Here is a 57466-nt window from a genome sequence, read left to right as displayed (position 1 = left end):
ACCGCGCGACCGCTCGTCGACGCCGCCCACTCGCGAGCCGAGCCCGCGGCATCCTCGAGATCGCGGTGCACGGTGACGGAGAGCCCGCGCCGCTCGGCGGCATCCGCGACGACGTCTTCATCGGAGGCCCGTTCGGAGGAGGGCGCGGTCGCGAAGACGTGCGCGGCGACGGGAGCGAGGGCCTCGACGATCCCCTCGACGTCCTTGTCCTCCAGGACCCCCAGCACGACGCCCCATTCCCTGAAGTCGAAGGACTGCCGGAGGGCGGCGGCGAGCGCTATCGCTCCGTGCGGGTTGTGCGCGGCATCCACGAGGACGGTCGGCTCGATCCCCGCGAGATGGAGCCGACCCGGTGAGGACACCTCCGCCCACGCCTCGAGGATCGCCTCCGAGGACAGCTCGCGCGTCCCGGCGCCGACGAGAGCCTCCACGGCCGCGACGGCGAGCGCCGCGTTCTGTCCTTGGTGGGCCCCGTGCAGGGGCAGGTAGAGCTCGCTGTACTCACCGGCCAGGCCCCGCACCGTCAGGAGCTGGCCGCCGACGGCGAGCCTCTGCTCGGCGAGACCGAAGTCGCTGCCCTCGAAAGCGATGCGCGCGGGCGCCGCCGCCGCGGCGTCGCGGAGGACGTCCGCGACCGCATCGTCTTGACGCGCCGAGACCACGACGGCGTCCGGCTTGATGATGCCGGACTTCACCGTGGCGATCTCGGCGAGGGTGTCGCCGAGTCGGTCCGTGTGATCCAGCCCCACCGGGGTGAAGACCGCCACGTCGCCGTCCGCGGTGTTCGTGGAGTCCCAGGCGCCGCCCATGCCGACCTCGACCACGGCGACGTCCACCGGGGCGTCGGAGAACGCCACGAAGGCGATCACCGTGAGCAGCTCGAAGAACGTCAGCGGCGCGTCGCCCGCCTCCGTCAGCTCGGCGTCGACGAGCGCGACGAAGGGCGCGACCTCGTCCCACGCCTGCACGACGGCCGCGTCGGCGATCGGCTCGCCGTCGACGACGATCCGCTCGGTGAACCGGATCAGATGCGGGCTGGTGAACAGGCCCGTCCTCAGCCCGAGGCTCCGCAGCAGACTCTCGATCAGCCGGGCCGTGGAGGTCTTGCCGTTGGTGCCGGTGATGTGGATGACACGGTACGTCCGCTGAGGGTCGTCGAGGTACTCCAGCAGGCGTCGGGTGCGTTCGATGCGCGGCTCGACCCACTGTTCGCCCTGGCGCGTCAGGAGCTCGGCGTAGACCTCGTCGGCACGCGTGCGGTCGCTCATCGGTCGGTCTCCAATCGAGTCACCGAGACGACGAAGTCGCCGCGGTTGGCGTAGGTGCCGGCCGGCACGTCGTTCGAGAACTCCGGCGCGGTTCCGAGGGAGTGCTCGTCCGCGGTCCCGGCCTGTCGGTCACGCCCCGCGACCGATACCGAATGCTCGACGGCGAGGGTCTCCCCCGCGATGTCGGCGATCTCGAAGGCCGTCTCCACGGCGGCGCCGTCTTCGGCGTCGCGGAAGACCAGGCCGAGGCGGATACGGTCGCTGACGTCGAAGCCGGCCGCTTTCCGGGTGTCCTGGACGGCGCGGATGACATCGCGCGCCAGTCCCTCCGCCTCCAGCTCCGGCGTCGTCGTGGTGTCCAGAAGCACGAACCCGCCGCCGGGGAGAAGGGCGAGTGCTTCACCCTCGGGTCGGCCGGCGGTCTCGAGCACGAGATCGTACTCCGCCGGCTCGAGCCCGATGCCGCCCGCCGTGACGACACCGTCGACCTCGGTCCACTCGCCCGCCTTCGCGGCCCGGATCACCTGCTGGACGTTCTTCCCCAGGCGGGGCCCCGCGGCGCGGGCGTTCACCGCGAGCCGGTGGGTGATGCCGTACTCCCCCGCGGTGTCCTCCGAGAGGTTCTCGAGCCCTACGGTCTTGACATTGAGCTCATCCCGGAGGATCGCCTCGAACTGCGCGAGGGCCGCGGCGTCGGGAAGCACGACGGTCAGACGCGACAGCGGCAGCCGGACGCGCTTGCCCTCCTTCTTGCGAAGGGCGTTGGCCACCCGTGACACCTCGCGGACGGCATCCATCGCCCGGCGGATGTCGGATGCCGACGCGAACGCGGTCGCGTCGGGCCACTCCTGCAGGTGCACGCTGCGTCCGCCCGTGAGGCCCTGCCAGATGCGCTCGGCCACGAGGGGGATGAGCGGCGCGGCGACGCGGGTGAGGGTCTCGAGGACGGTGTAGAGGGTGTCGAACGCCTCCCGACGGGACGGGTCCTCCGCCACGCCCTCCCAGAAGCGGTCGCGGGAGCGGCGGATGTACCAGTTCGTGAGGGCCTCGGTGAAGTCGCGGAGCTTCTCGGCCGCACTGGTGGAATCCAGGGCCTCGAGGTCTGCGGCGACCGCGGTGACGAGGTCGCCGGTCAGCGCGAGGATGTACCGGTCGAGCACATCGGTCGAGTCCGTCCGCCACCTCGCGTCGTAGCCCGCTCCGTCCGCGCCGGCCGCGTTGGCGTACGTGGCGAAGAAGTACCACGCGTTCCACAGAGGCAGGAGGAACTCGCGGACCCCGGCGCGGATTCCCTCCTCCGTCACGACGAGGTTGCCCCCGCGCAGGACCGAGCTCGACATCAGGAACCACCGCATGGCGTCCGAACCGTCGCGGTCGAACACCTCGGACACGTCGGGGTAGTTGCGCAGGGACTTGGACATCTTCTGCCCGTCGCTCCCGAGCACGATGCCGTGGCAGCTGACCCCCGTGAATGCCGGCCTGTCGAACAGCGCCACCGAGAGCACGTGCATGACGTAGAACCATCCGCGGGTCTGACCGATGTATTCGACGATGAAGTCCGCCGGCGAGTGCTCGTCGAACCAGTCCCGGTTCTCGAACGGGTAGTGGACCTGCGCGTAGGGCATCGATCCCGAGTCGAACCAGACGTCGAACACGTCCTCGATACGGCGCATCCGCGAGCGGCCCGTGGGATCGTCCGGGTTCGGCCGCGTCAAGGCATCGATGTAGGGCCGATGGAGATCGATCTCACCGGCGTCGTTCCGCGGGAGGTCGCCGAAGTCGCGTTCCAGTTCCGCCAGCGAACCGTACGCGTCCACACGCGGGTAGGTCGGATCGTCGCTCTTCCAGATCGGGATCGGGGAGCCCCAGTACCGGTTCCGGCTGATGGACCAGTCGCGTGCGCCCTCGAGCCACTTGCCGAACTGCCCGTGCTTTACGTTCTCGGGCGCCCACGTGATCTGGTCGTTGACCTCGAGCAGACGGTCCTTGATCTCGGTGACCCGGACGAACCAGCTCGATACCGCTTTGTAGATCAGGGGGTTCCGGCAGCGCCAGCAGTGCGGGTAGGAGTGCTCGTAGCTGGCCTCGCGGAGGAGGCGGCCGGCGTCCCGCAGAAGGCGGATGAGGGGACGGTTCGCGTCCATCCAGAGCTCCCCCGCCACATCCGTGACGGCGGGAAGGAAGCGACCGCCGTCGTCGAGCGACAGGATCGTCGGAATGCCGGCGGACTCCGCGACGCGCTGGTCGTCCTCGCCGTACGCGGGAGCCTGGTGGACGATGCCGGTGCCGTCGGTCGTGGTGACGTAGTCGTCAACGAGGATCTGCCAGGCCGATCCCGTGCCCCAGGTGTCGGCATCCGCGTAGTAGTCGAACAGTCGGTCGTAGGCCACGCCCGCGAGGTCGGCGCCGCGGACGGTTCGGCTCACCGCGGCCCGCGCATCCTCCGCGGTCTCGTAGCCCAGGTCCTTCGCGTACCCGGCGAGGAGATCCTCGGCGAGCAGATACTCGTGCGCGGTCGCCTCGATCGCCTCATCCGGTCGACCGGACGCGTCCCGGTGCACATCGGCCGCACCGAGCGGTCCTCCGGGCACCACCGCGTAGACGATGTCGGGACCGACCGCGAGGGCCAGGTTCGTCGGAAGCGTCCAGGGTGTCGTCGTCCACGCGAGAGCGCGCACCGCGGTGAGCCCGAGCGCTTCCGCCTTCGCGCCCACCAGGGGGAAGGTGACGGTCACCGACGGGTCTTGACGCATCTTGTAGACGTCGTCGTCCATGCGCAGCTCGTGGCTGGAGAGCGGGGTCTCGTCCCGCCAGCAGTAGGGCAGCACCCGGTAGCCCTCGTAGGCGAGCCCCTTGTCGTAGAGGCTCTTAAACGCCCAGAGGACGGACTCCATGTAGCCGGTGTCCAGCGTCTTGTAGCCGCGCTCGAAGTCGACCCAGCGCGCCTGTCGGGTGACGTAGTCCTCCCACTCGCGCGTGTAGGCGAGCACGGAGTCACGCGCCTTGGCATTGAAGGTCGCGATCCCCATCTGCTCGATCTCGCTCTTCTCGGTGATGCCCAGCTGCTTCATCGCCTCGAGCTCGGCCGGAAGGCCGTGGGTGTCCCATCCGAAGACACGGTCCACCCGCTTGCCGCGCATGGTCTGGAAGCGCGGGAAGAGGTCCTTGGCGTATCCGGTGAGGAGGTGACCGTAGTGCGGCAGTCCATTGGCGAATGGAGGCCCGTCGTAGAACACCCACTCGGGCGCCCCCTCGCGGGCGGCGATCGAGGCCCGGAAGGTGTCGTCGCTCTTCCAGAATGCGAGCGTGTCGGCCTCGATGTCGGGCAGGCGGGGACTGGGGACGACGGGTTCGTCGGAGTTCTGTGGGTAGGTCATCGCACTCTCGCAGCCGGACGGTCGGATCACGCCGGGACGACCCTTGCGAGCCGCGGTACCACCCTGCTTGGCGGGAACTCCCACCCACTCTTCCCACGGCTGTGACGGGCCTGCCCCGTTCGGTTCTACTGAGGGCTCGCGCCCCGTTCTTCCGACGACTCCCCGGTGATGGCCGGATCGATGTCTGTGCGGACGATTCTAGTGCGTGCGGGGCGACTGCCGCGCGGCCGACCATTCGGCACGGGTCACCGCGAAGTCCAGATGCGGCATGCGGATGCCGCGGTACTCGACCTCGAAACGCCGCCGCACCGTCATGCCGAGTCGGATGGCGACGTTCATCGAGCGCACGTTCGTGTCCCGCACCTTGGCATGGACGCTGTCGACTCCGTCCTGGTCGAACGCCCAGCCGACCGCGCGTGCCGCCGCTTCGAGAGCGAGACCTCTCCCCCATGCGCTCCGGACGAGGTGGTAGCCGACCTCCCACACTTCGTCCTCCTCGATACGCTGTCGGGTGATTCCCGTATCACCGAGGAGCTCGCCGGTCTCGCGGGAGACGAGCGCCCAGAGCCCCGTCCCGTCGCGGAGGTACCGATCGCGCTGTCGCCGGATCCATGCGAGGGTCTCCGCGCGGCTGAAGGCGCCCTCGTAGGCGGTCATCGCCTCGGCGTCGCCGAGGACCGCGTGCAGAGCGGCGGCATCGCCATCACGGAGAGGGCGCAGCTCGACCCGCTCCGTCTGCAGACGGAAGTCCGGTGGAGGAGGCGGGAACTGCGGCATCCCGTCCATTGTGCTCCCGTAGAATCGGGGCGACCCACACTCAGGCACGCTCACACAGTGCCGCACATATCGCTCGAGGAGCACCATGGCCGAAGCGCACATCCCCGACAAGCCCGCCCTGGAGGGCCTCGAGTCGAAATGGGACCGGACTTGGTCGGATGCCGGCACCTACCTCTTCGATCGGGGCGCGGCCGTCGCATCCGGCCGTCAGGGCGTCTACTCGATCGACACACCGCCGCCCACGGCGTCCGGCTCGCTGCACATCGGACACGTCTTCTCCTTCACGCACACGGACCTGAAGGCCCGTTTCGAGCGGATGCGCGGCAAGACGGTGTTCTACCCCATGGGCTGGGACGACAACGGTCTGCCCACCGAGCGTCGTGTGCAGAATTACTACGGTGTGCGCTGCGATCCCTCGCTCCCGTACACCCCCGACTTCACGCCGCCGTTCGAGGGCGGTGACAACAAGTCCAGCCGTGCCGCGGATCAGGTGCCCATCAGCCGCCGCAATTTCATCGAGCTGTGCGAACGGCTCACCGTCGAGGACGAGAAGACCTTCGAGGACCTCTTCCGTCAGCTGGGCCTCTCGGTCGACTGGACCCAGACCTACCGGACGATCTCCGACGACACCATCCGCACCAGCCAGCTCGCGTTCCTGCGCAACCTCGAGCGCGGCGAGGCCTACCAGGCTCTCGCACCGACGCTGTGGGACATCGACTTCCGTTCGGCGATCGCGCAGGCCGAGCTGGAGGACCGGGACCAGCAGGCCGCGTACCACCGGATCGCCTTCGCCAGGAGTGACGGCACCGGTGACATCGAGATCGAGACGACCCGCCCGGAGCTGCTCCCGGCGTGCGTCGCCCTCGTGGCCAACCCCGCGGACGACCGCTACGCCCCGTACTTCGGCACCACCGTGCGCACGCCCCTGTTCGACGTCGAGGTGCCGGTCCTCGCGCACCCGCTGGCGCAGATCGACAAGGGCTCGGGTATCGCCATGATCTGCACCTTCGGCGACGTGACAGACATCATCTGGTGGCGCGAGCTGGATCTGCCCAACCGGACGATCCTCGGCGCCGACGGACGCGTGATCGCCGACGCACCCGACGCGATCGTCTCCGAGACCGGGCGCGCCGCGTACGCCGAGCTCGCCGGGAAGACGGTCTTCAGCGCGAAGAAGCGGATCGTGGAGCTGCTGCAGGACAGTGGGGTGCTCCGCGCCGTCTCCGCCCCGTTCTCGCACCCCGTGAAGTTCTTCGAGAAGGGGGACCGCCCGCTCGAGATCGTCTCCACGCGCCAGTGGTATCTCCGCAACGGCGCCCGCGACGCCGAGCTGCGGGACAAGCTCATCTCCCTCGGCGCGGACATGTCGTGGCACCCGGACTTCATGCGGGTGCGGTACGAGAACTGGACCAACGGCCTCACCGGCGACTGGCTGGTGTCCCGCCAGCGGTTCTTCGGTGTTCCGATCCCGGTCTGGTACGCCCTCGATGAGGCCGGAGAGCGCGACTACGGGCGGGTGATCGTTCCGGACGCGGCGGATCTGCCGATCGATCCGACGATCGACGTCCCGCGCGGCTACTCGGAGGATCAGCGCGGCGTGCCCGGAGGCTTCGACGCGGAGCGCGACATCTTCGACACGTGGGCGACGTCCTCCCTCACTCCGCAGCTCGCCGGCGGGTGGGAGCGCGACCCCGAGCTCTGGGAGACCGTCGCCCCGTTCGACCTCCGCCCGCAGGGACAGGACATCATCCGGACCTGGCTGTTCTCCACGATGCTCCGCAGCGCGCTCGAGGATGATCGCGCGCCCTGGTCGGATGCGGCGATCTCGGGCTTCATCGTGGACCCCGACCGCAAGAAGATGTCGAAGTCGAAGGGCAACGTCGTCACCCCCGCCGACATCCTCGACCAGCACGGAACGGATGCCGTCCGCTACTGGGCCGCGTCCAGCCGGCTCGGTGCGGACGCCGCCTTCGACCCGCAGAACCCGACGCAGGTGAAGATCGGTCGTCGCCTCGCCATCAAGGTCCTCAACGCCGCGAAGTTCGTCCTGTCGTTCCCCTCGGACGACCTGGGCTCGGCGACCGAACCGATCGACGTCTCGATGCTGGCGACCCTGGACCGCGTGATCCGCGAGGCGACGCACGCGTTCGAGGCCTACGACCACGCGCGCGCCCTGGAGGTCACCGAAGCGTTCTTCTGGACCTTCTGCGACGACTACCTCGAGGTCGTGAAGGAGCGGGCCTACGACGCGGGCCACCCGGGCCAGGCGTCGGCGGTCACGGCGCTGCGCACGGCCCTGTCGACGCTTCTGCGGCTGTTCGCGCCGGTTCTCGCCTTCGCGGCGGAGGAGGCCTGGTCCTGGTTCAACGAGGGGTCCGTGCACCGCGCGTCCTGGCCCCAGGAGTCGGGCGCGCAGGGCGACCCCGCCGTGCTCTCCGCCGTCGGTGAGGCCCTCATCGGCATCCGCCGCGCCAAGACCGAGGCGAAGGCCTCGCAGAAGACCCCGGTTCGACGCGCGGTGATCGCCGGCAGGCCGGACGCCCTGCGTGCGCTCGCATCGGCTGAGGGCGACCTCAAGGCGGTCGGACGCATCGAGGAGATCGAGTTCATCGAGGGCGAGGCGACGGCGGTGGCCGGTATCGAGCTCGCTCAGACGGAGGTGTGAGATGCAGGTCGGTACTCGCTGGACTTCGGGAGACGAACCGCCCCAGGCGGTGCCCGCAACCCTGCGGGAGGGCATCCGAGGAGTCGATGCCCTTCTCCCCGTGGACGAGCTGGGTCAGCCCCGGCCCCGCTGGACCCTGACCTGGCTCGAAGCGCGACCGATCGCCGAGCTGGATACGGGCGTCATCGTCGAACTGGACGAAGACGGCCACGCGGTCGTGCGCCATGATGACGAGGACGATTTCGCCTGAGGGCCTGATCAGCGCGGCAGGATTCCGATCTGGCCGCACGCCCGGGCGCATGCCCGACGGTCGGCGTGGGTGATGTCGGCGGTGTCGCGGATGAACGAGCGTCCGGTGGTCCGCCGTGAGACATGGGACTCCAGCATCCGGGCCAGCGCGAGAAGCGTACGGTCCAGCCGGGAGTGCCGCGTGAGCCGATGGGGTGCGGTGAGCGTGGTCATGTGTCGCCTCCGAGTTCGGGGAGCGGGAAGATGTCCGCGCGGATCGTCACCGGTCGCACGTCCTCGCCCGTCTGATGGCGATACGTGTCCACAGCGTCGTCGATGAGGGCCATGATGCGTCCCCGGAGAAGCGCGGTCTGCGCCGGGGTCATGCGGGTCGTCGCGGTGGAGACGAGGGCTGCGTCCCGCCACGCCTCCTCCTCTTCGTGCAGACCGGTGTTCAGGAAGTCGGTGAGCTGCTGCGTGCGATTGCGCATGACCTCGTGTGTGACGAGTTGCGCAGCGGCGCGCCCCGCGGGTGTGCCGACGGCCTCGGCCGGTCCCAGGGTGATTCCCCCCGGCGGACGTTCCCACCAACGCTCGCGCACGGTGCCGCGTCCGGGAACCTCGCGGATGAGGTCGTGCTTCGCCAGGGCGCGCAAGTGGTAGCTCATCGATCCGCTCGACTCCCCCAGTCGCGCAGCGAGCGACGACGACGTCTGAGGACCGTACTGGCTGAGGATGTCGTACATCCGGACCCGCAGGGGGTGGGCGAGAGCGCGCAGTGCGCTCGTGTCCAGGACGCGATCCTGCTGGTGGCGAGCAGCGCTCCGTGCGACGTCGTCGTCGGGGCCGTCGTCCTCTGTGATGTCCATGAGCCGAGTGTACGGGTGCAAACATACCTTTGCAACTTTTTGTTTGCAAACTATCCTTGGTGATGGCCGGTCGAAGACCTAGTGTGGAGCACATGGTGTCGAACGAGAACCCCCTCCTCCAGCCCTCCCCTCACCCGTACGGGATGCCCGACTACCCGGCGATCGAGCCCCGTCACTATCTGCCGGCCTTCCGCGCCGCATTCGCGGAGCATCGCGCCGAGATCGACGCGATCACACGGGTACGGTCGATGCCGACCTTCGACAACACGATGGTGCCCCTCGAACGCAGCGGTCGACTCCTCGGCGACGTGGCGCGCGCTTTCTACACGGTCTCGTCGGCAGACGCGACCCCCGCGATCCAGCAGATCGAGGAGGAGCTCGCACCCCTGATGTCCGCCCACCAGGATGCGATCCGACTGGACGCCGACCTCTACTGGCGGGTCGCCACACTGCATGATGCCCTGGACGATCTGGGGCTCGCGCCGGAGCAGCGCTACCTCGTCGAGCGGCACCATCGCGAGATGACGCACGCGGGGGCGTCTCTGAACAGTGCCGAGAAGGCCGCGCTCATGGATCTGAACGCACGTCTTTCCACGCTGAGCAACACATTCGAGAAGAACCTGCTCGCGGACACCAACGACCTCGCCGTCGTCTTCGAGTCGGCGGAGCAGCTGGACGGCCTCACCGAGGGTGAGCTGTCCGCGGCGGCGCGAGCGGCGGCGGACCGAGGGCTCGAGGGCGCCTTCGTCGTCACGCTCACCCTCTTCACCGGGCATCCCTACCTGGCGTCGCTGACCGACCGGGAGAGCCGACGGCGGATCATGGAAGCGTCGCGCGCGCGGGGTCGTCGTGACAACGCGTGGGACAACCGGCCCGTGCTGCGCGAGATCGTGCGCCTGCGCGCCCGACGAGCCGAACTTCTGGGGTACGCATCCCACGCGGCGTACATCACGGCGGACCAGACCGCGGGGTCGCCGAGCGCCGTGCATGCCCGCTTGCGCGAGCTCGCCGGACCCGCCGCCCGGAATGCGCGCAAGGAGGCGCAGGCGCTCCAGGAACTCATCGATGCCGAGGGCACCCCGTTCCGTCTCGCCCCCCACGACTGGGCGTACTACGCCGAACGCGTCCGCTCGGCGACCTACGACCTCGACCGTGCGGCGCTGCTGCCGTGGTTCGAGGCGGAGCGCGTCCTCCGGGACGGGGTCTTCTTCGCCGCCACCGAGCTGTACGGGATCACCTTCGCCGAGCGCTCGGACATCCCCGGGTATCACCCGGACGTGCGCGTCTTCGAGGTGTCCGATGCCGACGGCTCGGCGCTCGGCCTGTTCGTGCTGGACCTCTACACGCGCGACACGAAACGCGGCGGCGCGTGGATGAACTCCATCGTCGAACAATCGCGGCTGCGTGCTACGGCGCCCGTCGTGGTGAACAACCTCAACGTGTCGCGGCCGGGCGACGGCCAGCCGACTCTCCTCAGCTTCGACGAGGTGACGACGCTCTTCCATGAGTTCGGGCATGCCCTCCACGGTCTCTTCGCGACCGTGACCTATCCGCATTTCGCGGGAACGAACGTGTTCCGTGATTTCGTCGAGTTCCCCAGCCAGGTGAACGAGATGTGGATCTCGTGGCCCGAGGTCCTCGCCTCCTACGCCGTGCATGTCGAGACGGGTGAGCCGCTCGCGTCCTCGGTCGTCGAACGTCTGGCCGCCAGCGAGCAGTTCAACCAGGGCTTCGCGACCAGCGAGTACCTCGCCGCGTCCTGGTTGGATCAGGCGTGGCACTCCCTGACCGCCGCGGAGGCGGAGGACATCGACGACGTCGAGGCGTTCGAGGCGGCGGCTCTGGCGGACATCGGTCTCGATGATCCCGCGGTCCCCACCCGCTACGCGTCCACGTACTTCGCCCACGTCTTCTCGGGTGGCTACAGCGCGGGCTATTACTCGTACATCTGGAGCGAGGTCCTCGACGCGGACACGGTGGAGTGGTTTCGTGAGAACGGCGGCCTGACGCGCGCGAACGGCGATCGGTTCCGGGACCGGGTGCTGGGTGTCGGCGGATCGATGGACCCGCTCGAGGCGTATCGGGACTTCCGGGGGCGGGATGCCGAGATCGCCCCGCTGCTCACCCGCCGCGGCTTGACGGGCTGACCGAGGCCTCAGGACGCCGGCGCGACGCGGTAGCGCACGCGCGCGAACGCCCCGACCGCGCGCGCCTCGACGAGTGTGAGGCGGTCGGGTCCGACGCGCCGGGGGAAGAGGGGCGCACCCGAGGAAAGAGCGGCGGGCGCGATCGACACCGCGATCTCATCCAGTGCGCCGACATCGTGGAACTGCCCCGCGAGGTCGCCGCCGCCGACGATCCAGATATCGCCGGCTTCCGCGGCCGCGCGAAGCGCGGGGAGCGCGTCCAAGACGGGACCGGAGACGAAGCGCACGTCCGCACCCTCCGGGCGTTGCAGCTCCCGGCTGGTGAAGACGAACACCGGTCGCGCACCGAAGTCCGCAAACCAGCGCTGCGGGTGACTGAGCGCGCACGTGTGGTCCAGGACCCACGAATACGTCGTGGAACCCATCACCACGACCGCGCCCTCGGGCATCAGATCCGCATCCGGCGCGTCACCGCCCGGAACGGAGAAGAGCCAGTCGAGGGAGTGCGACTCATCGGCGATGAAGCCCGTGAACGTGCTGGCGGTGTCGTAGCGGATGATGCCCATGTCGGAACCGTAGCGCCGACCTCGGACAGCGTCAGGCGCTCTTGCGCTTCTCGCGGAGGACGAGGGTCGGGGCGGCGCCCTCTTCGACGGAGGCGCGCGTGACGACGACCTTGTCGACGTCGTCGGTCGACGGGATCTCGAACATGATCGGTCCGAGGACGTCTTCCAGGATCGCTCGCAGGCCGCGCGCTCCGGTCTTCCGCGCGACGGCGAGTTCGGCGATCGCCTCGAGAGCGCCGATGTCGAACTCCAGAGCTACGTCATCGAGTTCGAACATCCGCTGATACTGCTTCACGAGCGCGTTCTTCGGCTCCGTGAGGATCTCCATGAGTGCCTCGCGGTCCAAGGGCGACACCGACGCGACGACGGGCAGGCGCCCGATGAACTCGGGGATCAGGCCGAACTTGTGAAGGTCCTCGGGCAGCACGTCACTGAACAGATCGAGGTCGTCGCCCTTGCTGTGCAACGGCGCACCGAAGCCCACCCCGTGCTTGCCGACCCGGGAGGAGATGATCTCCTCGAGCCCGGCGAAGGCCCCGGCCACGATGAAGAGCACGTTCGTCGTGTCGATCTGGATGAACTCCTGGTGCGGGTGCTTTCGGCCGCCTTGCGGCGGGACCGAGGCGACCGTGCCCTCGAGGATCTTCAGGAGGGCCTGCTGCACGCCCTCGCCCGAGACATCGCGTGTGATGGACGGGTTCTCCGCCTTGCGCGCGATCTTGTCGACCTCGTCGATGTAGATGATGCCCGTCTCGGCGCGCTTGGTGTCGAAGTCCGCCGCCTGCAGGAGCTTCAGCAGAATGTTCTCGACGTCCTCCCCGACATAGCCGGCCTCGGTGAGCGCGGTCGCATCCGCCACCGCGAACGGGACGTTCAGGCGCTTTGCGAGTGTCTGCGCCAGGTAGGTCTTGCCGCACCCGGTGGGACCGAGCAGCAGGATGTTGCTCTTGGCGATCTCGATCTCGTCGGCGCGCTGTTCAGCCGACTGGATGGTGCCGCGGGCCCGCACGCGCTTGTAGTGGTTGTACACGGCGACGGACAGAGCGCGCTTCGCATCGCGCTGACCGATGACGTACTCCTCCAGGAAGGAGAAGATCTCGCGCGGCTTCGGCAGATCGAAGTCGGCGACCTCCCCGTCGGAGGACTCCGCCATGCGCTCTTCGATGATCTCGTTGCACAGCTCGACGCACTCGTCGCAGATGTACACGCCGGGACCGGCGATCAGCTGCTGCACCTGCTTCTGGCTCTTGCCGCAGAAGGAGCATTTGAAGAGGTCGGCGCTCTCACCGATGCGTGCCATCAGGCTCCTCCAGTCGTATCCGGTCAGATCCGGGCGGTGCTCCGAGCCTAACCTGTGGCGGCGACGTGCGACGGGATTTGGGTCGCGCGGTGTCGCGGGGCCCAAGACGACGGCGGCCCGGTCCGAGGACCAGGCCGCCGTCGCGCACGATCAGGACGTCAGCGCGGGCGTCGTCCGCTTGCGCGTGGTCAGAACCTGATCGACGATGCCGTACTCCAGCGCCTCGTTCGCCGAGAGGATCTTGTCGCGATCGATGTCCTTGTTGATCTTCGCGACGTCGTTCCCGGTGTGCCGGGCCATCGTCTCTTCGAGCCAGGTGCGCATGCGGAGGATCTCCTGCGCCTGGATCTCGATGTCGGAGGCCTGGCCGTGACCCGCTTCGCCCATCGCGGGCTGGTGCATCAGGATGCGGGCGTTCGGGAGGGCGAGGCGCTTGCCCGGCGCACCTGCCGCGAGGAGCACGGAAGCGGCGGAGGCGGCCTGACCGAGGACGACGGTGGAGATCTGAGGAGAGACGTACTGCATCGTGTCGTAGATCGCCGTCATCGCGGTGAACGAGCCACCGGGCGAGTTGATGTACATGACGATGTCGCGTTCGGGGTCCTGGGACTCGAGGACGAGCAGCTGGGCCATCACGTCGTCCGCCGAGGCGTCGTCGACCTGGACGCCGAGGAAGATCACACGGTCCTCGAACAGCTTGTTGTACGGGTCCTGGCGCTTGTACCCGTAGGCGGTGCGCTCCTCGAACTGGGGAAGGATGTAGCGGCTGTGGGGCAGGGAAATGCCCTGCGGGATGCCGGCGGTGGGCGTGTTCATGTGCGTGTAGGTTCCTTTCGCCTTCGCATCCATCACTTGGCGTCGGTTCCGCCGCCGCCGGCGACGTCCGCCGCGTGCTCGCGGATGTGATCCACGAACCCGTACTCCAACGCCTCGGTCGCGGTGAACCAGCGGTCGCGGTCGCCGTCCTCGTTGATCTGCTCGACGCTCTTCCCGGTCTGCGCCGCCGTGATCTGGGCGAGGGTGTTCTTCATCGACACGATCAGCTGCGCCTGCGTCTGGATGTCGCTCGACGTGCCGCCGAACCCGCCGTGCGGCTGGTGGAGGAGCACGCGCGCATTCGGGGTGATGTAGCGCTTGCCCTTCGTGCCGCTGGTCAGCAGCAACTGCCCCATCGAGGCGGCCATGCCGATCCCGACGGTCACGATGTCGTTGGGGACGAACTGCATGGTGTCGTAGATGGCCATTCCCGCCGTGATGGACCCGCCGGGCGAATTGATGTAGAGGTAGATGTCCCGCTCGGGGTCCTCCGCGGCGAGCAGGAGGATCTTCGCGCAGATCTCATTCGCGTTCTCGTCGCGCACCTCCGAGCCGAGCCAGATGATGCGGTCCTTCAGCAGTCTGTCGAAGACGCTCGTTGCCATAAGGGGTTCGGGCATGTGTGCTCCTCTTCCGGTGATCTGCAACGAATCTACCGGCGCGCTCCGAGGCGGGATGCCGTGTTCGCCGCGGGCGGATCGGGCGTGTCCGTACCGCCTCGGACGTCGTGGATCCCCTCTGGAAACGACGAAGGGGCGGATGCCGCAGCACCCGCCCCTTCGGTCGTGATCACTCGCTCTCGGCGGCCTTCTTCTTCGCCGGCGCCTTCTTGGCCGCGGGCTTCTTCGCGGGGGCCTTCTTCGCGGGGGCCTCGTCGGCGGGCGCCTCCTCGGCGGCTGCTTCCTCGGCCTCGATGACGGCATCGGCGTCGGCCGCGGCATCCGCGATCTCCTCCGCCTCCGAGACCACGTCCTCTTCGGCCTGCTCGTCGTCCTCGACGGCGACGAAGCCGCTGAGGTCGACGCTCTTGCCGTTCGTGTCGACGACGGTCACCTTGCCGAGGGCGACGGCGAGGGCCTTGTTCCGGGCCACCTCACCGACCATGGCCGGCAGCTGGTTGCCCTGCTGGAGGGCGTTGACGAACTCCTGCGGAGCCATGCCGTACTGCGCAGCGGACTGCACGAGGTACTGCGTGAGCTCCTCCTGCGAGACCTGCACCTGGAAGGTCTCGGCGACCTTGTCCAGGAGCATCTGCGTCTTGAACTGCTTCTCGCTCGCTTCGGTCACCTCGGCGCGGTGCTCGTCGTCCTCCAGACGGTTCTCGCCTTCGAGGTGGTTGTGCACCTCGTCTTCGATGAGCTGCGGCGGCACGGGGATCTCGACGTTGGCGAGGAGGTGCTCGATGAGCTTGTCGCGCGCGGCGGAGCCCTGGGTGAAGACGGACTGCTGGCTCACGCGCTCGACCAGGCTCTCGCGCAGCTCCGCGATGGTGTCGAACTCGGAGGCGATCTGGGCGAAGTCGTCGTCCGCCTCGGGGAGCTCGCGCTCCTTGACGGCCTTGACCGATACGGAGACCTCGGCCTCTTCCCCGGCGTGGTCACCGCCCACCAGCTTTGAACGGAACGTGGTGTCCTCGCCCGCGGTCAGGGAGTCGATCGCCTCGTCGATGCCCTCGAGCAGCTCACCGGAGCCGAGCTCGTAGGAGACGCCGTCGGCCCGGTCGATCTCGTTGCCGTCGATCGTGGCGACGAGGTCGAGCTCGACGAAGTCGCCCTTCGCGGCGGGGCGGTCCACGGTCACCAGGGTGCCGAAGCGAGCGCGCAGGCGGTCCATCTCCTCGTCGACGGCGGCCTCGTCGACCTCGACGGCGTCGACCTCAAGGGTCGTGCCCTCGAGCGCCGGCAGCTCGAAGTCGGGGCGCACGTCGACCTCGACCTCGACGGTGAGGTCGCCGGAGAAGTCCTTGTCGCTCGGCCACTCGGTGACCTCGGCGCTGGGGCGACCCAGGACGCGCAGCTCGTTGGCGGTCACCGCCTCGCGGTAGAAGCCGTCGAGCCCTTCGCTGACGGCGTGCTCGAGGACGGCGGTGCGGCCGATGCGCTGGTCGATGATCGGCGCGGGCACCTTGCCCTTGCGGAAGCCGGGGATCTGCACGTCCTGCGCGATGTGCTCGTACGCGTGCGTGATGCTCGGACGAAGCTCGTCCGGGGTGACCGTGATGTGCAGCTTGACCCGGGTCGGGGTCAGCTTCTCGACGGTGCTGTTGACCATGCCTGTTCGTTCTCCTCGTATCGGACCGCGCGCGTGCGCGGCGTGGGAAGGTCTGTTCGCGGGATCTGCGGGGCCAGCAGGGGCGACAGGATCGAAGCCTGCGACCTCCCGCGTTCCGACCGCAGGTGCAGACGGATGCGGGGTCCTGGGCTCGCGCGGAACTCCATGCCGGAGCGAGGAGCGCGACGAGGGCCGTCGGAAAGTCTATCCGATACAGTCCAAACGGCCCGAGCCCACCTCGAGGACGGGCGCGGGGCAGGGCGCCGGGCGGTCGGATGGATCAGCGTCTGCTGGCCAGGACGCGCGCCGACTCGCGCACGGCGGAGTCGTTGCTGATTCCGGCCCGTGACCCCGCGAGCTTCGCGGTGATGTGCTCGCCGACCGTGATCGGCGTGTACAGATCAGGGTGCGCGTCGTCGATGCAGGACGGCAGTGTGCGGATCTCGGCGTCGACGTCGCCGTCGTGGAAGAACGCCGCGGACCGCCGGCGCTCGATCGTTCCCCCGACGATGGGCGGCTTCACGCGGTGGAGGGTCGACATCCACCGCTCGTTGGTCCAGCGCGCGGTCACGTCGCCCAGGTTCACCAGGAGCGCCCCCTCCGCGGGCTGGACGTCGTTCCAGGCGCCATCCGTTCCCAGCACCTGCAGGCCCGCCACGGCGTCGGCCCACAGGATCGTGACGATGCCGTAGTCGGTGTGCTCGCCCATGCCGATCAGGTCGCCGTCCAGCGTGACGTCGGTTCCCGCGGGCAGGGCGTAGTTGTTCATCCGCATGACGTCGAGCGAGTGTCCGGTGTGGGCGGCGAAGAAGTCGGGCACCAGGCCCAGCGCGTCGGCGAAGATCCGGGTCATCGTGCGGGCCACGCGAGCGGCCTCCCCGAAGTAGACGCTCACCTGATCCTCGAATCCGGCCACGTCCGGCCAGACGTTCGGGGCGTAGTCCGGCTGCGGCAGGGGTGCGGCATCCGGGTAGGTGTCGTCGCCGGCTCCGACGTTGAACGCCTCGAAGAAGTCGTTCATCCGGGTGGCCGACTCGACTCCGAGGGAGAGGCTGAGGGATTCGGACTTCGGCGGGCTGTATCCGCGGTTGATCTGCGACGGGGTCCGGAAGGTCTTCTTGCGCTCGAGGTCGAGGGCGAAGAAGCGATCCATCGCATCGGTGAGTCCGGAGATCGCCGCATCGGGGATGCCGTGCCCCACGATCTGGATGAATCCGACGGTGCGGCACGCGTCGTCGATCCGACGCGCGACCTCTGCGCGATCGGCGGGCGGGCCGTTCTCCACGTACGCGGAGATGTCGACGGTGGGAACAGTGAACGTCATGCGAAACCCCTCAGGCGAGGCCGCCGCGGCGGCCGTGATGGTGAGCAGCCGCTTCACGCTTTCCCGGCGCGGGCGCGCCTCGCTTTCATGAGCGTCGACGGTCAGGCTAGGCCATGCGCATTTCGAGAAGATGACGAGAACTGGTCGGGGCGACAGGATTTGAACCTGCGGCCTCCCGCTCCCAAAGCGGGCGCTCTACCAAGCTGAGCTACGCCCCGGCGGGTCGGCACGTGTGCGTGCGCCTGGCGACCCCGTGCAGTCTATCCGACAGGCGGCGTGCACCCTCGGCGGTTCGAAGTCGGGCGCGCGGTGACGTAGACTGTCGACGGCCGCACAGCCCCCTCGCGGGGCATGCGCGACAATTCAAAATGCGGGGCTGTAGCTTAGTGGTAAAGCCTCTGTCTTCCAAACAGATGATGCGAGTTCGATTCTCGTCAGCCCCTCCACCTTTTCACCCCTCGGCGCCTCTGAGCGCATCGACGTGCGTGACGACGTGCCCGCGATAGGTCTGCGCGTTGCGGCGGATCGCGGCCTGCTCCTCTGCGGTGAGGGAGCGTCGGACCTTCGCCGGAACGCCCGCGACGAGCGAACCGGGCGGGATGACCGTCCCCTCCAGCACGACGGCGCCCGCCGCGACCAGACTCCCGCGTCCGATGCGAGCCCCCGACAGGATGACGCTTCCCATACCGACCAGGGAGGCGTCCTCGATCGTGCACCCGTGGACGACGGCATTGTGGCCGACCGACACGTCGTCCCCGATGACGACGGGATGGCCGGGGTCCACGTGCACCGAGACGTTGTCCTGCAGGTTCGAACCCCTGCCGACGATGATCGTGTCACCGTCGGCGCGGAGGACGGCGTTGAACCACACGCTCGCGCCTTCGCGGAGCGTCACTCCCCCGATGACGCGTGCGCCGTCCGCGACGAAGACGGTCTCGTGGAGGTCGGGCGTATGTCCGGAGAGGGCGCGAACGGAGGCATCGGGAGCGATGGTCATGACCGAACCCTACGGCGCGCGAGTCCGGAGCGCCCCCTCGATCGCCTCTGAGTACTGCGGGGCGAGCGAATCGGCGAAGGTGACCGTGAGGTGATCCTGATCGCGGTAGATGTTCGCTCCGCCGACGACGGGCCAGCACACGTCGTCGTCGCAGAAGGCCTCGGTGGCGTCGATCAGCGTGACACCGTCGAGACCCTCCGCCGCCTGCCTCAGCGGGTCGTCCGCGACGAGCACATCCGTCCGGGGCGCATCGCATTCCGCGACGTCGCGGGTGCGCAGGCACTTGTTCGGGTCGGTGGGCCACACCGGGTTGTCCACGACGGTCACCACCGGTACGTCGCGCGCGAGCATCCGCCCCCACGCCTCGCGATACCCGGCGACGGCGGCATCCGCGGCGGACGCGAAGCCGGCGGAAGAGTACGGCGTGGTCGCGAGCGCGGCGGTGAACACGACATCGAGATCGGCATCCGCCATCGCCGACTCCACACCTCCACGCCACTCGGTGCACGCGGCGCCGAACGCGCCGGGCGTGGACAGCGGGGTGTCATTCCACGGGCACGCGCCCTTGAACCACGTGGTGAGATGCCAGCCGCGCTCGTCGGCGAGCCGCTGGAACGTCGGCAGAAGCTGATACGCGTGAGAATCCCCCACCAGGGCGATCCGGGGTGCGTCCGGCGCGTCGGAGCCGAACTCGCACGATACGGGGCGCGCATCGTTCAGCTGCACGAAGCACTGTGCGTCCTCCGGACGATCGACCCCGGCGAACCCGGGCGCCGGCAGGATCTGGGCGCCGAAGTCGACTCCGGCGCACGCGGGATCGAGCGCGGACGCGGCGCCGAAGCACTCGGGCGGGTCTGCGCGGAGCTGCTCGATCGCCTGGACGCCATCCCGATAGGCGGGCGCGTTCACCGCCCACGCCGCTCCGGCCGTCACAGCGACGAGAACCATCGCGACGAGCGACGCCCACAGGGTCACACGGGGCGGCCGCGATGTCAGCACCTTCCACCCGCGCACGGGGTCCTCCACAAAACGCTTGGTCAGCCAAGCCAGAACGAAGCAGAGCGCCAGCAGCGCGAGACGGTGCCAGATCGTCAGGCCCCAGAACGGGACGGAGGGTGCGATGACGATCAGCGGCCAGTGCCAGAGGTAGAGCGAGTAGGAGATGTCTCCGACGAACTGCGCGGGGCGGAGGGACAGCACACGCGTGGGGTACCACCAGCGCTCGGTGCGCGATGCCGCGATGACCGCAGCGGCGGCGAGAGTGGGGACGGCGGCCATGTAGCCAGGGAAGGGCGTCTGCGCGTCGAAGCGGAAGGTGACGACGGCGAGGGTGAGGATTCCCGCCCACCCGAGGACGAAGCTCGCGGCGGCATTGCGGATCCGCAGCATCGGCACCAGGGCGATCAACGCACCGATCCCGAACTGCCACATGCGGCCGAAGGTGACGAAATAGGCGGGCGCGGGCTCGGCGAGCGTCAGCCAGACGTTGAAGACGAACGAGAGCACCGTCACGATGCCGATCACCGTGAGCACGGCGCGACGCCGGGCGCCGCCGAACCACCGGACGCCCATCCAGGCGGCGAGGAGCAGCAGGAGCGGCCAGAGCACGTAGAACTGCTCCTCGAGCGACAGCGTCCAGTAGTGCTGGACCGTCGTGGGGTCGCCGGCGTTGTTGAGGTAATCGGCGGATGTGAGCGCCAGGTACCAGTTCTGCACGTAGAACGTCGACGCGATGATCTCGCGGATCTCCGCGGGGAGCGCTGAAGTAGGCGTGAGGTACGGCGACGCGGCGACCGCTGCGCACACGAAGAGGACCAGGAGCGACGCGGGAAGGAGGCGTCGCGCGCGACGTGCCCAGAACTGGCCGAGCCGGACGGTCCCGGTGGCGGTGAGCTCTCGCATGAGGTGCGCGGTGATGAGGAAGCCCGAGATGACGAAGAACACGTCCACGCCGACGTAGCCGCCCGGGAAGCGTCCCGGCCAGAAGTGATAGAGCACGACGCAGAGCACCGCGATGGCCCGCAGGCCCTGAACGTGCGGCAGGAATCCGCCGGGTTCGGCATGTTCGGGGGAACGATCCGTCGGCTGGCGGGTGACGACACGGGCGGGGGCGCCGAGATTCTTGGGCCCGAATCGATGATCGGCGGAAGGCACGAGAAGACGCTAACCCGTCCGACCCGCTCCGCGCTCAGCGCCTCGCCGTCGGGCCGGGGGCGCGGCATGCGCCCGGTAAGCGTTGGCTTGGCTTCCTTGCGGAATGTCTGGCGCTGAGTAGCGTTTTCCTCCTGAGGCCCCGGCGTGCACCGGGCCCATCGATATGGAGGCGAACCACATGAGCAACACGCAGACCACCCCCGCGACCGCCGCCGACCCGACCGCCGCGTCTGCCGCCGCGCAGTTCCTGTCCCCCGTCGTCCTCGGACTGCAGGCGCTCGGCGTCAACGGCAAGCAGGCGCACTGGAACGTGCGCGGCGCGAACTTCATCGCGATCCACGAACTGCTCGACACGATCGTCTCGAACGCGCAGGCCGGGGCCGACAGCGCCGCGGAGCGCATCGTGGCCCTCGGCCTGCCGATCGACGCACGGGCGACCACGGTCGCGGAGAAGTCGGCCCCGACCGCTGTCGCCGCCGGTTTCGCTCCGTGGCAGGACACGGTCCGCGCGATCATCAGCGACATGGATGTCGTCATCGCCGACCTCAAGGCGGCTATCGAGGGCCTCGACGAGTTCGATCTCACCAGCCAGGACATCGCCATCGCGATCATGCAGTCCATCGAGAAGGACCGCTGGTTCCTCTTCGCGCACGTCGCGGAGTGATCATCCCACGTGCGTGAGGCGCCCTCCCAGGAGGGTGGCCGACACACGCATCGCCCGGAGATCCCGCTCGTCCGCGCCGATCGGGTCGGTGTCGCAGAGCGCCAGGTCCGCTCGCGCTCCCGGCTCGATCCGCTGCGGATCCTGGGAGCCGCCGTGGGTCGATGCTGCGAGCGCGGTGAACGGGTTGACACGTTCGTGTCCCTGCCACGGGGCGCGGTCGCCGCGCGTGCGATGCACGGCGGCGGCGATAGCCGCCCACGGATCGAGCGCCGCAACCGGGGCATCCGATCCGAACAGCAGGTTCGCCCCCGCGTCCGCCAGAGTGCGCAACGGATACGGCTGCGCGGTCTGCGTCGCCCACAGGGCGTCGGTCATGTCCCGATCATCGAGCGCGTGTTCAGGCTGCACGCTGGCGCCGACGCCGAGTCGGGCGAATCGCGGGATGTCGGCGTGAGCCACCAACTGCGCGTGCTCGATGGTCCCCCAGGCGCCCGTGGATGCGAACGCGTCGAGCGCGTGGGAGTTGGCGACATCTCCGATGGCGTGGATCGCGCACGCGATGCCCGCTCCCGCCGCGCGCGTCATGAGGTCCGTCAGCCGCGCGGGCTCGACGGTGAGCGCCCCGCGGTCCTCGACCGTGCCCGGGTACGGGTGCGAGCATGCCGCCGTCCGCGTTCCCAGAGACCCGTCGGTGATCACCTTCAGCGGACCGACGCGCGCGAGGTCGGATCCTCCCCCGCGCGCGGGGTCTCCGCTGCGCAGCCCCTCCGCGATCGCCCGATCGAGCCAGTCCGGGTAGATCCCGAACTCGATCCGGAGCGCATCGAAGCCGGAGAGAGTCCGGCGCGCCCAGGATTCCTCGTTCCACGCCATGTCGAGGTCCACGATCCCGACGACTCCACGCGCCGCGGCGCGGCGGGCCATGTCCGACACGAGGCGGTCGGCCTCGACCGGATCGACGGCGTTGAGACGACGTGAGATCTCGAACGCGGGCTCTTCGCGCAGGATCCCGTCGTCCGTCGGCGCGATCCCTTCACGACGGAAGGCCGCGGAGTTCAGCCAGACACTGTGGACGTCGGCGTTGATCAGATAGGTCGGAGCGTCGCCCGCGGCGTCCAGGAGGGCCCGCGTGGGCCGGTCGCTCCAGAGGGCGTCGCGGAAGCCGGTCCCGACGCGCCGCCCGTCGGGGAGGACCGGCGCGCGACCCATGATGTCCGCTGCGCTGTGCGCAGACGACGCCGCCGCGAGGTCGGTGCGCCTCGCGACCAGAGCCCACTGGGTCACGTGCACGTGGTGATCCCAGAGCCCGGGGATCAGGAAGCGTCCTGCGCCGTCCACGACCTCCCCCCTCCGCGGGAGCGCGCCGGCCGGGGCGATGTCGACGATGCGTCCGTGCGCGAGGTGCACGTCGACGAGATCGTCGTCGAACGGATCGGTCCGTTCGGGAGCGCGGAGGCGCACATCCGCCACGACGCGCGGCTGGTCGCCGATACCGTGGGTCACCGCGCGGCCTTCCGCGTGTCCAGGTCGCGTCGCATCTCCGCGGGGAGGCGGGGATCGGAGTATGCGCCGTCTCCCGATGCGAGCGCGGTGATGATGGTGTCGACGACGTCATCGGGGCGGTTCTGGCTCAGCTTCCGTTTCGCCGCGACGCGCGTGGGTGTCAGGCGGAAGCCGACGGTGCCGCGCTCGAGCCGCCGGACGAAGTCCTCGTCGTTCGGAGCGGACCACAGCCGGCGGCTGTCCGGGCCCTCGCCCTCGAAGCGGTCGACGAGACGGTCCAACACCACGAGGTTCTCCTCCGCCGAGAGCAGCTCCGGCACGCCGCTCAGATGAACGGCGATGAAATTCCAAGTGGGAACGGCCGGGCCCTTGCCGTACCACCGGGGCGAGATGTACCCGTGCGGGCCCTGGAAGATGACCAGGAGCTCGCCCGAGCCGAGGTCGTGGATCTGCTCATCCGGTCTCCCGACGTGTCCGACGATGGTGAGATCGGACCGGCTGTCGTCCAGGAGCACCGCGTAGTGCGATGCCACGAGGCCGGAGTCTCCGGCGCTGACGATCGTCGCCCACGGGTTCGCCTCGATGATGCGGCGGATCTCGACGAGGTCGGTCATCGCGAAGGACGGGTTCTGACGCATTCCCTCAGCCTACGAGCCCGGAACGATCACGCCTGGCAGGACGGGCACCAGTAGAGCTTCCGCCCCGCGGCCTCTTCCATGACGATGTTCGTCCCGCAGACACGGCACGGGAGGCCGGCGCGGTGGTACACCCAGTGCCGGTCGTCGCGGTGCGCCATCGCCCGGCGGTAGTCCTCCGGCGACAGGTCGTCCATCGTCATCATCTGCCCCGTCTCCACCCCGATCGCAAGGAGCCCCACCCAGTCGCGCCACAGCTCCCGGAGGAGCTCGATCGGCACGTCGCGCCCGGGTGTGTGCGGGTTGAGGCGCGCACGGAAGAGGAGCTCGGCGCGGTAGACGTTTCCGATGCCGCTGACGACGGCCTGATCCATGAGGAGCAGGCCGATCGCGGTGGGCTTGCGGGCCGTGACGGCGACGAACCGCTCTTCGCCGTCGGCGGGATCGCCGACGAGCGGGTCCGGGCCGAGCTTCGCGATCGAGGCGACGACCTCGTCCGGCGTCTGGACCTGACAGGCCGTCGGGCCCCGCAGGTCCGCACACGTCCGCTCCGTGAGGAGGCGCAACCGGACCTGACCGACCACGGGCGGAGGGAAGTCGGGATCCTCATCGGGCAGGCCTGTGGTCTGCTCCGACATCCTCACGTGCACGCGGGCGCGCCGTGGAGCGCCGATGGAGGAGAGGGAGTTCTCGCCGGCCGCGTCGAGAATCGTGGCGTCCGCCGGGACTCCCCGCTGGTTGGTCTGCCCCATGCGGCCGTTGGCCGCGGCGATGGTGGGGTCGGCGTCGATCTCGCCCGCGAAGTCCCATGCGCCGTACATCCCGAGGTGGACCCGGAGCCAGACGTCATCCGAGAACTCGGCGAACATCTGCTTGCCCACCGCGCGCACCGCCAGCATGCGCCGCCCGTCGATCAGGGCCGCGCCCTCGACGAAGCGGCCCTGAGGACTCGAGGCCGACACCGTCTGGTCGACGAAGTTGCGTGCGAACTGGCGTGCGATGCGGTGGACCGAGTGCCCCTCCGGCATCCGCGTCAGCCCGCCTCGGGATCGAACGAGCTGTTCGGTGCGTCGAGGACGTCCGGTGCCTGCTCGCCCGCACGCGGGTCGGGGGCGAGCGAGCCGTCCGTCTCGTACGCGGCGAGCTGCCCGATGCGCCGGGCGTGACGCTCTTCGCCCGAGAACGGTGTGGCGATGAACGTGTCGATGAAAGAGGCGGCTTCGGCGAAACTGTGCTGACGGGCGCCGATCGCGATCACGTTGGCGTCGTTGTGCTCGCGGGCGAGTTCGGCGGTCGAGAGGTTCCAGGCGAGCGCTGCGCGGACGCCGCGCACCTTGTTCGCCGCGATCTGCTCGCCGTTGCCCGATCCTCCGAAGACGACACCGAGAGCCGGGACGCCCGACTCCTGGTCGCGCACGACGGCCTGGGCGGCCCGGATGCAGAAGGCGGGGTAGTCGTCGAGCGGGTCGTAGTCCAGCGGACCGTGGTCGATGACTTCGTGGCCCTGCTCGGCGAGGTGGTGCTGCAGCTGGGTGGAGAACTCCAACCCGGCGTGATCGGTGGCGATGTGGATACGCATGGGCCTCATCCTAGAGAGCGAATGGAAAGCCGCCCGTCAGGGCTTCAGGCCGGACGCGGCCGGCTTGAAACCCGCACGGACGTTCTCGCAGCACGCCGTGCGGCAGACGTCGAACCAGGGCCCCAGGGCCGTCTTGTGCGGGCGCGCCTCGGCCGGGGTGCCGCGCAGCCGCTCTTCGATCAGATCGACCAGCCCCGAGACGAACACGGGGTCGACCCCGGGGGTCGGCGTCCGGACCGCGCGCAGCCCGCCCGCTTCCGCAGCCTCGAGCGCCTCGGTGTCGAGGTCCCACATGACCTCCATGTGGTCGCTCATGAATCCGAGCGGAACGATCGCGACGGCCTGGGCTCCGCGGCCGGGCAGTTCCTCGATGACGTCGCAGACATCAGGCTCGAGCCACGGCTGGGTGGGGGGACCGGAGCGCGACTGGTAGACGAGCTCCCACAGCACGTCTGCGGCTTCCGGGATGTCGGCCACGACCGCGGCCATGACGACCTCGGCGACCGCGAGATGCTGCGCGGCGTACGCGCCCCCCTCGCCGAAGTCGCGGTACCGCGGGTCGCCTTCTCGGGGACCGGATCGCTGCGCATCCGCGGTCGGGATGCTGTGGGTCGAGAAGAGGACATGGACGGATGCAGCGGGCAGGCCTTCGGCGAGGAAGCCCGCCACCGCATCCCGCACGCCGTCGATGAAGGGCTGAACGAACCCGGGGTGATCGAAGTACTGCCGGACCTTGTCGATGGTCACCGTGTCGGTCAGGTTCGTCTCCTCGAGCGCTCGCGCGAAGTCCTCTCGGTACTGCCGGCAGCTGGAGAAGGAGGAGTACGCGCTGGTCGCGAGGCCCAGAAGAGTCGTATGACCGGCATCCGCTGCCTCGGTGACGGCCTCAGTGAGGTACGGAGCCCAGTTGCGGTTCCCCCAGTAGACCGGGAGGTGGAGGCCACGACGGTCGAGCTCCTCCTCCAGCGCCGCCTTCAGCACACGGTTCTGCGCGTTGATGGGACTCACGCCACCGAAATGACGGTAGTGGTGGGCCACCTCCTCGAGACGCTCGTCCGGGATGCCGCGGCCGCGCGTGACATTGCGCAGGAACGGGATCACGTCATCCTGTCCCTCGGGGCCGCCGAATCCGGCGAGGAGGATGGCGTCGTAGGCCACGGGGACCTCGACGTGGGCGGGGCCGGATGCCGCAGCATCCGAGGCGTACGAGACCAGCTGCTCAGTCGAACTCACCCCGTAATCCTCTCACCGCGGAAGGCAGGTGGCGCCGACTGCTGGCGTAGGCTGGCACGGTTGCCGTCGGAGCCAGCAGCGCCGGCGCGGTCCCCCTCACCCTCACCCCTGGGAGCAGAACCACAGTGCCTGGAGAGAACCTCACCCGCCTGGAGGCGCAGGAGCGCCGCGCGATCGTCGACACCGCGTCCTACGACGTCGTGCTGGACCTCACCACGGGGCCGGAGGTGTTCGCCTCCCGGACCACTGTGCGGTTCGCCGCCAGCCCGGGTGCCTCCACCTTCATCGACCTCATCGCGCGCAGCGTCCGGGAGATCACCCTGAACGGGCGGTCGATCGATCCCGGTGCGGCGTTCGCCGACTCGCGGATCGCCCTGTCCGATCTGGCCGCGGACAACGAGCTCGTCATCGATGCGGAGTGCGAGTACACCAACACCGGTGAGGGCCTGCACCGGTTCGTGGACCCGGTCGACGGCGAGGTCTACCTCTACTCCCAGTTCGAGGTGCCCGACTCGCGACGCATGTACGCGGTGTTCGAGCAGCCCGACCTGAAGGCGGCGTTCCGCTTCACCGTCACCGCGCCCGCGGCGTGGAAAGTCGTCTCCAACTCCCCGACCCCCGCTCCCGAGGAGCACGGCGACGGGCGCGCGACGTGGCGGTTCGAGCCGACGCCCCGCATCAGCTCGTACATCACCGCCCTCGTCGCCGGTCCCTACGAGTCGGTGTTCTCCAGCCTCACCAGCTCGGACGGTCGCGAGATCCCGCTCGGTGTCTACGCGCGCAAGAGCCTGTGGGAGCACCTCGATGCCGACTACGTCTTCGACAAGACCCGTCAGGGCTTCGCCTACTTCGAGGAGAAGTTCGGATACCCGTATCCGTTCGCGAAGTACGACCAGCTCTTCGTGCCCGAGTTCAACGCCGGAGCGATGGAGAACGCCGGCGCGGTGACGTTCACCGAGACCTATGTCTTCCGCTCCAAGGTCACCGACGCGGTGCGCGAGCGTCGCGTGGTCACGATCCTCCACGAGCTCGCCCACATGTGGTTCGGCGACCTCGTCACCATGAAGTGGTGGGATGGGCTCTGGCTCAACGAGTCCTTCGCCGAATGGGCTTCGACCATCGCGACTGCGGAGGCGACGGAGTGGACCGAGGCCTGGACGACGTTCAACGCGATGGAGAAGACCTGGGCCTACCGCCAGGACCAGCTGCCCTCGACCCATCCGGTGCTCGCGGAGATCAACGATCTGGAGGACGTCCAGGTCAACTTCGACGGCATCACCTACGCCAAGGGCGGATCGGTCCTCAAACAGCTCGCGGCCTGGGTCGGCATCGACGCGTTCTTCGCCGGCGTCGGCGCCTACTTCCGGAAGAACGAGTGGTCCAACACCGAGCTGTCGGATCTCCTCACCGAGCTCGAGACCACCAGCGGCCGCGAGCTCACGGGCTGGTCGAAGAAGTGGCTGGAGACGGCGGGCGTGAACACCCTGTCACCCGAGATCGTGACCGACACGGACGGCGTGATCACCCGGTTCGCCATCGTGCAGACCGCCCCGGCGGATTACCCCACGATCCGCCCCCATCGTCTGGCCGTCGGCTTCTACGACCTCCAGGACGGCGCGCTCGTGCGCGTCCATCGCCTCGAGCTCGACGTCGACGGCGACCTCACGGAGGTCCCCGAGCTGAAGGGCCGCCGCCGGCCGGATCTGGTGCTCCTCAACGATGACGATCTGGCCTACGCGAAGATCCGCTTGGATTCCCGCTCACTGACCACGGCCATCGATCACCTCGGCGACATCAGCGACCCGCTCGCCCGCTCGCTCGTCTGGGGTGCCGCGTGGGACCAGACGCGGGATGCCGAGTCCGCGGCGTCGGATTACGTCGATCTCGTCCTGCGCAACATCGGCTCTGAGACCGAATCCACCACGGTGCGCACCACGCTCGCCCAGCTGCAGCTCGCCGCGAATTCCTACGTCGCGCCCGAGACGCGCGGCGCCACCCGCGAGCGGGTCGCCGATGGGCTGTGGCACCTCCTGGAAGGCGCGGAGGCCGGCAGCGACAGCCAGCTCCAATTCGCCACCGCGTTCGCCTCCGCCGCATCGACACCGGCCCAATGGGATCGCGTGGCGGGCCTGCGCGATGGGTCGGTCGTCGTCGACGGCCTCGTCATCGACACCGACCTCTCGTGGGCGCTGCTGGTCTCCCTCGCAGCCGGCGGCCGTGCGGACGACGCCGTCATCGATGACGCCCTCCAGGCGGACAACACCGCCAAGGGCGGCGAGTTCGCCGCGCAGGCGAAGGCGGCTATCCCGACCTCGGCGGCGAAGTCCGCGGCATGGGAGCGCCTGGTGGCCCGTCGTGACGCGCCGAACACCGTCATCCGCGCCGCGGCCGTCGGGTTCGTCCACCCCGCCGGGACCGCGGTACTCGGGGAGTGGGTGCGGTCCTACTTCGAGATGCTCCTGCCCGTCTGGGAGTCTCGGAGCTATCAGATCGCGCAGTACCTGGTCGTCGGGCTGTATCCGGCGCCGCTGGCCGATACGGGGCTGCGCGACGCGACCCGCGCGTGGCTGGCCGAGCATCGGGACGCACCACCTGCGCTCCGCCGCCTCGTGCAGGAGAACCTCGCCGGAGTCGAACGTGCTCTGGCCGCTCAGGATCGCGACGCGCAGTGATCCTCGCGAGGGCCTCGGCATCCGTTCAGCGGGTGCCGAGGCCCACGATCTACACTCGGGACGGTGATCGCGCCCGTTTTCCCGTTCGCCGCTGAGGAGGCCCCACTCACCCCGGAATGGTGGACCGGCATCGGCGAGTTCCTGACCGCTGCCGGCAGGAACCTTCTCGCCGCGGCCGGCATCGTCATCGGTGCGCTCCTTCTCGCCTGGATCCTCCGGATCGTGATCCGGCGCGTGGTCGACCGCATCGTGGGTGGCGCGAAGTCGAAGGCGAATGTCGACGACACCCAGGCGCTGGAGCGTTCGCCTCTGGCATCGGTGCGCGTGGTCCAGCGCACGCGCACACTCGGATCCATCCTGCACAACATCGTCAACGTCGCGATCGTGGTGGTCGCGCTGCTGCTCATCGTCAACGTCTTCGCCCCGAACGCCCTCGGCTCGCTGACGCTCCTCACCGCGGCGGTCGGGGCGGGTCTCGGCTTCGGCGCCCAGAACATCGTCAAGGACGTCTTGAACGGGATCTTCATCGTCGCCGAGGATCAGGTGGGCATCGGCGACGTGGTGGATCTCGGTCTCGCGACGGGCATCGTGGAGTTCGTGAGCGTCCGGGTGACACACGTCCGTGATGCCAACGGCACATTGTGGTACGTGCGCAATGGCGAGATCCTGCGCATCGGGAACCTCTCTCAGGGCTGGTCTCGAGTGATCATCGACCTCGCCGTCCCGGCCGATGCAGACATCGAGGAGGTGGAGGCGACGATGCTCGACACCGCTAAGAACCTGGCGAAGGATCCGAAGTGGCGGACCCGCATGGTCGACAAGCCCGAGGTGTGGGGCTTGGAATCCGTGTCCGGAGACACCTTGATCATCCGCCTCGTGATGAAGACCCGCGCCAACGCGAAGGACGACGTGGGCCGTGAGCTCCGCGTGCGTCTGAAGCGGGCGGTCGAGGGTATGGGACTGACCGTCCCACAGCTCAACTCGGTCGTCCTGACGGGGATCGAAGGCGCGCAGCGCGTGCGCGGAGCGAATCCGCCACGCACCCGACCGAATCCGCTGGCCCCCGCGACCGACGAGGTGCCCGCACCCCGCCCGAAGTGGCGTATCAAGCTCAAGCCCGCAGCCCCCGACGACGACGGAGCCTCATGACCACTCCCCCACCCGGGGCGCCCGTCCTCCCGGGCGCGACGCCGAGCTTCTACGACCAGATCGGCGGGCGTCCCACATTCGCCCGTCTGGTCCGGCGCTTCTACGAGGGCGTGGCGCAGGACGACGTGCTGCGGGAGATGTACCCGGAAGAGGACCTCGGTCCCGCCGAGGAGCGTCTGCTGCTCTTCCTGGAGCAGTATTGGGGTGGGCCGGGGACGTACAGTGCGCACCGCGGCCACCCGCGGCTGCGGATGCGCCACGCGCCCTTTCACATCGACCCCGACGCACGAGACCGATGGCTGCGCCACATGCGCGACGCGGTGGACGCTCTCGAGCTGGCGCCGCTGCACGAGCAGGTGCTGTGGGACTATCTCGATCGCGCGGCCCACGCGATGGTCAACACGTTCGAACGGCGGTGATCAGCTGCGGTCTCCGCCGGTGAGCCGCACCGGCCCGAGACCCGGGGGCTGCGTTGCGCGCACCAGGACGTGACCGCGCGAGAACGACAGCCGGGTCCACGGACCCGCGGTGCGCACCGGCACCTCCTCCTCGCCGGCGATGAAGCCGAGGGCGAACGCGGCGAAGGCGCAGCCGCGGGCGACACCGAGGAGGTCGGCATCGCCCTCCCCCCACACCGCGGAGCGCACCGTGTGGACCACATCCTCGCCGGGGTCGGCGGGCATCGACTCCGCCACCGCCGCGATGCCCCATTGGGCACGGGCCGCGAGGACGGAGGCGCGCAGTGTCCCGGTCCGGGTCCAGCCCGATGCAGGCGGTGATATGCCCGCCCAGGACGCGCTGCGCCCGGACTCGGGCAGGACGATCGCCGCGGCGTCTGCGGCATCCGTCACCAGGTCCGAGGCCTCAATGACGAGATCGCAGACCAGCTCGGGATCGACCTCCACAGCGCGCATGCCGAGGACGGTGGGTGCGGCGTCCAGCAGCGTCTTCGGCGCGAGAGGGGCCGAAGAGACCACGAGGACGCCGCGGGAGGCGCGCAGGCGGACGTTGCCGTCTCCGAGCGGGGCCGCGCGGCCGGAGAACGTCAGGACGTCCGCGGCGGCGAGAGGGTCGGGGAACATCAGACGCGGCGCCATCCGACCTAAACTACCGGAGTGACCGACGCCGCCCCGCCCGATCAGGACACCCCCGACCCCGACCCCGACCCCGTGGGCTCGATGCTCGCAGTGCTGGATCTCTCCGGCTCGGCCGCGCGCACCACGGAGGACATCTTCGTCGGTCGATCTCAGGCGATGCCGCTCGGTCGTGTCTTCGGTGGTCAGGTCCTCGCCCAGGCGATGGTGGCGGCCGCGCGTACCATCCCGGAGGATCGACTGATCCATTCCATGCACGGGTACTTCCTGCGCCCGGGCGACTCGACGCGGGACATCACCTTCTCCGTGGACCGGATCCACGACGGGCGCTCGTTCTCCACGCGGCGGACGCAGGCCTTCCAGGAGGGGGTGCCCATCTTCTCGATGATCGCCTCCTTCCAGGACGTCGACCCCGGGCTCGATCATCAGGCCGCTCCCCCGTCGGACATTCCGGATCCCGAGGAGCTGCCGGCGATCGAGGAGCACCTGCGCGGATCGCATCCGATGTCCCAGCGACTGCTCGCGGACCGCCCGGTCGAGGTCCGCCATGTGCCCTCGCCGGTGTATCTCCGCGTGGAGGGCGAGCGCGTGCCGCGCCAGGCCGTCTGGATGAAGCTGCGGCGCCCGATCTCCGACGACCCTCGTCTGCACGCAGCGGCCCTCGCGTACCTCAGCGACCTCACGATCCAGGAACCCGTCCTGCGCGCCCATGGGCTCCCCTGGATCACCCCGGGTCTCAAAGTCGCGAGCCTCGACCACGCGATGTGGTGGCATCGTCCCGGTCGCGTCGACGACTGGCTCCTCTACGTCCAGGAGTCACCGAGCGCGCGCGGCGGGCGAGGACTTTCCACCGGCCGGGTCTTCAGCCGCGAGGGCATCCTCCTGGCGAGCGTCGCGCAGGAGATCATGGTCCGCGCTCCCGAGGACGCTGCAAGCTGAAGCGTCAGCGTCGGCGGGCGTAGACGATCGGGTCGCCGACGAAGGGACCCCAGGTCGCCCGCTCGTGATCACTGAGCTTGAGAGGCCGACCGGATGCGGCGTCCGCCTTGACGACGATGGTGGTCGCCCGCGCGTACACGGTCTGCTCGCCCGGCATCTCCCGCGGAGAACACACCTCGTAGCAGACCTCGATGCTCGAGCCGCCGAGGCTTCCGAACCACATCTGCACATCCAGCGGATGCCGCTGATAGGGGACGGGAGCGGTGTACTCGATCTCCTGACGGGCGACGAGGGTCAGCACGCCGCTGTGTATGCCGGAGTCCAGGATCGCCGTGGGTGGTGCGCTCTCGCCTGCCGCGGGCTGCCAGAACGCCCGCACGCGAGCCTCTTCGAGGAGTTTCAGCATCGCCGCGTTGTTGACGTGGTTGAAGGCATCGAGATCGCCCCATCGAAGCGCGATGGGGATGTGCAGCCTGCCGGTCACCGCGGAGCGGTCAGTCACGGGTGAGCTTGCGGTAGGCCGATCGGTTCGGCTTGGCGGCGTCCGGGCCCAGGCGCTCGATCTTGTTCTCCTCGTACGCCTCGAAGTTGCCCTCGAACCAGTACCAGCGATCCGGGTGCTCGTCCGTGCCCTCGTAGGCGAGGATGTGGGTGGCGATGCGGTCGAGGAACCATCGGTCGTGCGTGATCACCACCGCGCAGCCGGGGAACTCCAGCAGCGCGTTCTCCAGGCTCTGCAGGGTCTCCACGTCGAGGTCGTTGGTCGGCTCGTCGAGGAGGAGCAGGTTGCCGCCCTCCTTCAGGGTCAGCGCGAGGTTGAGCCGGTTGCGCTCCCCCCCGGAGAGCACTCCCGCCTTCTTCTGCTGGTCGGGACCTTTGAACCCGAACTTGGAGACGTAGGCGCGCGAGGGGATCTCGGTCTTCCCTACGGTGATGATGTCGAGGCCGTCGGAGACGACCTCCCAGAGGGACTTCTCGGGGTCGATGTTGCCGCGCGACTGGTCGACGTAGGAGATCTTCACGGTCTCGCCGATCTTCAGGTCGCCGCCGTCCAGGCTCTCGAGGCCGACGATGGTCTTGAACAGCGTGGTCTTGCCGACGCCATTGGGTCCGATGACGCCGACGATGCCGTTCGGAGGCAGGCTGAAGCTCAGGCCGTCGATGAGGGACCGGCCGTCGAATCCCTTCTGCAGCTTCTTCGCCTCGATGACCACGCTGCCCAGTCGCGGCCCCGCCGGGATCTGGATCTCCTCGAAGTCGAGCTTGCGCGTGCGCTCGGCCTCGGAGGCCATCTCCTCGTACCGGGCGAGGCGCGCCTTCGACTTCGCCTGCCGGCCCTTCTGGTTCGAGCGGACCCAGTCGAGCTCCTCGGCGAGGCGCTTGGCGAGCTTGGCGTCCTTCTTGCCCTGGATCGCGAGGCGCTCGGCCTTCTTCTCCAGATACGTGGAGTAGTTCCCCTCGTACCCGATCAGGCGTCCGCGGTCGACTTCGGCGATCCACTCGGCCACGTTATCCAGGAAGTACCGATCGTGGGTGATGGCGATGACGGCGCCGGGGTACTTCTGGAGGTGCTGTTCGAGCCAGAGCACGCTCTCGGCGTCGAGGTGGTTCGTGGGCTCGTCCAGGAGCAGCAGGTCCGGCTTCTGCAGGAGCAGCTTCGCCAACGCCACGCGACGGCGCTCACCACCCGAGAGGTTGGAGACGTCCGCGTCGCCCGGAGGGGTGCGCAGGGCATCCATCGCCTGCTCGAGCTGCGAGTCCAGATCCCATGCGTCTGCCGCGTCGATCTCTTCCTGCAGCGTGCCCATCTCCGCCAGAAGAGCATCGAAATCGGCATCGGGATCGGCCATCAAGCCGGAGATCTCGTTGAAGCGGTCGAGCTTGGCCTTGATCGCCACGCCGTCCTGGATGTTCTCCAGGACCGTCTTGTCCTCGTCGAGCTCCGGCTCCTGCATCAGAATTCCGACCGTGAACCCGGGGCTGAGCTTGGCCTCGCCGTTGGACGGCGTGTCGAGGCCGGCCATGATCTTGAGGATCGTCGACTTGCCGGCGCCGTTGGGCCCGACCATGCCGATCTTGGCCCCCGGCAGGAACGCCATGGTGACGTCGTCGAGGATGAGCTTCTCGCCCACCGCCTTGCGTGCGCGAACCATGGAGTAGATGTACTCAGCCATGTCTGTTCCCTCTCCTTGCCGTGCGAGCGTCAGCGTCCCAGCCTACCGGCCGGCTGTGGACTCACCAGTCGATGGGCCGGGTCTGTCCCAGCAGGCAGGCGCCGTCGCCGACCACGTCCGTTACCGTTGCGAACGGCTCCCCCGTCGCAGGACCCACTTGCCCGACGAGGCACTGCTCCCCCCACCGCACCGAGAACTGCAGCGACTCGGCGGGGTTCCCGACGGTCGACAGATCCTCTGTGACCTGCATCGCGGCTTTGTCGAACCCGGCCGCCGAAAGCGCGTCCACGTAGGCGCGTCCCTCGTCCCTCGCCTCCGAGGCCCACACCTGGTCGACGATCGAGGAGAAGAACGGAAGATTGTCTTCGGCGGAGCCCTCCGGGACGAGCGCATCAGCCCGCGGAGCGGTCGTCTCCGACGCGGTCGGCGTCGGTTCCGGGTCGGCGGTCGGCGTCGGCGCGGGCGTCGGTTCCGGTGCGCACCCGCTGAACACGACGGCGCCGAGGGCCAGCCCGACGATCACGCCGAGACGGCGAGCGGCAGGGCGGAAGGTCTCGCTGCGGAATCGGGACACTCTGCGAGTCTAGATCGGCACGACCCACGGGCTGATGTCAGAACGGTGTGGACTCGAGCTGCCCCGTCTCGCTTCCGGGGGCCGAGCCGGGTTCGACGGTCGGCCATTCCGTCGCCGCCGCGGGCCCGACGGTCCCCGCGCGCGCGCCCGCGGCGTCCGCGCCCCCGGTTCCGGGGACCGCCCACGTGTCGGACGGTGCCGTGGAGGTGCTCCCGGGAGCGCCGTCGCGCTGGAACACCGTGGTGCCCCACATCAGATCGGGCCCGATCGCTTCGGCGTCGATCTCGACCGCGGTGCCTTTGCCCGAATCGTTCTCCCACTCCCTGACTTTGACGCGACCGGTGAGGACGACCCGGTCGCCCTTCGTGAGAGAGCGATGCACGTGCTCGGCGAGTCGTCGATACGCCGACACGGTGAAGAAGCTCCGTTCACCGTCGACCCATCCGCCGCTCTGCTGGTCGAAGCGACGCTGGCTCGACCCGAGTCGGAACGTCGTGATCGTGAGCCCGGACGGGAGGGTCTTCAGCTGCGGCGGCGTGGCGATATTGCCGACGAGGGTGATCTGCGCGGTCATGGTGTCCTCTTTCCGATGGGGCGACCCGCCGTGAACGGGCCGCCGAGCGAGTGATCACCACTGTGCGGCCTCGGGGGGCCTCGCATCGGCGCCGTCGGCGATCTGGGGATGGTCGACGAGTCGTGCGCGCTGGGGAGGAGGGGGGAGGATCAGACCACGGCGTCGATCGCGCCGCGGTCGATGGGGGGAGCCCCGTCGATCACATGACGCCATGCGGCGGCGAGGATGTGGATCGCGCGCACCACCGTCGCGGTGTCCGCGGTGAAGGGCACGCGGAGGTGGCGCTCGTGCCCCCCGTCCAGCGAGAACCGCGGACCTGCGGAGAGCAGAACGCCCGCGGACCGGGCCTGCATGACGAGGGCGGCGCTCAGCGGAGCGTCGAGGGCCACCCACATCGACACCCCGCCGTGCACGCGGGGCGCAGACCACTGCGGGAGACGCTCGGCCAGCTGGGCCGCCGCCGCGTCCCTCCCCCGTCGCAGAAGATCCGCGCGCTGGGCGATGACGTCCGGGTACTGCGACAGAACCCGTGCGGCGACCGCCTGTTCGAATTCCGGTGTGCCCAGGTCGCGCGCCGGCCTCGCGGCGATGAGGCGCCGCAGCACCGGGGCCGCGGCACGGATCCATCCCACACGGAGCCCGCCCCACACGGTCTTGCCGAGGGAGCCGATTCGCACGACGAGATCCGCATCCGCCTCGAGGAAGCCCGGTTCTCGGGGGCCCCGATCGATGTCGAGGTCCGCCGTGGTCTCGTCGAGGACGAGCAGGGTGCCGGCCCGCTGTGCGGCGTCCAGTGTGGTCGCGCGGTCGGACGCCGTCATGGACATCCCGGTCGGATTCTGGAAGTCGGGCATGAGGTAAGCCGCAACCGGCGCCGTGCGCTCGAACGCCTGGATCAGTCGATCCATGTCCCACCCGGTCTCCGTCGTCACCGGGACGCCCACGAGCCGCGCCCCCGCCTGGCGGAAGGCATCCGCGGCGTGGGGATAGGTCGGGGTCTCCATCACGGCACCGTCGCCGCGACCGACGACGACGCTCGCGAGGAGATGGATCGCGCTCTGGGCTCCCGCGGTGATCATGATCTGGTCGACCGTCGTCGAGATGCCGCGGGCACTGTAGAGGGCGGCGACGGCGGCGCGCAGGCGGTCCGAGCCGATCAGGTCGTAGCCGGGGCGGGCGGCGAGCGACGGGACATCGGCAGCGGTCTCGGCGAAGGCGGCGGCAAGGCCCGGCCACGCGGCGGGGCTCGCCTGTTGCAGGTCGATCAGCCCGTTCGCCGACCCGATCGCGGGCGTCCGACGCGGGAGGGGAAGCGTCACGCTCCCCGATCCGCGGAGACTCGCGATGTGGCCGGTGTCGCGAAGGCTCCGGTAGGCGGAGGCGACCGTCGCGCGACTCACCCCCAGCGCCGTCGCCAGATCCCGTTCCGCGGGAAGGCCGGTGCGCGGCGCGAGGCGGTTGTCCAGGCACAGGAGGCGGATGCCGTCGGCGAGAGCCTCATACGCCGGCTCGCGTGACCGCCACCCCCCGAGGGCAGTGGAGAGGGTCCGCGACGAGACTCGAGAGTCCATCGGGCCACTTTAGGCGAAGTGGACTGGTCGCCGCAGTCCAATAATGCAGTCTGATGGAGGCATGACCGCACGACTCCTCGCCCTCGTCGCAGGCCTCACGATGTACGGATGGGGCTGCGCGCTGGTCGTCCTGGCCGGCCTCGGGGTCGACCCGTGGACCGTGCTCGCGCAGGGCATCGCCATCCAGACGGGGTGGGGTGTCGGGTGGGTGACGAACCTCGTGGGACTCGCCGTCCTTCTCCTGTGGATCCCGCTCCGCCAGCGGCCGGGTCTCGGGACCATCGCGAACATCGCCCTGGTGGGAACGGCGCTGCAGATCTCGCTGACGCTCATCGCGCCGCCGCAGACGCCGATCATGCGGGCGCTGTTCCTCATCGCCGGCGTGACAGTCGTCGGAATGGCCTCCGGGATCTACATCGGAGCCCGCTTCGGACCCGGTCCGCGGGACGGGCTCATGACGGGTCTGCACGCACGCTTCGGCTGGCCCCTGTGGGCATGCCGCGCGATCGTCGAAGCGACCGTACTCGTGGCCGGGATACTCCTGGGAGGCACGGTGGGGATCGGTACGGTCGTCTTCGCGGCGACGATCGGCCCCGCCGTCCACGCCTCGGTCGCGATCGTCGACCGCATCCGCGCAGCCGCGCGGATGCGCCGCCTCGCGGGTCCGCGCGCACTCAGTGCTGTTCGAAGCGCGGCCAGTCGCTCCCGGGACGCATCTTCGCGTGGAGGGCGCTCTTCGCGACCTCCATCGACGGGTAAGTGCCCGTGACCTCGCTCGCGCCGGCCATCGTCACGGTGTAGCCGCGATCGTCCCGCCGAATGCTTCCGACGACGCCGCCGGACCCGAACGCGACCCAGAGGGTGCGGGGTGTGTGGGTGGTGATCATCTTCGATTTCCCTTCTCCACGCCTGATCCGACGGTACGCCTGCCGCGCGCGGTGCGCCAGATGCACGCGGTGCGGGAGCGACCCGATAACCTGTCATCACCTTTCCCTCCGTAGCTCAGGGGACAGAGCGAGCGGTTTCTACCCGCAAGGTCGGGGGTTCGAATCCTCCCGGGGGGGCGTACGGGTGCGCGGACATCGGTCCGCTGTGCGAACATCGGCCTCGTCGGGGCCGCGGAAGGATCGGTGACACGGTGGGGACATCCGAGAACGACCGCTTGGTGTGGATCGACTGCGAGATGACGGGACTCGACACCTCCGTCGACGAACTGGTCGAGATCGCGGTGGTCGTCACCGATTTCGAGCTGCGCCCCCTGCACTCCGGCTTCCATGTCGTCATCAAGCCGAACGACACCGCCCTCGCCCACATGAACGAGTTCGTCACCGCGATGCATCGGTCCTCCGGCCTGCTCGACGAGATCCCGCACGGCGTCTCGGTGGCCGAGGCGGAGTTCCAGGTTCTGGAGTACATCCAGAAGTACGCGCCGGTCGAGGGCAAGGCCCCCCTGGCCGGCAACACCATCGGTACGGACCGGATGTTCCTGGCCCGCTACATGCCGCGCGTCGACCGGTGGCTCCACTACCGCAATGTGGATGTGTCCAGCATCAAGGAACTGTCTCGGCGGTGGTATCCGCGCGCGTACATCCACGCGCCGGCGAAGGACGGCGGTCATCGCGCCCTCGCAGACATCCTCGAGTCGATCCGCGAGCTCGCCTACTACCGGCAGGCGGTCTTCGTTCCCGAGCCGGGTCCCACCAGCGATGGCGCGCGCGCGGTGGCCTCCTCGGTGGTGTCTTCGTTCGCCTCGGGAATGTGAGAGAATCTTTCAGTTGCCCGCGCAGGCGGGAGACTTGGTGGGTATAGCTCAGTTGGTAGAGCACCTGGTTGTGGTCCAGGGGGTCGCGGGTTCAAGTCCCGTTACTCACCCCAAGTACGTGTGCAGGTCTGGGAGCGCGCGATGAGTCTGTATCTCGGTACCGACGACTTCGAGCGACTGGTGGTCGAGGAGCTGGACCGCCTCCCGGATGACATGGTCGGCGGTCTCGACAACGTCGTCTTCGTGGTCGAGGATCGCCCTGAGGACGGGTCGCTGGATCTCCTGGGACTCTACGACGGGTGGGCGCTGACCGAACGCGATCGCTACGGGGTGGGCGAGCTTCCCGATCGCATCATCGTCTACCGCGAACCGCACCTTGCTGCGTGCGGCGATCTCGACGAACTGCGCGACGAGGTGCATACGACCCTGGTCCATGAGATCGCGCACTTCTACGGTATCGACGACGAGCGTCTGCACGAGCTGGGGTGGGCGTGATGACTCCGGCCACCCTCCCCGCGCAGGACGTCGATGCCGCCGAACAGGCGCGCGATTCCCCGGCGCGACCCTGGCAGACGGTCGTCTGGGACGACCCCGTGAATCTCATGTCGTACGTGACCCACGTGTTCCGCCGCTACTTCGGCTTCCCTCAGGCCGTGGCCGAGCGCCTGATGCTCGCGGTGCACCATCAGGGTCACGCCGTCGTCGCGGAAGGCCCGCGAGAGCAGATGGAGCTGCACGCCCGCGCGCTGCACGAGTACGGCCTGTGGGCGACGGTGAGGAAGGACCCCCGTGGGTGAGCGCACGGTGATCATGGAGATCACGCGCATCGAAGCGGCGCACATGTCGACGCTGGTCGCGCAGTTCGTCGATCTGCTCGACGACAGCGCGGCGGACGACTCCGCGCTGGGACGGATCGCGCCGGACGGATACGCGGATGACCCCGCGGCCGCCGCGGAGTTCCGCGCACTGACCGAGAGCGACCTCCTGGATCGGCGGCGTGCGGATGCGCGAGTCGTTCTGGCGCGGTTGCAGGGTCCGGCGACGCTTCCCGATCGACCGACGGATGCTGTGCTGCGCGAGAGCGTCGCCGTGACACTCCCCCCGGACGAGGTGGAGGCGTGGCTGCGTACGCTCGCCGCGCTTCGGCTCGTGCTCGCCGAACGCCTCGGCGTCTTCGAGATGGACGACGACGACGCGGAAGACGACCCCCGCTACGGCGTCTACGAGTGGGTGGGCTATCGCCTGGAGGGCCTGGTGGCCGCCCTCGACGGGCGCGCCTCGTGATCGAGGCCCGTCAGGGGACGGCGACCACGTGGGTGGCGAGGGTCTCCGGCGCGTCGCGGCGCACGTGCAGATCCTCCTGGAGAGCCCATCGATCCCAATGGGGACGGTAAACCTCGCCGTCGCGTTTCAGGGCCCTGGCCTTCCGCGTGGCGGAGGGGGCTTCCACCCACACGCGGATGTCGCACAGTCGCGTCGTGGCGGGAGTGAGGACGCCGCTCCCTTCGACGATGAGGGGAAGAGCGGGGTCGACGGCGTGGGCTTCGGCGAGCTCGCCGACCTCCCAGTCCCATCGCCGCCACACCCCGACGAGCCCCCGGGCGTGAGGGACGAGAACCTGCTCCCGGATGGCGGCGACGCCGGCATCCATTCCGTCCCATCCCGGGTACACGGAGTCCAGCGCGACCTCCTGGACACGCTCCCGACGCGGCCACCGCGCGCGCAGCAGGCCCGCGAGGCTCGTCTTCCCCGCGCCGCTGCGGCCGTCGATGAGGATCACCGGGTTCGTGGCGTCGAGGCGCCCTACGGAACCGATCACCGCGTCAGCCGCCCGCGTCAGCGCGTCACGGAGGGGGTCGGCGTCACTTCTTGAGGGCGCGGATGACACGGCTGAGCGCGCGGCCCGCGACCCACACGAAGGGGATCGCCACCGCGACGAGAGACACGAGGTTCGGCTCGAAGCGCAGGTCGTCGCCGCGACGGATGTAGGCGCCGACCGGGATGGCGTACCCGCCGCCTCCCCCGCCGCCGTTGCCTGCGTCGTCGGCGCCCCCGCCGAAACCGGTCCACGTGAGCGCGACAGGGATCAGACGGACGCCGTCGACGTCCTGCTGCTCTCCGTAGACGCTCGTGACGCCGAGGGAGGCGGACTGCTTGGCGAGCTCGAGTGCGATGTTGGGCATGCCCCCCACGCTACCCCGCCGCAGTCATGCTGCCCACCCTCAGTCCGGAGGCAGGTGCTCGGGGCGCGGAGCGGCCGGCGGCGTGCGACCGCCGCGCGCGGGCCCGAGGAGTGTGGCGCGGGTGATGACACCGCGCCCGAAGCGCTCCGTCGCGGTGTCGAGCGCCGCGTCCACGCGGCGCCAGCCCTCGTCGACATCCCAGAGCGACGGAGCGGCCGAGCCCGCTGGGAGGAGGCGCTCGGCGCGCAGGCCGATGAGGCGGACGCTCTGCCGGAGCTCGATGCCGTCGAGGAGGGAGTGGCCCGCCTCCCCCAGTCGTTGGCCGACGTGCGACGGATCGGCCAGCGTCATCGAACGCGACAGCGTCGTGAAATCCGCGAAGCGGAGCTTCAGCGAGACCGTCGCCGCCTCCCACCCCCCAGCGCGCAAACGGGCGGCCACGCGATCCGCCAGTCGTAGGACCTCGGATCGGAGGATCGCGCGGTCGGCGATGTCGCTGTCGAACGTCTCCTCGTGCCCGACGCTCTTCTCGATCCGATCGGTGTGGACCTCGCGAGGATCGATCCCGCGCGCCAGATTCCAGACGCGCTCTCCCATCGCCGGACCGAGTGCGCGATCGAGCACAGGCCTCGGCGTCGACCGGGCGTCGCCCACGGTGCGGATCCCCCGCGCGAGAAGCGCCTCGGTCGCCTTCGGTCCGACCCCCCACAGGGCCCCGACCGGCCGAGGCGAGAGGAACGCCTCGGTATCGACGTCGCGCACGATCAGGAGACCGTCCGGCTTGCTGATCGTCGAGGCCATCTTCGCGACATGCTTGGTCGCGGCCACCCCGATCGAGCACGTCAAGCCGGTGTCCCGGAGGACGCGCGCGCGCAGCGTCCGCGCAATCGGCCCGGGTGTCCCCCAGAGTCGTCGCACGCCGCGGACGTCGAGGAAGGCCTCGTCGATGGAGAGCGGTTCGACCAGCGGCGTGACGTCGCGAAAGATCGCCATGACCTCCGCCGACGCGGCGAGATACCGGGGGAAGTCCGGAGGAACCACGATGGCGGTCGGACACAGCCGGAGGGCCTGCCCGACGGGCATCGCCGAGCGTACGCCGTAGCGTCGCGCTTCATACGACGCACTCGAGACTACCGACCGGCTTTCGGGGGCGCCGATGATGACCGGCTTCCCGCGCAGGGAGGGATCATGCTTCTGCGCGACGGCGACGTAGAAGGCGTCCATGTCCACATGCAGGATGCCGGTGCCGGCATCGTCGGCGTCATCCGCGGAGACGATCCGTCCGGAACCGTCACCCCGTCCCATGGACCCCCTCCTCTCCGCGTTCCGTCGCATCCCCGGCCCGGGTGAGGGCCGGATGCGGGCGTCAGCTCTGCGCGCGCGCGAGGACCAGCTCCCGCACTCGTGCCGCGTCCGCCTGCCCCCGCATCGCCTTCATGACCGCGCCGATGACCGCACCGGCCGCCTGCACCTTGCCGTCTCGGATCTTGGCCAGGACGTCGGGCTGCGCGGCAAGGGCGTCGTCGATGGCGGCGAGCAGCGCGCCGTCATCCGAGACGACGGCGAGTCCCCGTGCGGCGACGACCTCCTCAGCGGTTCCCTCGCCGGCGATCATCCCCTCGAGCACCTGTCGCGCGAGTTTGTCGGTGAGCGTCCCCGCGTCGACGAGGCGCTGGAGGTCGGCGACCGCCGCCGGTGCGATGAGCTCCGCCGGCTCCCGTCCGGCGACGTTGGCGACACGACTGATCTCGCCGGTCCACCACTTCCGCGCCGCCGCGGGGGCCGCTCCGGCCGCGACCGTGGCCTCCACCTCGACCAGGAGGCCGCCGTTGGCGACATCCTGGAACTCCAGATCCGTGAAGCCCCATGCGTCCTTGAGCCGGCGTCTGTGGACGGCCGGCGGCTCGGGCAGATCGGCGCGCAGGTTCTCCACGAGGGCCCGGGCGGGCACGACGGGCAGGAGGTCGGGTTCGGGGAAGTAGCGATAGTCGTCCGCGTCCGATTTCGGCCGTCCCGGCGAGGTCGTCCCGGTGTCCTCGTGCCAGTGGCGCGTCTCCTGGGTGATCGATCCGCCGTCCGCCAGGATCGCCGCCTGCCGCTGGATCTCGTACCGGACAGCGCGTTCGACCGAGCGCATCGAGTTGACGTTCTTCGTCTCGGTCCGTGTGCCCAGGGGTGCCGGGTCCGAGCCTGCGGGGCGCCGGGGGCGCAGCGAGACGTTCGCGTCGCAGCGGAGGTTGCCGCGCTCCATGCGCGCTTCCGAGATCCCGAGCGACAGGACGATGTCGCGGATGGTCTGCACATACGCGCGGGCGATCTCCGGCGCCCGGCGCTCCGCGCCGAAGATGGGCTTTGTCACGATCTCGACGAGAGGGACGCCGGCCCTGTTGTAGTCGACGAGCGAGTACTCCGCGCCCTGGATGCGGCCGGTCGAACCGCCCATGTGCGTCAGCTTGCCGGCATCCTCTTCCATGTGCGCGCGCTCGATCGGCACCGACACGATCGTGCCGTCCGAGAGCTCGACGTCGACCGCACCCTCGAACGCGATGGGCTCGTCATACTGCGATATCTGATAGTTCTTCCCGAGGTCCGGATAGAAGTAGTTCTTGCGCGCGAAGCGGCAGGACGTCGCGATCTCGCAGCCCAGGGCGAGCCCGAGACTGATCGAGAACCGCACAGCGGTCTCGTTGACCACCGGCAGCGCGCCGGGAAGGCCCATGTCGACCGGCGCCACCAGGGAGTTCGGAGCCGCGTCGTGGTTCTCGGAATGGGCCGGGTTCGGCGCGGACGAGAACATCTTCGTCCGCGTGTTCAGTTCGACGTGCACTTCGAATCCCAGAACGGGCTCGAAGCGCTCGATCGCTTCGTCGAAGTCCATGAGCGCAACCTTGGCCATCAGCGGGTTCCTTCCTTCGCGGAGCCGAGATGCGGGGCGCGGTCGAGCAGTGCCCCGCCCCACTTCTCGGTCAGCAGCGCCTCCAGGGCGGCACCCACGCGGTAGAGACGGGCGTCCTCGCGTGCGGGGGCGAGGAACTGCACACCGACCGGGAGCGAGTCCTCGGCCGCGAGTCCCGCCGGCACCGAGATCCCCGGAACGCCGGCGAGATTCGCCGGGATCGTCGTGATGTCGTTCAGGTACATCTGCAGCGGATCGTCGATCTTCTCCCCGAGTCGGAACGCGGTGGTCGGTGCTGACGGCGTCGCGATCACGTCGACCCGCGCGAACGCGTCGGCGAAGTCACGCTGGATGAGCGTCCGGACCTTCTGGGCGGACCCGTAGTACGCGTCGTAGTACCCGGCCGACAGCGCATAGGTGCCGAGGATGATGCGCCTCTTGACCTCATCGCCGAATCCGGCGTCGCGCGTGGCGGCCATGACGTCCTCGACCGTGCCCCGCGGAACATCCACGCGAAGGCCGAACCGGACGGAGTCGAACTTCGCCAGGTTGCTGGAAGCCTCGGCGGGAAGGATCAGGTAGTACGCGGCGACCCCGTACTCGAAGTGGGGGGCGCTGATGTCGACGATCTCGGCGCCCTGCCCCTCCAGTGTCGCGAGCGCGTCCTGGAACGCGGTCCACACTCCGGGCTGGAAGCCGCTCTGCGGGAGCTCGCGGATCACCCCGATGCGCAGGCCCGCCAGGCTCTCCCCGGAGGCACCCTCGCGAGCCGCGTCCGCGAACGACGGCCAGGCGTCCGTGAGCGAGGTGGAGTCGTGCGGATCGTGTCCGCCGATGACGTCGTGGAGGAGCCCGGCATCCAGCACCGTGCGCGTGACGGGGCCCACCTGGTCGAGGGACGACGCGAGTGCGATCGCTCCGTAGCGGCTGACCCCGCCGTACGTCGGCTTCACACCCACCGTTCCGGTGACGTGCGCGGGCTGACGGATCGAGCCGCCGGTGTCGGAGCCGAGCGCCAGCGGGGCCTCGAACGCCGCCACGGCGGCGGCGGAGCCTCCACCGGACCCGCCCGGGATCCGATCCAGATCCCACGGGTTGCGTGTGGGGCCGTACGCGCTGTGCTCGGTGGAGGAGCCCATGGCGAACTCGTCCATGTTCGTCTTCCCGATCGGCACGAGTCCCGCCGCGCGGGCCTTCGCGACGACCGTGGCGTCGTAGGGGGACATGTACCCCTCGAGGATGCGGGAGCCGCTCGTCGAGGGCATGTCGGTCGTGACCAGGACGTCCTTGACAGCGAGCGGCACGCCCGCGAGCGCACCGAGCTCCTCGCCGGCGCGACGCCGACGATCGATGTCGGCCGCGACGTCGAGGGCGTGGTCGTTCACGTGCAGGAAGGCGTGCACGTCGGCGTCGACCGCGTCGATCCTCTCCAGGTGCGCGCGGGTGGCCTCCACGGCAGAGATCTCGCCGGAGCCGAGGGCGGAGGCCAGCTCGGCGGCGTTCATCCGGATCAGATCGCCCGTGTCCGCGCTCACTGCTCCTCCCCCAGGATCGCGGTCACGCGGAAGCGACCATCGGCGGTGTCGGGTGCGTTCTGGAGCACCTGCGCCGGAGTGAGCTCGCCGCCGGGAACGTCCTCGCGGAACACATTCGTCAGGGGGATCGGGTGACTCGTCGCGACGACATCGGGGGTCGCGACCGCGGACACCTTCGCGATGTTGTCGACGATCGCGTCGAGCTGGCCCGTGAGTCGCCCGACCTCCTCGTCGCTCAGCTGAATCCGGGCGAGCACGCCGAGATGGCGCACGAGATCAGGGGTGATTTCAGACACCCGGTCATTGTAGTCGGCGCGTTCCGTCCGTCCCGCCCGGGCCGTAGGCTGACCCGGTGACAGCCTTCGAGCCGCCCCGCCCATGGATCGCCAGCTACGCCGAGGGCGTTCCGGAGGACCTCGGCCCGGTCGACGGATCCCTGGTGGACATCGTGACCGCCTCCGCGCATGAGCACCCCGACGCGCCCGCGCTGGAGTTCTTCGGTCGCACCACCACCTATCGGACGCTCCACCAGCAGATCGAGCGGGTCGCCGCGGCGCTCCATGCGCACGGCGTCCGGCCGGGCGATCCGGTCGCGCTCGTCCTGCCGAACTGCCCCCAGCACATCGTGGCCTTCTACGCCGTGCTGCGCCTCGGGGGCATCGTGGTCGAGCACAACCCGCTGTACACCCCGCGGGAGCTGCGCAAGCAGTTCGAAGATCACGGCGCACGCCACGCGATCGCCTGGAGCAAGACGGTGGAAACCCTGCAGGACTTCCCGCGCGACCTGCGCGTGGACACCCTCGTCTCCGTCGACCTGACGGAGGCGATGCCCTGGACGACGCGGTGCGCTCTACGGCTCCCGATCTCGAAGGCCCGTGCCGCGCGGGCGGCGCTCACCACCCGTGTGCGGGACGTCATTCCCTGGCGCGCTCTCCTCGCATACGCGCCGCTCCCCCCGGACCATCCGTCCCCCGGCGCCGCGGACGTGGCGCTGCTCCAGTACACCAGCGGGACGACAGGCACCCCGAAGGGGGCGACACTCACGCACCGGAACCTCCTCGCCAACGCGGCCCAGGCTCGCGCCTGGGTGCCGACCATCCCCCGCGGGGAAGGGTGCGTCGTGTACGCGGTGCTGCCGATGTTCCACGCGTACGGCCTGACGCTCTGCCTGACCTTCGCGATGTCGATGGGTGCGCGACTCGTCCTGTTCCCGCGATTCGACCCGCAGCTCGTACTCGCGGTCGCGCGTCACCGGCCGGCCACCTTCCTCCCGCTGGTACCTCCCATCGCCGAGCGGCTCCTGTCCGAGGCGGCGTCCGCCGGGGTCTCGCTGTCCGGGACGAGGGTGGCGATCTCGGGGGCGATGGCCCTCCCCCACGATCTCGTCGTCCCTTTCGAACGCGAGACGGGCGGACATCTCGTCGAGGGATACGGCCTCAGCGAATGCTCGCCGGTCCTCATGGCCAACCCGGTCGCCGAGAACCGCAAGCCGGGCACCGTGGGGCTCCCGCTTCCGGGGACGGAGTGCCGGGTCGTCGATCCGGACGCCCCCGAGCGGGACGTGGCCTCGGGCGAGGCGGGCGAGCTCCTCGTCCGGGGACCCCAGGTGTTCACCGGCTACTACGGCAAGCCCGAAGAGACCGAGGCGGTGTTCGTGGACGGGTGGTTCCGCACCGGCGACATCGTCACGATCGACGACGACGGGTTCGTGCGCATCGTGGACCGCATCAAGGAACTCATCATCACGGGCGGCTTCAATGTGGCCCCGACCGAGGTCGAGGGCGTGCTCCGGCAGTTCCCGGGCGTCGCTGACGTCGCCGTCGTGGGGATGCCCTCGGACCATTCCGGCGAGGACGTCGTCGCGGCCGTGGTGCTCGAGGCCGGCGTGGAGCGCATCGACGACGTCGCTCTGAAGGCGTTCGCGCGCGGCATCCTGACGCCCTACAAGGTGCCCCGGCGAATCGTCGTCGTCGATGAGCTCCCCACCTCGCTCATCGGGAAGGTGCTTCGCCGACGCGTGCGCGAGCAGCTGCTCACCCGCCCCGGAACGGGGAGCTGACCCGGCGCACGCGCGCCAGGTCATCCGTCGAGCGCAGCAGGTCCCCGCTCGACCAGTATCCGGAACTGCGCGGCGTCGATGACCCGGATGCCGAGCGCCTCGGCCTTCGCGAGCTTCGAACCGGCCCCGGGGCCGGCCGCGACGAAGTCGGTCTTCTTCGAGACACTCGAGGCGGCCTTCCCACCGGCGGCGATGATCGCCTCCTGTGCGCCCTCCCGGCTGTATCCCTCGAGCGCACCGGTCGCGACCACGGTCACCCCGTCGAGGACTCCCCCGCGGGCGATCCGGGCGCCCGGCCCGGGGTGCCCCGGGATTTCGAGACGCGCACCGGCCGAGGTCCAGCGCTCCACGATCTCGCGGTGCCAGTCGACGTCGAACCAGTCGATGATCGCGTCGGCGATCGTGGGGCCCACCCCCTCGACCGCCGCGAGGTCGTCGCGCGCGGACGCGCGGATGGCGTCGATCGAGCCGAACCAGTCGGCCAGCGCCCGCGCGGCGACGGGGCCGACGTGGCGGATGTTCAGAGCGACCAGGAACCTCCAGAGGTCCTTGGTCTTGGCCCGCTCCACCTCCGCGAGGAGCTTCACGGCCTGCTCGGACGGAAGGACGGCGCGATGATCTTTGCGCACCCCTTCGCGCCGTCGCGTCGTCGCGTCCCAGTCCTCCGTCCCCGGCGGATACGTGGCGGGTCCGAGCTTCTGGAAGGGCGCGCGTCGCACCGGCTCGCCCGTTCCCTCATCGACCTTGATCTCGCCGGTCTCGGCATCCCTCACCAGGACCTCGATCGGGACGAGCTGCTCGAGCGTGAGGTCGAACAGGCCCGCCTCCGTCTGCAGGACGGGCTGTCCGGGGGCGATGGGCTGAGTGAGCGCCGCCGCCGTCACCTCTCCGAGGGCCTCGATGTCGAGCGCCCCGCGTGATCCGATGTGCTCGACCCTGCCGCGGACCTGTGCCGGGCACGTCCGTGTGTTGGGGCACCGGAGATCGATGTCCCCCTCCTTCGCCGGTGCGAGGCGGGAGCCGCACTCCGGACAGGCCTCGGGCATGACGAACTCGCGTTCCGAACCGTCGCGCAGCTCGACCACGGGTCCGAGGACCTCGGGGATCACGTCCCCGGCCTTGCGGATGACGATCGTGTCGCCGATGAGGACGCCCTTCGCCTTGACGACGTCCTGATTGTGCAGCGTGGCCTGGCGTACGACGCTTCCGGCCACCTGCACCGGGTCCATCACCGCGAACGGTGTCGCTCGACCCGTGCGTCCCACGGAGACCACGATGTCGCGCAACCGCGTGTTGACCTGCTCGGGCGGGTACTTGTAGGCGATCGCCCAGCGGGGTGCGCGACTCGTCTGTCCGAGTTCCGCGTGGAGCGCGAGGTCGTCGACCTTCACGACGATGCCGTCGATCTCGTGCTCGACGTCGTGACGATGCTCCCCGTAGTGGCGGATGAACGCGGCCGCGCCGGCGGCGTCGGCTCGGACGTCGAAATAGGCCGACACCGGCAGCCCCCATGCCGCGAGCAGGGCGTAGACCTCGCTCTGCGTCGTGACCGGGGGGTCGGGCCATGCGCCGATGCCGTGAACGGTCAGGCGAAGGCGCGACAGCCGCTGGACCATCGCGTCGAGCTGGCGTCGATTCTTCCCCTCGCGCTTCTGTCGGAGCGATCCGGATGCGGCGTTGCGGGGATTGGCGAACAGCCGGTCGCCCACGGACGCCTGGTATCGGTTGAGCGCGCCGAAGTCGTCGACCGTGAAGAACACCTCGCCGCGCACCTCGACGAGTGCCGGGTGCCCCGACCCGGCCAGCTGTGTCGGGATGCCGGCGATGTCCCGGACGTTCTCGGTGACGTCCTCGCCCACGCGGCCGTCCCCGCGGGTGGCCGCCGACACGAGCCGTCCGCGCTCGTACCGGAGGGAGAGAGCCAGCCCATCGATCTTGAGCTCGCAGAGGTAGCGCACCCCCCGGCCGGCATCGCGCTCGACGCGCGTCGTCCATGCGAGGAACTCCTCCTCGCTGAAGACGTTGTCCAGACTCAGCATCCGCTCCGCGTGTGTGATGGGGGCGAACAGCGTGTTCGTCGCCGCGCCGACCGACAGGGTCGGCGAATCCTGGCCCTGCACCTCGGGGTGAAGCCGCTCCAGCTCCTCCAGCCGTCGCATCCATCCGTCGTAGGTCGCGTCGTCGACCCGCCCCTCGTCGCGCCCGTAGTAGGCGTCGCGCGCGGTCTGGATCAGCTCGGCGAGACGTTCGGCCTCTGCGCGCGCGGCCGGCAGGTCCAGGCTCTCCGGAGAGGCGTCCGGGATGGGGGGCACGGGGTCCGCGTCGGTCACCCCAGCAGTCTAGAGAGAGGCGCCGACGTCGCAGCTCAGGCGGGGACGGCCGACGTCGTGCGGTCGATGGTGAACTGGCCGATCACGCGCGTGCCGGTGTACAGCACCGCCGTCTGCCCGGGCGCGACGCCGGAGAACGGCTCGGCCGGGACCACCCGCAGACCGTCGGGGCTCCACACCGCTTCGGCCGGGACGGGGTCCGCGTGCGCACGGATCTGCACGTCGCAGGAGAATGCGGTCTCCACCGGCGGGGAGCCCGCCCACGACAGGCGCGCCCCGGCGATCTCGGACACCGCGAGAGCCTCCTTCGGTCCCACGACGACGGTGTTGGTCACCGGACGCACCGCGAGGACGAAGCGCGGCTTGCCGTCCGGTGCGGGCGTGCCGAGCGCGAGGCCGCGCCGCTGGCCGACGGTGTAGGCGTGGGCTCCGTCGTGACGTCCGATCTCCGTGCCGCCGGCGTCGACGATCGGACCCGGGGTCGTCCCGACCTTGTCGGCGAGCCAGCCGCGCGTGTCGCCGTCGGGGATGAAGCAGATGTCGTGGCTGTCGGGCTTGCGTGCCACGCGGAGGCCGCGCGCCTCCGCTTCGGCACGGACGATCTCCTTGGCCGGGGTCGACCCGAGGGGGAACATCGTGTGGGCCAGCTGCTCCGCCGTGAGCACGCCGAGGACGTACGACTGATCCTTGGCGGCATCCGATGCCCGATGCAGCTCCCACCCGCGCGGGCCTTCGCGGACGACGGCGTAGTGGCCGGTGCACACCGCGTCGAATCCGAGCTCGAGCGCACGCTCCAGCAGCGCCGCGAATTTGATCTTCTCGTTGCACCGCATGCACGGGTTGGGCGTGCGTCCGGCACGGTACTCCGAGATGAAGTCGTCGATGACGTCGTCGCGGAAGCGCTCGGAGAAGTCCCACACGTAGAACGGGATGCCGAGGAGGTCGGCGACGCGGCGCGCATCCATCGCGTCCTCGATCGTGCAGCAACCGCGGCTCCCGGTCCGCAGGGTGCCGCCCGCGCGGGAGAGGGCGAGATGCACTCCGACCACGTCGTGCCCGGCATCGACCGCGCGCGCCGCCGCCACCGCAGAGTCGACGCCTCCACTCATCGCCGCAAGGATCCGCATCAGATCAGTCTACGAGCGTGTTCCTCCGCGTCCCCCGAACGCGGCCCGGGCCCGGGCGACCTCCGCGGGAAGGGTCGCCAACACGGCTGCGACGTCGTCGGAGGTGCTGGTGTGTCCGAGGGTCATGCGGAGCACCTGACCCGCGACGACCGCGTCCTCGCCGAGGGCGAGCACGACGTGAGACGGCTCGGTGACACCGGCCTGGCAGGCGGAGCCGGTGGACACCGAGATGCCGCGCTGATCGAGGAGGAAGAGCAGGGTCTCACCCGGGGCGCCCGGGAAGTGGATGTGGGCGTTCCCGGGGAGCCTCCGCGTGGGGGGACCGAGGAGGCGCGCATCCGGGACCGCAGCGAGGATGCCCTGGATCAGCTCGTCGCGGAGCGTCGTGAGCCGCGCGGACTCCCGAGCCAGGTCCGAGACGGCGGTGGTGGCGGCGGCGGCGAACGCGGCGGCGCCGGCGACGTCCTGCGAGCCTGCGCGGAGTCGGCGCTGATGTCCTCCGCCGTGCAGCTGCGGAGCGAGCCGTGCGGTGCGGGAGACCACGAGGGCCCCGATCCCCGCCGGACCGCCGACCTTGTGGGCCGAGAGGCTGAGGGCGCAGAGTCCGACGCCGGGATCGGCGTCGCCCCGCAGGCGTCGGAACGACACGTCGACGCTCCCGAACGCGGCGATCGCATCGAGATGCAGCGCGACACGGTGTCGGGCGGCGGCCGCCGCCAGCACCTCGACATCGTTCAGGGCGCCCGTCTCATTGTTGGCGACGAGCGCCGTGGCCACGGCGGCATCCGTGAGAGCGGACTCGAACGCGGGCGCGACGATCGTGCCCGCAGGATCGAGCGGAACCGGCCGGACCTCCGCGCCCCCTCCCGCGGCGAGGTGCGCGACGGTGTCGAGAGTGGCGTGGTGCTCGCCGTCGGGGAGGACGACGGCGTCGACCCCGGTCGGGCGGGAGTGCCACAGTCCCTTCAGCGCGAGGTTCACGGACTCGGTTCCGCCGGACGTGAACACGACTTCGATCGGGTCGCAGTCGACGGCTTCTGCCAGCGCTTCGCGCGCCTCTTCGAGCACCCGACGGGCGGCCTGCCCGTGTCCGTGGACGGAGGAGGCGTTACCCACGGCCGCCGCGGCCGTCACCCACGCGTCACGCGCTTCGGGTCGCAGCGGGGTGGCCGCCGCGTGGTCCAGGTAGACGGTCATTCCTCCCTCGTCTGCGCCGCAGCCACCCAGGGCTCCCGCGCGTTACTACTGTAGATCGCATGCTCGGAACCTCGCCCTCCGAGGCGGTCTCCCCCGCCTCCGGTCTCCTCGCCGCAGACCTCGACGGTCTCGGCCTGCGGCTTCATGAGGGCGGTGGCACCCTTCGCGTGTGGTCCGGTGCGGCCGACGCGGTGGAGCTCGTGGTGTTCGACGACCTGGACGCGGACTGGATCGTGGACACCCGGGCGATGACGGCGTCGTCCGCAGGAGTGTGGACCGTGTCGTCGGAGCTGCTGCGACCGGGCACCCGCTACGCGATCCGCGTGGACGGCCCGCAGGGCCCGCGCAACACCTTCAACGGGAAGACGCTCCTGCTGGAGCCGTACTCGCGCGGCGTGATCGAGACCGGCATCGGCGCATGGCGGTCGGTCGCCGTGCAGGGGGACTTCGACTGGGGCGGGGTCGCCAAGCCCGCAACCCCGCTGGACCGCACCGTCATCTACGAGGCGCACGTCAAGGGGATCAGCAAGCGTCACCCGGACATTCCCCCGGCCCTCCACGGAACGTATGCAGGACTGGCTCATCCGGCGATGATCGAGCATCTCCACTCCCTCGGCGTCACCGCGGTGCAGCTTCTGCCCGTTCACGCATTCGGCAACGAGCTCCGTCTGCTCCAGCACGGCCTCACCAACTACTGGGGGTACAACACCCTGAACTTCTTCACGCCGCACGCGCCCTACGCGACGGCGGAGAGTCGGGCGGCGGGACCGGAGGCCGTGCTCCGCGAGTTCAAGGGGATGGTCCGGCTCCTCCATGACGCGGGTCTGGAGGTCATCCTCGACGTCGTCTACAACCACACCGCGGAGGAGGGCATCGGCGGTCCGCGGACGAGTCTGCGCGGTATCGACAACGGCGCCTACTACCGGCAGGCCGCCGACGGCGCCTACATCGACGTCACCGGCTGCGGCAACGCTGTCGACACCTCCACGGATGCCGCGGCCAGGCTCGTCCTCGATTCCCTCCGGTACTGGGCTCGCGAGGTGCAGATCGACGGATTCCGCTTCGATCTCGCCGTCACGCTGGGACGCGACCGCGATCACACCTTCACGCCCGATCACCCTCTCCTGCGGGCGATCCTCGAGGACGACGCCCTTCGCGACGTCAAGAAGATCGCCGAACCATGGGACGTGGGCCTCGGGGGCTGGCAGACGGGGAATTTCGGTTCGGGCTGGAGCGAATGGAACGATCGCTACCGCGACCGCGTGCGCAACTTCTGGCTGAGCGATGTCGACTACGCTCGTCGAGCCTCGACGGCTCCGGTCGGCGTCGGGGGGTTCGCCACGCGCCTGGCGGGATCCTCGAACACCTTCACCGCCGAACGCGGCCCGCTCGCGAGCGTCAACTTCGTCACGGCGCACGACGGCTTCACTCTCAGAGACCTGGTGTCCTACGACGTCAAGCACAATCTGGGCAACGGCGAGCAGAACCGGGACGGGGCGGACACGAACCGGTCCTTCAACCACGGCGCTGAAGGCGCCACCGATGACGTCCGGATCCTCGCGACGCGTCGCAAGGCGATGCGGAACCTCCTCGGCACGCTCCTCTTCTCCGCGGGGGTGCCCATGCTCACGGCGGGCGACGAGTTCGGCCGCACGCAGCGCGGCAACAACAACGCCTACTGCCATGACTCCCCCCTCACCTGGCTGTCGTGGGATCACGCCGGATGGCAGGAGGATCTCGCGGCGCACGTGCGGGAGCTGACGAGACTCCGTCGTGAGAACCCGGCCCTGCGACCCCGCCGCTTCGCCCGATCGGGCGAGCACACCCCCTCGGCATCCGTCATGGAGTGGTACGACGAGCACGGCCGGACCATGTCCCACGAGAAGTGGACGAATCCGGCGCACCGGACGCTGCAGTACGTCGCCACGTCCACCCCGGAGGAGGAGGAGCTCAATCGCGTCCTCCTCATGGTCCACGGCAACGAGGAGGCGATCGAGGTGACGCTCCCCGCCATCGAGGGCGTCAGCCGATACGTCCGGCTGTGGTCGAGCGCCGACGAGCGCCCCTCCGCGCTCTCCGAGGCATTCCTCCCGGGAGCCGTGGTGTCGTTGCCGCCGACGTCGATGAGATTGTTCCGGGCCGAGTGACACTCCGCAAGAGCCTGTCGAGGCCGACACGGCCGGGGTAGGTTCGGAGCGTGGTTACGACAACGCGCGTCGCGCATCCCCGTCCTTGGCGAAGCGCCAGCTCGCTTCCCGTCTTCGAGGCCCCCTCCGGCGCCGCCGACGAACTCACCCGCAGCGTCCGCATCCCGCTCGCCCGGCCCCACCCGGACGTTCCCTGGGGGCCCTTCCGGCCCAAGGCGTTCGCCGGAGAGGTCGTCCCCTTCACGGTGACGGCGTTCCGCGAGGGTCATGATCGCATCGGCGTCGTGGTGCGACTGACCTCCCCCGGCGGAGATGTCTCGCTTCATCGTCTGCGGGCGCTCGGTGACGGTTTCGACCGGTGGCGGACCGAGGTCGCGCTGGTGGAGGAAGGCGTGTGGTCGTACCGTTTCGAGTCCTTCGCCGACGACTTCGCCACCTGGCAGCACGCCGCCGACGTGAAGATCGACGCCGGCGTCGACGAGCAGCTGATGCGCGAGATGGGCGCCCGACTGTTCGATCGCGCCGGCGCGGAGAAGGCGCGACCGAAGGCCGAGCGGGCGAGGCTCGTCCGGGCGGCATCCGCGCTGCGGGACGCCGGCAATGATCGGGAGGCGGCCCTGGCCGTCGTACGCGACCCCGAGCTGGCCGCTCTCATCCACGCCCGGCCCCTCACCTCTCTGTACACCCTGGGCGAGCAACGTGAGCTGCTCGTCGAGCGCGAACGCGCCGGTGTCGGCGCGTGGTACGAGTTCTTCCCGCGGTCGGAGGGCGCCGAAGTCCTCGCTGACGGCGAGATCGAGAGCGGGACCTTCCGGACTGCGATGCGCCGGCTCCCGGGCGTGGCGGAGATGGGCTTCGACGTCCTCTACCTTCCGCCGATCCATCCGATCGGACGGATCAATCGGAAGGGGCGGAACAACACCCTCGATCCGCAGCCCGGTGACCCAGGCTCGCCCTGGGCCATCGGGTCCGACGAGGGCGGTCACGACACGGTGCACCCCGACCTCGGGAGCCTCGAGGACTTCCGCGCCTTCGTGGCGGCTGCGCGCGATGCGGGTATCGAGGTGGCCTTGGACTTCGCTCTGCAGGCCGCGCCCGACCATCCGTGGGTGCGCGAGCATCCCGAGTGGTTCACGACCCTCCCCGACGGGTCCATCGCCTACGCGGAGAACCCGCCCAAGAAGTACCAGGACATATATCCGATCAACTTCGACAACGATCCCGAGGGCATCCGGGCCGAGGCTCTGCGCGTCCTCCGCCACTGGATCGACCAGGGCGTGAAGATCTTCCGCGTGGACAACCCGCACACCAAGCCGCTGCGATTCTGGGAATGGCTCATCGCCGCGGTGAACGCGGAGCACCCGGACGTCGTCTTCCTCGCCGAGGCGTTCACCCGTCCGGCTCCGCTCCAGTCTCTGGCGTCGGTCGGGTTCCAGCAGAGCTACACCTACTTCACCTGGCGGAACACCAAAGCCGAGCTGGAGGAGTTCCTCCTGTCCCTGGCGACCGAGACGGCGGACTTCCTCCGTCCGAACCTCTTCGTCAACACACCGGACATCCTCACCGAGTACCTGCAGTTCGGCGGGCGGCCCGCGTATCGCATCCGTGCAGCGATCGCCGCGACGGCGGCACCGACCTACGGGGTGTACGCCGGCTACGAGCTCTACGAGAACGTCGCGCGCCCGGGCTCCGAGGAGAACATCGACAACGAGAAGTACGAGTACAAGGTGCGGGACTGGGAGGGCGCCGAGGCGGAGGGAGCCTCCCTCGCCCCCTTCCTCGGTCGTCTCAACGACATCCGAGGTGCGCACCCGTCGCTGAGGCAGCTCCGCAACCTCTCCGTGCATTGGAGCGACGACGACGCCGTCCTCGTCTACGTCAAGCACATCGACGGCGAGCTTTCGCCGACCGGAACGTCCGACACGGTCATCGTCGTGGTGAACACCGATCCGCACTCGGTGCGAGAGACGATGGTGCACCTCGACACGACCGTATGGGGCGTGCGGCCGGGCGATGCCTACGAGGTGGAGGATCTCCTCTCCGGCGCGCGCTGGACGTGGGCCGACCACAACTTCGTCCGGCTGGACGCCTTCACCGAGCCCGTGCACATCCTTCACGTCAAGGAGACCCGATGAGCGAACACGACCACGTCTGGGATGCCGTCGCGGGCGGCGCCCATCACGACCCTCACGCTCTGCTCGGGGTGCACCCCGCGGAGGGCGGGTGGGCGGTGCGCGCACGTCGCCCGCTCGCCGAGACCGTCACCGCGATCTTCGACGACGGGGAGCGAGTCGAGCTGACACACGTGCGGGGTGGCATCTGGGCCGGTCATCGCGCGACGGCTCCGGGCCGGTACGAGATCGAGGCGACGTACGACGGTGGCCCGGCGCACGTCGCCTCGGACCCGTACGCGCACACCCCCACGGTGGGCGAACTCGACCTGCATCTCATCGGTGAAGGACGCCATGAGGAGTTGTGGAAGGCGCTCGGCGCTCACGTTCGCACGCAAGACGGCGTCCCCGGAACGGCCTTCTCCGTCTGGGCTCCCAACGCCCGCGCGGTGCGGGTCATCGGCGACTTCAACGGCTGGGACGGCCAGGGGCACGCGATGCGCTCGATGGGGTCGACCGGGGTATGGGAGCTCTTCATCCCCGTCCTCAACGTCGGAGCCGTCTACAAGTTCGAACTGCTCTCCCGCTACGGCGAGTGGGTCACGAAGGCCGACCCAATGGCTCGCTGGGCCGAAGTGCCGCCTGCCACGGCATCCGTCGTCACCCGCTCGGACTATGAGTGGGGGGACGGAGCCTGGTTGGAGGCGCGCGCCCGGAGCACTCCGCTCAGCGCCCCGATGTCCGTCTACGAACTCCACTTCGGTTCATGGCGTCCCGGACTGTCGTACCGCGACGCGGCGGATGAGCTCATCGCGTACGTCACCGCCCAGGGCTTCACGCACATCGAGTTCATGCCGCTCGCCGAGCATCCGTTCGGCGGCTCCTGGGGTTACCAGGTCACCGGCTACTACGCCCCCACCAGTCGGTTCGGGTCACCGGACGACCTCAGATACCTGATCGATCGCCTGCACCAGGCGGGCATCGGCGTGATCATGGACT

Annotated in this window: 50 protein-coding genes and 4 tRNA genes (2 of these 54 running past the window's edge); 20 read left to right on the top strand and 34 right to left on the bottom strand. The window is 69.5% G+C overall.

Annotation, left to right across the window (positions count from 1 at the left end; all coding sequences use genetic code 11):
• From ABXJ56_RS13310 to ABXJ56_RS13300, 3 genes are all read right to left on the bottom strand, one after another.
• A protein-coding gene (locus ABXJ56_RS13310; RefSeq protein WP_354000221.1) for a bifunctional folylpolyglutamate synthase/dihydrofolate synthase crosses the window boundary here: on the bottom strand, window positions 1-1268 show its 5' portion. The gene continues 88 nt to the left of window position 1, outside the view; 1268 of the gene's 1356 nt are visible here — the first part of the coding sequence; its start codon is at window positions 1266-1268; its stop codon lies beyond the left edge, outside the window.
• Window positions 1265-4645 (bottom strand): isoleucine--tRNA ligase, encoded by a 3381-nt coding sequence (gene ileS, locus ABXJ56_RS13305; RefSeq protein WP_354000220.1) that lies wholly within the window; start codon window positions 4643-4645, stop codon window positions 1265-1267. Before ileS ends, ABXJ56_RS13310 begins: the two co-directional genes overlap by 4 nt.
• 198 nt (window positions 4646-4843) lie before the next feature.
• Window positions 4844-5422 (bottom strand): GNAT family N-acetyltransferase, encoded by a 579-nt coding sequence (locus tag ABXJ56_RS13300; RefSeq protein ID WP_354000219.1) that lies wholly within the window; start codon window positions 5420-5422, stop codon window positions 4844-4846.
• 85 nt (window positions 5423-5507) lie between these two features.
• Here ABXJ56_RS13300 and valS point away from each other — a divergent pair, with 85 nt between their 5' ends.
• The gene (valS, locus tag ABXJ56_RS13295; protein WP_354000218.1) at window positions 5508-8087 is read left to right on the top strand and encodes a valine--tRNA ligase; all 2580 of its coding nucleotides are present in this window, start codon (window positions 5508-5510) and stop codon (window positions 8085-8087) included.
• Window positions 8088-8136: 49 nt separating this feature from the next.
• A complete protein-coding gene (locus ABXJ56_RS13290) occupies window positions 8137-8337 on the top strand; it encodes a hypothetical protein (protein WP_435405001.1) in 201 nt (66 codons plus the stop codon).
• Between the two features lie 8 nt (window positions 8338-8345).
• Here the strand turns inward: ABXJ56_RS13290 and ABXJ56_RS13285 are convergent, their stop codons facing one another.
• Complete coding sequence (locus tag ABXJ56_RS13285; protein ID WP_354000216.1) at window positions 8346-8549, bottom strand: hypothetical protein; 204 nt, start codon at window positions 8547-8549, stop codon at window positions 8346-8348.
• The gene (locus ABXJ56_RS13280) at window positions 8546-9184 is read right to left on the bottom strand and encodes a helix-turn-helix domain-containing protein (protein WP_354000215.1); all 639 of its coding nucleotides are present in this window, start codon (window positions 9182-9184) and stop codon (window positions 8546-8548) included. The genes ABXJ56_RS13285 and ABXJ56_RS13280 overlap by 4 nt, the downstream gene beginning before the upstream one ends.
• Before the next feature lie 92 nt (window positions 9185-9276).
• On the opposite strand from ABXJ56_RS13280, the gene ABXJ56_RS13275 reads away from it, so the two are divergent.
• Window positions 9277-11331 carry a M3 family metallopeptidase gene (locus ABXJ56_RS13275; protein WP_354000214.1) on the top strand — a complete coding sequence of 685 codons (2055 nt, stop codon included), beginning with the start codon at window positions 9277-9279 and terminating at the stop codon, window positions 11329-11331.
• 8 nt (window positions 11332-11339) lie between these two features.
• On the opposite strand, the gene ABXJ56_RS13270 is transcribed toward ABXJ56_RS13275, so the two are convergent.
• The 7 genes from ABXJ56_RS13270 to ABXJ56_RS13240 form a co-directional block, all read right to left on the bottom strand.
• Window positions 11340-11897: a dihydrofolate reductase family protein gene (locus tag ABXJ56_RS13270; protein WP_354000213.1), complete on the bottom strand. Its 558-nt coding sequence runs from the start codon at window positions 11895-11897 to the stop codon at window positions 11340-11342.
• Window positions 11898-11928: 31 nt separating this feature from the next.
• Window positions 11929-13197: an ATP-dependent Clp protease ATP-binding subunit ClpX gene (gene clpX / locus ABXJ56_RS13265; protein WP_354000212.1), complete on the bottom strand. Its 1269-nt coding sequence runs from the start codon at window positions 13195-13197 to the stop codon at window positions 11929-11931.
• Between the two features lie 150 nt (window positions 13198-13347).
• On the bottom strand, window positions 13348-14013 hold the full coding sequence (locus tag ABXJ56_RS13260; RefSeq protein WP_354000211.1) for an ATP-dependent Clp protease proteolytic subunit: 666 nt from the start codon (window positions 14011-14013) through the stop codon (window positions 13348-13350).
• A gap of 32 nt (window positions 14014-14045) precedes the next feature.
• Window positions 14046-14633 carry an ATP-dependent Clp protease proteolytic subunit gene (locus tag ABXJ56_RS13255; protein WP_354000210.1) on the bottom strand — a complete coding sequence of 196 codons (588 nt, stop codon included), beginning with the start codon at window positions 14631-14633 and terminating at the stop codon, window positions 14046-14048.
• A 169-nt stretch (window positions 14634-14802) separates the two neighbouring features.
• The gene (gene tig / locus ABXJ56_RS13250) at window positions 14803-16284 is read right to left on the bottom strand and encodes a trigger factor (RefSeq protein WP_354000209.1); all 1482 of its coding nucleotides are present in this window, start codon (window positions 16282-16284) and stop codon (window positions 14803-14805) included.
• Between the two features lie 280 nt (window positions 16285-16564).
• Window positions 16565-17608 carry an isopenicillin N synthase family dioxygenase gene (locus tag ABXJ56_RS13245; RefSeq protein WP_354000208.1) on the bottom strand — a complete coding sequence of 348 codons (1044 nt, stop codon included), beginning with the start codon at window positions 17606-17608 and terminating at the stop codon, window positions 16565-16567.
• 141 nt (window positions 17609-17749) lie between these two features.
• Window positions 17750-17826: transfer RNA gene (locus ABXJ56_RS13240), tRNA-Pro, on the bottom strand.
• A 154-nt stretch (window positions 17827-17980) separates the two neighbouring features.
• Here ABXJ56_RS13240 and ABXJ56_RS13235 point away from each other — a divergent pair.
• Window positions 17981-18054: transfer RNA gene (locus tag ABXJ56_RS13235), tRNA-Gly, on the top strand.
• A gap of 5 nt (window positions 18055-18059) precedes the next feature.
• Here ABXJ56_RS13235 and ABXJ56_RS13230 read toward each other — a convergent pair.
• Together ABXJ56_RS13230 and ABXJ56_RS13225 are read right to left on the bottom strand one after the other, a co-directional pair.
• Window positions 18060-18605 carry a gamma carbonic anhydrase family protein gene (locus ABXJ56_RS13230; protein ID WP_354000207.1) on the bottom strand — a complete coding sequence of 182 codons (546 nt, stop codon included), beginning with the start codon at window positions 18603-18605 and terminating at the stop codon, window positions 18060-18062.
• Between the two features lie 9 nt (window positions 18606-18614).
• Entirely contained in the window at window positions 18615-20759 is a 2145-nt protein-coding gene (locus ABXJ56_RS13225; protein ID WP_354000206.1) for an acyltransferase family protein, read from the bottom strand.
• 178 nt (window positions 20760-20937) lie between these two features.
• Between ABXJ56_RS13225 and ABXJ56_RS13220 the strand changes: the two genes are divergently transcribed.
• On the top strand, window positions 20938-21423 hold the full coding sequence (locus ABXJ56_RS13220) for a Dps family protein (RefSeq protein ID WP_354000205.1): 486 nt from the start codon (window positions 20938-20940) through the stop codon (window positions 21421-21423).
• Here the strand turns inward: ABXJ56_RS13220 and ABXJ56_RS13215 are convergent, their stop codons facing one another.
• Genes ABXJ56_RS13215 through ABXJ56_RS13195 form a run of 5 tightly spaced genes read right to left on the bottom strand, consistent with a single transcriptional unit; the run spans window position 21424 to window position 26373 of the window.
• Window positions 21424-22926, bottom strand: a complete 1503-nt coding sequence (locus tag ABXJ56_RS13215) for an amidohydrolase (protein WP_354000204.1) — start codon at window positions 22924-22926, stop codon at window positions 21424-21426.
• Window positions 22923-23564, bottom strand: a complete 642-nt coding sequence (locus ABXJ56_RS13210; protein ID WP_354000203.1) for an FMN-binding negative transcriptional regulator — start codon at window positions 23562-23564, stop codon at window positions 22923-22925. Before ABXJ56_RS13210 ends, ABXJ56_RS13215 begins: the two co-directional genes overlap by 4 nt.
• A 26-nt stretch (window positions 23565-23590) precedes the next feature.
• Window positions 23591-24589 carry an Fpg/Nei family DNA glycosylase gene (locus ABXJ56_RS13205; RefSeq protein WP_354000202.1) on the bottom strand — a complete coding sequence of 333 codons (999 nt, stop codon included), beginning with the start codon at window positions 24587-24589 and terminating at the stop codon, window positions 23591-23593.
• Between the two features lie 5 nt (window positions 24590-24594).
• Window positions 24595-25140: a ribose-5-phosphate isomerase gene (locus ABXJ56_RS13200; protein ID WP_354000201.1), complete on the bottom strand. Its 546-nt coding sequence runs from the start codon at window positions 25138-25140 to the stop codon at window positions 24595-24597.
• Between the two features lie 36 nt (window positions 25141-25176).
• Window positions 25177-26373, bottom strand: coding sequence for a ferrochelatase (locus ABXJ56_RS13195; RefSeq protein WP_354000200.1), 1197 nt, complete (start codon window positions 26371-26373; stop codon window positions 25177-25179).
• Window positions 26374-26498: 125 nt separating this feature from the next.
• On the opposite strand from ABXJ56_RS13195, the gene pepN reads away from it, so the two are divergent.
• From pepN to ABXJ56_RS13180, 3 genes are all read left to right on the top strand, one after another.
• The gene (gene pepN, locus ABXJ56_RS13190) at window positions 26499-29045 is read left to right on the top strand and encodes an aminopeptidase N (RefSeq protein ID WP_354000199.1); all 2547 of its coding nucleotides are present in this window, start codon (window positions 26499-26501) and stop codon (window positions 29043-29045) included.
• Between the two features lie 63 nt (window positions 29046-29108).
• Entirely contained in the window at window positions 29109-30194 is a 1086-nt protein-coding gene (locus tag ABXJ56_RS13185; protein WP_435405000.1) for a mechanosensitive ion channel family protein, read from the top strand.
• Window positions 30191-30613 carry a globin gene (locus tag ABXJ56_RS13180; RefSeq protein WP_354000198.1) on the top strand — a complete coding sequence of 141 codons (423 nt, stop codon included), beginning with the start codon at window positions 30191-30193 and terminating at the stop codon, window positions 30611-30613. Before ABXJ56_RS13185 ends, ABXJ56_RS13180 begins: the two co-directional genes overlap by 4 nt.
• Here the strand turns inward: ABXJ56_RS13180 and ABXJ56_RS13175 are convergent, their stop codons facing one another.
• Window positions 30614-31291 (bottom strand): hypothetical protein, encoded by a 678-nt coding sequence (locus ABXJ56_RS13175; protein WP_354000197.1) that lies wholly within the window; start codon window positions 31289-31291, stop codon window positions 30614-30616.
• 81 nt (window positions 31292-31372) lie between these two features.
• Here ABXJ56_RS13175 and ABXJ56_RS13170 point away from each other — a divergent pair, with 81 nt between their 5' ends.
• Window positions 31373-32227, top strand: a complete 855-nt coding sequence (locus tag ABXJ56_RS13170; protein WP_354000589.1) for an acyl-CoA thioesterase — start codon at window positions 31373-31375, stop codon at window positions 32225-32227.
• Window positions 32228-32231: 4 nt separating this feature from the next.
• Here the strand turns inward: ABXJ56_RS13170 and ABXJ56_RS13165 are convergent, their stop codons facing one another.
• The 5 genes from ABXJ56_RS13165 to ABXJ56_RS13145 all read right to left on the bottom strand — a co-directional run bounded on the left by ABXJ56_RS13165 (window position 32232) and on the right by ABXJ56_RS13145 (window position 37120).
• A complete protein-coding gene (locus ABXJ56_RS13165) occupies window positions 32232-32729 on the bottom strand; it encodes an acyl-CoA thioesterase (protein WP_354000196.1) in 498 nt (165 codons plus the stop codon).
• A complete protein-coding gene (ettA, locus tag ABXJ56_RS13160) occupies window positions 32722-34401 on the bottom strand; it encodes an energy-dependent translational throttle protein EttA (protein WP_354000195.1) in 1680 nt (559 codons plus the stop codon). The genes ABXJ56_RS13165 and ettA overlap by 8 nt, the downstream gene beginning before the upstream one ends.
• A gap of 61 nt (window positions 34402-34462) precedes the next feature.
• Entirely contained in the window at window positions 34463-34975 is a 513-nt protein-coding gene (locus ABXJ56_RS13155) for a DUF6993 domain-containing protein (RefSeq protein WP_354000194.1), read from the bottom strand.
• Between the two features lie 37 nt (window positions 34976-35012).
• On the bottom strand, window positions 35013-35549 hold the full coding sequence (gene ssb, locus ABXJ56_RS13150; RefSeq protein ID WP_354000193.1) for a single-stranded DNA-binding protein: 537 nt from the start codon (window positions 35547-35549) through the stop codon (window positions 35013-35015).
• Between the two features lie 149 nt (window positions 35550-35698).
• Window positions 35699-37120, bottom strand: a complete 1422-nt coding sequence (locus tag ABXJ56_RS13145) for a PLP-dependent aminotransferase family protein (RefSeq protein WP_354000192.1) — start codon at window positions 37118-37120, stop codon at window positions 35699-35701.
• A 61-nt stretch (window positions 37121-37181) separates the two neighbouring features.
• Between ABXJ56_RS13145 and ABXJ56_RS13140 the strand changes: the two genes are divergently transcribed.
• From ABXJ56_RS13140 to ABXJ56_RS13110, 7 genes are all read left to right on the top strand, one after another.
• Window positions 37182-37889, top strand: a complete 708-nt coding sequence (locus ABXJ56_RS13140; protein ID WP_354000191.1) for a YczE/YyaS/YitT family protein — start codon at window positions 37182-37184, stop codon at window positions 37887-37889.
• Between the two features lie 222 nt (window positions 37890-38111).
• A tRNA-Arg gene (locus tag ABXJ56_RS13135) sits at window positions 38112-38184 on the top strand.
• A 74-nt stretch (window positions 38185-38258) separates the two neighbouring features.
• The gene (gene orn, locus ABXJ56_RS13130; RefSeq protein WP_354000190.1) at window positions 38259-38882 is read left to right on the top strand and encodes an oligoribonuclease; all 624 of its coding nucleotides are present in this window, start codon (window positions 38259-38261) and stop codon (window positions 38880-38882) included.
• Window positions 38883-38919: 37 nt separating this feature from the next.
• Window positions 38920-38995, top strand: a tRNA-His gene (locus ABXJ56_RS13125).
• Window positions 38996-39023: 28 nt separating this feature from the next.
• A complete protein-coding gene (locus tag ABXJ56_RS13120; protein ID WP_354000189.1) occupies window positions 39024-39377 on the top strand; it encodes a metallopeptidase family protein in 354 nt (117 codons plus the stop codon).
• Entirely contained in the window at window positions 39377-39679 is a 303-nt protein-coding gene (gene clpS / locus ABXJ56_RS13115) for an ATP-dependent Clp protease adapter ClpS (RefSeq protein WP_354000188.1), read from the top strand. The genes ABXJ56_RS13120 and clpS overlap by 1 nt, the downstream gene beginning before the upstream one ends.
• The gene (locus ABXJ56_RS13110; RefSeq protein ID WP_354000187.1) at window positions 39672-40166 is read left to right on the top strand and encodes a DUF2017 family protein; all 495 of its coding nucleotides are present in this window, start codon (window positions 39672-39674) and stop codon (window positions 40164-40166) included. The genes clpS and ABXJ56_RS13110 overlap by 8 nt, the downstream gene beginning before the upstream one ends.
• 10 nt (window positions 40167-40176) lie before the next feature.
• On the opposite strand, the gene ABXJ56_RS13105 is transcribed toward ABXJ56_RS13110, so the two are convergent.
• The 6 genes from ABXJ56_RS13105 to gatC all read right to left on the bottom strand — a co-directional run bounded on the left by ABXJ56_RS13105 (window position 40177) and on the right by gatC (window position 45792).
• Window positions 40177-40701, bottom strand: coding sequence for a hypothetical protein (locus ABXJ56_RS13105; RefSeq protein WP_354000186.1), 525 nt, complete (start codon window positions 40699-40701; stop codon window positions 40177-40179).
• 43 nt (window positions 40702-40744) lie between these two features.
• On the bottom strand, window positions 40745-41065 hold the full coding sequence (locus ABXJ56_RS13100) for a hypothetical protein (RefSeq protein ID WP_354000185.1): 321 nt from the start codon (window positions 41063-41065) through the stop codon (window positions 40745-40747).
• 39 nt (window positions 41066-41104) lie between these two features.
• Window positions 41105-42370 carry a DNA polymerase IV gene (gene dinB, locus ABXJ56_RS13095; RefSeq protein ID WP_354000184.1) on the bottom strand — a complete coding sequence of 422 codons (1266 nt, stop codon included), beginning with the start codon at window positions 42368-42370 and terminating at the stop codon, window positions 41105-41107.
• A gap of 61 nt (window positions 42371-42431) precedes the next feature.
• Entirely contained in the window at window positions 42432-43961 is a 1530-nt protein-coding gene (gene gatB / locus ABXJ56_RS13090) for an Asp-tRNA(Asn)/Glu-tRNA(Gln) amidotransferase subunit GatB (protein WP_354000183.1), read from the bottom strand.
• Window positions 43961-45466: an Asp-tRNA(Asn)/Glu-tRNA(Gln) amidotransferase subunit GatA gene (gene gatA / locus ABXJ56_RS13085; protein WP_354000588.1), complete on the bottom strand. Its 1506-nt coding sequence runs from the start codon at window positions 45464-45466 to the stop codon at window positions 43961-43963. Before gatA ends, gatB begins: the two co-directional genes overlap by 1 nt.
• Before the next feature lie 26 nt (window positions 45467-45492).
• Window positions 45493-45792, bottom strand: a complete 300-nt coding sequence (gatC, locus tag ABXJ56_RS13080; protein WP_354000182.1) for an Asp-tRNA(Asn)/Glu-tRNA(Gln) amidotransferase subunit GatC — start codon at window positions 45790-45792, stop codon at window positions 45493-45495.
• A gap of 56 nt (window positions 45793-45848) precedes the next feature.
• Here gatC and ABXJ56_RS13075 point away from each other — a divergent pair, with 56 nt between their 5' ends.
• The gene (locus ABXJ56_RS13075) at window positions 45849-47555 is read left to right on the top strand and encodes a long-chain-fatty-acid--CoA ligase (RefSeq protein WP_354000181.1); all 1707 of its coding nucleotides are present in this window, start codon (window positions 45849-45851) and stop codon (window positions 47553-47555) included.
• Window positions 47556-47575: 20 nt separating this feature from the next.
• Here the strand turns inward: ABXJ56_RS13075 and ligA are convergent, their stop codons facing one another.
• The 3 genes from ligA to ABXJ56_RS13060 are packed head-to-tail and all read right to left on the bottom strand — an operon-like array spanning window position 47576 to window position 52209.
• Complete coding sequence (gene ligA / locus ABXJ56_RS13070; RefSeq protein WP_435404999.1) at window positions 47576-49885, bottom strand: NAD-dependent DNA ligase LigA; 2310 nt, start codon at window positions 49883-49885, stop codon at window positions 47576-47578.
• Window positions 49886-49920: 35 nt separating this feature from the next.
• Complete coding sequence (gene mnmA / locus ABXJ56_RS13065; protein WP_354000180.1) at window positions 49921-51012, bottom strand: tRNA 2-thiouridine(34) synthase MnmA; 1092 nt, start codon at window positions 51010-51012, stop codon at window positions 49921-49923.
• 9 nt (window positions 51013-51021) lie between these two features.
• Window positions 51022-52209, bottom strand: coding sequence for a cysteine desulfurase family protein (locus ABXJ56_RS13060; protein WP_354000179.1), 1188 nt, complete (start codon window positions 52207-52209; stop codon window positions 51022-51024).
• Window positions 52210-52268: 59 nt separating this feature from the next.
• On the opposite strand from ABXJ56_RS13060, the gene glgX reads away from it, so the two are divergent.
• The 3 genes in view from glgX to glgB are tightly spaced (at most 50 nt apart) and all read left to right on the top strand, a layout consistent with a single transcriptional unit that may run on beyond the window.
• Window positions 52269-54356 carry a glycogen debranching protein GlgX gene (glgX, locus tag ABXJ56_RS13055; RefSeq protein WP_354000178.1) on the top strand — a complete coding sequence of 696 codons (2088 nt, stop codon included), beginning with the start codon at window positions 52269-52271 and terminating at the stop codon, window positions 54354-54356.
• A gap of 50 nt (window positions 54357-54406) precedes the next feature.
• Window positions 54407-56491, top strand: a complete 2085-nt coding sequence (locus ABXJ56_RS13050; protein ID WP_354000177.1) for an alpha-1,4-glucan--maltose-1-phosphate maltosyltransferase — start codon at window positions 54407-54409, stop codon at window positions 56489-56491.
• Window positions 56488-57466, top strand: the 5' portion of a protein-coding gene (glgB, locus tag ABXJ56_RS13045) for a 1,4-alpha-glucan branching protein GlgB (protein ID WP_354000176.1). The gene runs 1181 nt beyond the window's last position; only the first 979 of its 2160 coding nucleotides appear in the window; its start codon is at window positions 56488-56490; the stop codon falls past the right edge of the window. The genes ABXJ56_RS13050 and glgB overlap by 4 nt, the downstream gene beginning before the upstream one ends.

Origin of the sequence: Microbacterium aurantiacum, from assembly GCF_040532595.1 — a bacterium.
Taxonomy (GTDB): Bacteria; Actinomycetota; Actinomycetes; order Actinomycetales; family Microbacteriaceae; genus Microbacterium; species Microbacterium chocolatum_B.
Note: the sequence above shows the minus strand (reverse complement) of the source record. Positions and strands in the feature narration are given on the sequence as shown.

Bases quoted from the DNA above. Each gene is read 5' to 3' on its own strand.
- ileS (WP_354000220.1), bottom strand. From the start codon at position 4,645: ATGACCTACCCACAGAACTCCGACGAACCCGTCGTCCCCAGTCCCCGC.
- ABXJ56_RS13300 (WP_354000219.1), bottom strand. From the start codon at position 5,422: ATGCCGCAGTTCCCGCCTCCTCCACCGGACTTCCGTCTGCAGACGGAG.
- valS (WP_354000218.1), top strand. From the start codon at position 5,508: ATGGCCGAAGCGCACATCCCCGACAAGCCCGCCCTGGAGGGCCTCGAG.
- ABXJ56_RS13285 (WP_354000216.1), bottom strand. From the start codon at position 8,549: ATGACCACGCTCACCGCACCCCATCGGCTCACGCGGCACTCCCGGCTG.
- ABXJ56_RS13280 (WP_354000215.1), bottom strand. From the start codon at position 9,184: ATGGACATCACAGAGGACGACGGCCCCGACGACGACGTCGCACGGAGC.
- ABXJ56_RS13275 (WP_354000214.1), top strand. From the start codon at position 9,277: ATGGTGTCGAACGAGAACCCCCTCCTCCAGCCCTCCCCTCACCCGTAC.
- ABXJ56_RS13270 (WP_354000213.1), bottom strand. From the start codon at position 11,897: ATGGGCATCATCCGCTACGACACCGCCAGCACGTTCACGGGCTTCATC.
- clpX (WP_354000212.1), bottom strand. From the start codon at position 13,197: ATGGCACGCATCGGTGAGAGCGCCGACCTCTTCAAATGCTCCTTCTGC.
- ABXJ56_RS13260 (WP_354000211.1), bottom strand. From the start codon at position 14,013: ATGAACACGCCCACCGCCGGCATCCCGCAGGGCATTTCCCTGCCCCAC.
- ABXJ56_RS13255 (WP_354000210.1), bottom strand. From the start codon at position 14,633: ATGCCCGAACCCCTTATGGCAACGAGCGTCTTCGACAGACTGCTGAAG.
- tig (WP_354000209.1), bottom strand. From the start codon at position 16,284: ATGGTCAACAGCACCGTCGAGAAGCTGACCCCGACCCGGGTCAAGCTG.
- ABXJ56_RS13245 (WP_354000208.1), bottom strand. From the start codon at position 17,608: ATGACGTTCACTGTTCCCACCGTCGACATCTCCGCGTACGTGGAGAAC.
- ABXJ56_RS13230 (WP_354000207.1), bottom strand. From the start codon at position 18,605: ATGACCATCGCTCCCGATGCCTCCGTTCGCGCCCTCTCCGGACATACG.
- ABXJ56_RS13220 (WP_354000205.1), top strand. From the start codon at position 20,938: ATGAGCAACACGCAGACCACCCCCGCGACCGCCGCCGACCCGACCGCC.
- ABXJ56_RS13210 (WP_354000203.1), bottom strand. From the start codon at position 23,564: ATGCGTCAGAACCCGTCCTTCGCGATGACCGACCTCGTCGAGATCCGC.
- ABXJ56_RS13205 (WP_354000202.1), bottom strand. From the start codon at position 24,589: ATGCCGGAGGGGCACTCGGTCCACCGCATCGCACGCCAGTTCGCACGC.
- ABXJ56_RS13200 (WP_354000201.1), bottom strand. From the start codon at position 25,140: ATGCGTATCCACATCGCCACCGATCACGCCGGGTTGGAGTTCTCCACC.
- ABXJ56_RS13180 (WP_354000198.1), top strand. From the start codon at position 30,191: ATGACCACTCCCCCACCCGGGGCGCCCGTCCTCCCGGGCGCGACGCCG.
- ABXJ56_RS13175 (WP_354000197.1), bottom strand. From the start codon at position 31,291: ATGGCGCCGCGTCTGATGTTCCCCGACCCTCTCGCCGCCGCGGACGTC.
- ABXJ56_RS13170 (WP_354000589.1), top strand. From the start codon at position 31,373: ATGCTCGCAGTGCTGGATCTCTCCGGCTCGGCCGCGCGCACCACGGAG.
- ettA (WP_354000195.1), bottom strand. From the start codon at position 34,401: ATGGCTGAGTACATCTACTCCATGGTTCGCGCACGCAAGGCGGTGGGC.
- ssb (WP_354000193.1), bottom strand. From the start codon at position 35,549: ATGACCGCGCAGATCACCCTCGTCGGCAATATCGCCACGCCGCCGCAG.
- ABXJ56_RS13145 (WP_354000192.1), bottom strand. From the start codon at position 37,120: ATGGACTCTCGAGTCTCGTCGCGGACCCTCTCCACTGCCCTCGGGGGG.
- ABXJ56_RS13140 (WP_354000191.1), top strand. From the start codon at position 37,182: ATGACCGCACGACTCCTCGCCCTCGTCGCAGGCCTCACGATGTACGGA.
- ABXJ56_RS13120 (WP_354000189.1), top strand. From the start codon at position 39,024: ATGAGTCTGTATCTCGGTACCGACGACTTCGAGCGACTGGTGGTCGAG.
- clpS (WP_354000188.1), top strand. From the start codon at position 39,377: ATGACTCCGGCCACCCTCCCCGCGCAGGACGTCGATGCCGCCGAACAG.
- ABXJ56_RS13100 (WP_354000185.1), bottom strand. From the start codon at position 41,065: ATGCCCAACATCGCACTCGAGCTCGCCAAGCAGTCCGCCTCCCTCGGC.
- dinB (WP_354000184.1), bottom strand. From the start codon at position 42,370: ATGGGACGGGGTGACGGTTCCGGACGGATCGTCTCCGCGGATGACGCC.
- gatB (WP_354000183.1), bottom strand. From the start codon at position 43,961: ATGGCCAAGGTTGCGCTCATGGACTTCGACGAAGCGATCGAGCGCTTC.
- gatA (WP_354000588.1), bottom strand. From the start codon at position 45,466: ATGAACGCCGCCGAGCTGGCCTCCGCCCTCGGCTCCGGCGAGATCTCT.
- mnmA (WP_354000180.1), bottom strand. From the start codon at position 51,012: ATGCGGATCCTTGCGGCGATGAGTGGAGGCGTCGACTCTGCGGTGGCG.
- ABXJ56_RS13060 (WP_354000179.1), bottom strand. From the start codon at position 52,209: ATGACCGTCTACCTGGACCACGCGGCGGCCACCCCGCTGCGACCCGAA.
- glgX (WP_354000178.1), top strand. From the start codon at position 52,269: ATGCTCGGAACCTCGCCCTCCGAGGCGGTCTCCCCCGCCTCCGGTCTC.